Source organism: Trueperaceae bacterium (assembly GCA_036381595.1).
Taxonomy (GTDB): domain Bacteria; phylum Deinococcota; class Deinococci; order Deinococcales; family Trueperaceae; genus DASVCN01.
Genome location: DASVCN010000007.1, coordinates 1 through 57,462, shown reverse-complemented (window position 1 = coordinate 57,462; position 57,462 = coordinate 1). Strand labels below are relative to the sequence as shown.

Here is a 57,462-nt window from a genome sequence, read left to right as displayed (position 1 = left end):
GATGGGTCTCGAGCGACGTGCACGAGGTCGACTCGGGCTGCTGTGGCATGGCCGGTTCGTTCGGCTACGGCCACTACGACGTCTCGATGGCGATCGGCGAACAGCGTCTCTTCCCCGCGGTGAGGGAGCATCGGGGGGAAACGGTCGCCTGCGGCTTCTCGTGCCGTCATCAGATAAGGGACGGTACCGGTCAGCGGTCGAAGCACATTAGCGAGGTGCTGGCAGAGGCGCTGCGGTGAATCGCCGCAGGCCAGCCGCCCCCGGGCCAACAGCCGGTGCGTTGCCGCCCTCCCGGGAGTGCCTTGCGTGCGATCGCAGCGGCTAGCCCCGCAGGTTGCGATGCTGTGTGGTCTTCCGGGTTCAGGGAAGACCCGATTGGCGAGAGAACTAGCTGAGGGTCTGCCTGCCATCTCTCTCGATCTGGACAGTTGGGCGTTGTCGCTACTGGGCCAGACGCCTCCGCCGGCTCAGCTCCACGACCTGCTGCTCCGGCTCAAGGACCTACATTGGAGCACGGCGCGACAACTGTTGGCTCAAGGTACCAACGTGGTCCTGGACTTCGGTTTCTGGAAGCGAGCCGAGAGGCTCGAGTTCGCGCGTCGCGCCAGGGAATCGGGCGCTCGACCGGTTCTCTACTTCCTCGATCCGCCCGAAGAAGTGCTGCGCTCGAGACTAGCCGATCGGAACCGGAACTTGCCGCCGGCGACCTACGAGATCACCCTGGAGATGCTGGAGGTGCTCATGCCGCGGTTCGAAAGGCCCGATGCGGGCGAGGGCATCGAGATGAAGCTGATCTGACCCCTTCTACTTTTGCACGACGCAGAAAGTGTTCCCCTCGGGATCGGCGAGCACGACGTAGTCGGCCCCGGGCTCGTAACGCCAGTCGACCCGCGTCGCGCCCAGACCCAGAAGCCGCTGCACCTCGGCCTCCTGATCACGCGTGAACAGGTCGATGTGGTGCCGCTTCGGTTTCTGCGACGTGACCAGGTTCAAGGAGAGCTGGACGCCCGGCCCGGACTTGGGGATCAGGATGGCCCAATCCTCCTCGGGCTCCCGGCGAAGCTCATAGTCCAGCGCCCTGCTCCAGAACTCTACGGCTCTCGGGATATCTCTGACGCCCCACACGATCGCTCCGATCTCCAACATCAGTTCCGCTCCTGAATCCCTCGGTTCCCGGTGTGCCGGAAGACCGCCGTGGGCCTCCTTACCCTACATCTCGACCGGCGCTTCGATACCCAACAGTTCGAGCGTCGTTGCGAGCGTCCCCTTTACCGCTTCGACCAGCTGAAGTCGCGCCTCGCGAAGCCCTGGGTCCGCTCGCATCACCATGGTGTCGGGCTTGCCGTGCTCGTCACGATGGTTGTAGTAGGAGTTCCAGGCGGTAGCCAGATCGAGAGCGTACTGAGCGACGACGTGGGGGGCCAAACCGCGGGAGGCGTCCTCGATCACCTCGGGCAGCCGTGCCACCTCCTGCGCCAATCTCACCTCTACGGCGCTCAGCTGCGACCAGTCCGCGTCCCTCATATCGATGCCGGCCGCTCGAGCCGCGCGGAGTATCGAGCTGGCGCGGGCGTGAGCGTACTGGACGTAAGGGGCCGAGTCTCCCTGCAGCGAAAGCGCCTGCTCCCAGCGGAAGTCGATGATCTTGCGGGCTTCGCTCTTCAGCATCCCGAACCGCAGCGCGCCGACGCCTACCTGCCTGGCGACCTCGTCGATGGCTTCCAACCCGGGGTTCTTCTCTTCGACGATGGCGCGGGCCCGCCTGGTGGCCTCGGCGACTACCTCGTCGATAGACAGAGTTATCCCCTTCCGGCCGCTCATCGCCTGCCCCTCCAGGGTCACGACCTCGTAGGCGAGGTGATGGCTCTGTTCGTAGCCGTGCCCCGTATCCGAGAGTTTCAGGGCCGTCCTTACGATGGTCTGCGGGTGCGACTGTCGCACGTCGATGACGTTGATGATCTCGTCGCCGTGAGCGAAGGTGCGGCCGTCGGGATGTTCCTCGCCCTCCGGCGAACTGGTATAGAGGATCTTGCCCGAAGGCTGGTCGTCGAACTCGCTGAACTTGAGCCCACCGAACAGCCCCACCTTCCAGAACTGGTAGCCAACGTCCTTGGCGACGTAGACGGCGTTCCCGTCGCTGCGCACGAGCACCACCAGCGGCTCCTCGAGGCCGGGCAGGAACTGCGACACGTCCATCACGAGGGCGCCGGCATATTTGCCCTCGGTTGCCTCGAAGACGTTGGGACTTGCCTTGAGGATGTCGAGCCCACGGGCGAGGAATCCGCTGTGGACGACGTCCGATTCCCAGACCAGCAGGTCGTACTCGGCGCCTAGCGAGTAGTAGGTCTCGAGCTGAGAGCGCACCACCTTGGCCACCTCGTCGCGCAGCTCGCCGCGCTCGAGCCGGTGCATGACCTCCGACACGCCTCTTTCGATCGCCTCGCCGTCCTGTTCCTTCGCCTCTCCCAGGCGTACGTAGAGCTCCCCCAGCCAGTGGTCGTACTTCTTCGACCCGTCGTAGCGAGCCTGGAAGTAGTCGATGGCGAAAAGACTCTCCGCCGCCTGACGGCCGGTGTCGTCGATGTAGTTCTGGACCTCGACTTCGTACCCGGCGGCCCTCAACAAGCGAGCGCAAGAGTCGCCCAGGACGATGTTCCGGAGGTGTCCAACGTGCGCTTCCTTGTTGGGGTTGACCGAGGTGTGCTCGACGATCGCCTTACGGCCCTTCCGTTCGAGTTCGAGCCGGGAGGTCGCTACGCCGCGAACGTAGCTGGCGGGGTCGAGGAAGAAGTTGATGTAGGGGCCGGCCGCCTCGGCTCGCGACACCGCTTCCGGCAACTCCAGCCGCTCGAGCAGTTCCTGGGCGATCGCCGCAGGGTTCCTGCGAAGGGTGCGGGCGAGCCCGAAGGCGACCGGCGAGCCGAAGTCGCCCGGTTTGTTCTCCGGTACCGGCTGGATCTGGATATCGGCAGCAGTCGCCCCGAGACCCGCTACCGCCTTGGCGAGCGCCTCCTCGAGCCGTTTCTTGACGTCTGGCATCCAACAAAGCTATCACCCGAGAGGCTCACCTGTTTTCGGCTCGATGCAGAGTCGAAGGAGGACGGCTTGACTGAACGCTCAATCAACCGTACGATCGGAACGATGATTGAACGTTCAATCAAGCCGCTACCTGGCGTCGCGATCTATCATCTCCGGACAGACACCGCTCGCTTGGCTACTCGGCCATCGCGTACTCGACCCGTCAGATGACGGACGAGTCGAACCGGCGCCAGCAGATCGTCGCTGCGGCGCTCGAGGAGTTCGCGGCCAAGGGCTTCAAGGGAGCGACCATCAAGAGCATAGCCAAGAAGGCCCAGTTGGCCTCCCCCGCCCTCATCTACCACTACTTCCCCGATAAGGACGCCCTGTTCACTGCCGTAGTCGAAACGCAGGCCCTCGAAGCGCCTTTCATGCAACTGATCGACCACGCCGACTCGCTCATCGACCAGCCTCCCAGGCTGGTCCTGATGCGCCTCGGTGCCGGGCTGTTCGAGTTCCGGAGCCGAAGGCAGAAGCTGATCCGCCTAGTCGCCGGGGAAGTATTCCGCCACGAGAAGCTGGCCGAGATGTTCGTCAAGATCGGGCCGGGTCGGGTGATCGGCTTCCTCGAGAACTACCTGAGCCGGCAGGTCGAACTGGGCCGGCTCGAGGACCACGACACTCGTGCAGCCGCTCGAGCTTTCGTGGGCATGCTCCTGCCGCAACTCCTCGGCCGGGTTTTCCTCCCCTCCCTGCTCGAAGGTGGACCATCCGACGAAGAGCATCTTCGTACCTCTATCGACACATTCCTCCAAGGCCTGGAACGGGGCCGGAAGGACCACCGATGAACGCGATCGAGATAAACGGCCTGGTGAAGCGGTACGGCGATATCGAGGCTTTGCGCGGAGTCGACCTGAAGGTCCCGGAAGGTGCGATCTTCGGCCTGGTGGGTCCGAACGGCGCGGGTAAGACGACACTGATCAAATCACTCGTAGGGAGCCTACGGCCAACGGCGGGAGAAGTCCGAGTCCTGGGGCTGGACCCTCACGACGAGCGCGCGAGGTTGCGGCAGAGGATCGGTTACATGCCGCAGTCATCCGTGCTCTACGAGGACCTGAGCGCGCGGGCCAACGTCAGCTTCTTCGGTTCGGCGCACACATCCGTCGATCTCTCCAGGCGCGTCGCCGAAGTCCTCGAGTTCACCGATCTGAGCGGACGTGCCGACGATCCGGTCCACACCTACTCGGGCGGCATGAAGCACCGCGCCTCGCTCGCCGCCGCTCTAGTGCATGAACCTGAGTTGCTGTTGCTCGACGAGCCGAGCGCCGGCGTCGACCCCAAGCTTCGCAGGCGCTTCTGGGAACAGTTCCGGGAGCTTGCCGGGAACGGCACCACGGTGTTCGTCACCACCCACCTGATGGAGGAGGCTTCACTCTGCGACCGCATCGCGATCCTCCGCCAAGGAAGGATCATCGCCTGCGACTCACCCGGAGCCATACTGAGGCGCGGGAAGGTGCGACTCGTCGTCGAGCGGAACGGCGAGGTGCTGCAGACCGTGGTCTCGGATCCCGGCGACGTGGCCAAGAGCCTGCACGCGCACGGCCTGAGCCGGGAGGTCACCTCTGTGAGCATCGACGCCGAACCGATGGAGAGCGTCGTACTTTCGCTGATCGACCAGGAGGAAAACCGGTGAGGCGAACTCTGGCTGTGGCCGCACGCGTCGTCAGTCAGCTTCTCAACAGTCCCCGCTTCCTGGCGCTGTCGATAATGGCGCCCCTGCTCATCATCTACCTGCTCAAGCTGTTCTTCGACACCTTCCCCCCAGGCTTCGGGAGCGACCGCTTCGCGATCCCCGCTGCCGCCTTCATAGTGCACTTCCTGTCTTTCCTGCTCTGTGCGATCGCGCTCGTGCAGGAGCGGACGGGAGGAACATTGGAGCGGATGTTCGTAAACGGCTTCCGGCGAACGGAGATCATCGGCGGCTACCTGATCGGCTACCTCGGCCTCGCCACCTTCCAGGCGGTGGTCGCCCTCGCCGAGGTCATCTGGCTGTTCGGCCTCGACTACGAACGCTCGGTTCTGGCCACTCTCTTCGCGGTCATCTGGCTCCTGGCGATCGCCTCGGTGATGCTCGGCATCTTCATCTCTACCTTCGCCCGTCATGAGGGCCAGGTACTACCGTTCGTGCCGCTGATCATCCTTCCCTCCGTGTTCCTCTCGGGCTTCCTCGTCGACGTGGAGAAGCTTCCTGGCTGGGCGGAGGCGGTGGGCCACGCCTTCCCGATGCTCTACGCCAATAACGTGATCCAGGAGATGATCGTGCCCTCACCGGTCCGAGAATCCGCGTGGGGCAACTTCGCCATCCTCGCCGGGTACGCCGTGGCGCTGCTGCTCCTCGCATCGATGACCCTGCGGGAGGCAGACTGAACCGTTAGTAGACGACGTAGTATTCGAGGTAGACCATCCCGCTCTTCGGATAGCTCCGCTGGCCCTTCAGCGCGAGACGCCACGGACCCGGTGCTTCCGGCAACAACCTGAGGCCCCGCCCCAGCAGAACGGGCATCACAGCCGGCTCGACGGTGTCGACCTGTCCCATCTTGAGCAGGGTGCGGAAGAGTTCTCCCCCACCGAACAACCAGATGTCTCTCCCCGGCCTGCTCCTCAGTTCGGCCAGGTATCCCGCGAGGTCGGCACCCACGATCGTCACCCCCGGATGATCGTTCTTGCGCAGGGTCGTGGAGAAGATGACGATCTCCTTGCCGGGGAAGTCCCCCACCATCCCGGGGACCGCCTCGTAGGTCTTGCGGCCCACGAGCAGGGTGTCGAACTGACCGAATAGCGCGGCGAAGTCGAAGTCCGGCTCCTCCGGGATCCAGTCGTACTCGCCTTCCGGGCCGGCGATGAATCCGTCCAGACTGCACGCGACCTGGTACCTCACTCGCCTCCGCGATTGCGACACGGCGCCTCCTTCCGGACTCGAGGAGAGAACGATAACCGGTGTGAGGATCGCCTGCGCGGTGGAGGCCGCCCGGCTCGGCTCCAGAAGCCGTCTTAGGGATAAGCAAGCGCAGGCAGGTGGGATGCCGCGCCCCTGTCGTTGAGCCTGCTTACCGAATGCCCACCTCCGCGACTTATACTGGGGGACCGCCGCCGGGTAGGGTACCGGCACCGCGGTTCTGATCGGCGAGGGCGTGTAATGGGATCGGACCGTATCGCCCGCCATCCTGTAAACTTGACAGGTGCCGACTCAGATTTTCCGCGCGAAATCAGACATACGCAACTCACTTGTCCAGTTAGGAGCGAGTGATGTCAGAAGCAGATAACAGCCACGACTTCTCCGCGCCCGTACCGGTGTGCCCGGTCCGCGGCTCGGTTCTCTACCCCACCATGGTCATGCCCATCGATGCCGGGCGGGCCGTGAGCATCAGGGCGATCAACGCGGCCCTGGACCGTGACCGCACGATCGTCATCGTTAGCCAGCGCGACCGGGAGGTCGAAGAGCCTACTCCCGACGATCTCTTCACCACCGGCACCGCCTGCAACATCATGCGGATGAAGAAGAACCCGGATGGCTCGATCCAGATGCTGGTCCGGGCGTTCGCAAGAGTGAAGATAGACAGCTACCGCTTGAGCGGGGGGCTCATCGAGGCCGACGTTACCCCTGTCGAGGTACCCGAAGGCGATACGGTGGTACTCGAGGCCGCCTTCCGCGAGCTCAAGGAGAAGTTCGCCGACATGATCGAGAACGGGCGGGCCGTCCAGCAAGAGGTCGCCCAGTTCATCATGAACCTCGACGACCCCGGCCAGTTCGCCGACTACGTCGCTTACCACCTCGACTTCAAGCTCGAGGACAAGCAGGCGGTACTGGAGGCGGCGAGCGTAGCGGAAAGGCTCCGCCGGGTGCTCATCCTCATCGACACCGAGATCGAACTGCAGGAGACCCAGCGGCGCCTGCAGAAGGAGGTCAAGGAGGAGATCGACCGCAATCAGCGGGAGTACTTCCTCCGCGAGCAGATCAAGGCGCTGCAGAAGGAGCTCTCCGGCAGCGACGATGACGAGGATGAGGTCGAGGCGTTCCGCGAGAAACTCGACGAACTCGACCTGCCCGAAGTCGTTATGAAGGAGGCGCAGCGCGAACTGAACAGGCTCTCGCGCATGCACCCCGACTCGGCCGAGGCCTCGGTGATCCGTACCTACCTCACCACCATCGTCGAACTCCCCTGGAACGAACGTTCCGAAGATGCGCTCGACGTGGAGAAGGCCGCCGACATCCTCGATGACGATCACTACGGTCTCGAGAAGGTCAAGGACCGGGTGCTCGAGTACCTTGCCGTGCGCAAGCTCAAGGCCGAACGCGCCGCCCGCGGTGAACTCGACGAGAACGAGGTCAACAAGGGCCCGATTCTCCTCTTCGTCGGACCTCCCGGGGTCGGCAAGACCTCGATAGCCAAGTCGATAGCCAAAGCGTTGGGTCGCGAGTACGTGCGGATCTCTCTGGGCGGCGCCCGCGACGAGTCGGACATCCGCGGCCACCGCCGCACCTACATCGGCTCGATGCCCGGCCGCATCATCCAGGGCATCCGCCAGGCCGGCACCAAGAACCCGGTTTTCCTCCTGGACGAGGTGGACAAGCTCGGCATCTCCTACCAGGGCGACCCCTCATCGGCGCTGCTCGAAGTGCTCGACCCGGCTCAGAACAACTCGTTCGTGGACCACTACCTGGGGGTACCGTTCGACCTCTCCGAGGTGCTCTTCGTCGCGACCGCCAACTACGCCCAGCAGATCCCCGAGGCGCTGATGGACCGGATGGAGACGATCGAGTTCTCCTCCTACATCGAGCAGGAGAAGCTGGAGATCGCCAAGCGCTACCTGGTTCCCCGACAGGTCGATGAGAACGGTCTCAAGCCGAACCAGATCAACTTCAGCGACGCTGCACTCTCGAAGCTCATCACCTCCTACACCCGTGAGGCCGGCGTCCGCAATCTCGAACGGACGATCGGCACCGTCGCCCGCAAGGCAGCCAGGCGCATAGCCGAAGGCGAAGCCAAACGCGTTCGCATCGGCGAAAGGAGCCTGGAGAGCTACCTCGGGTCCGAGCGGTTCACGCCCGAGAGCGAGGCCGAGGAGAACCTCGTGGGGGTCGCCACCGGGATGTACTTCACGCCGGTGGGCGGAGACATCCTCTTCGTCGAGACCTCCATAACTCCCGGCAAGGGCGGGCTGGTGCTCACCGGCCAGCTCGGCGACGTGATGAAGGAGTCGGCGCGAGCCGCCCTCACTTACACCAAGAGCAACGCCGAGCGTTTCGGGATCCCGCAGTACCTGCTCGACGACTACGAGATCCACGTCCACGTGCCTGCTGGAGCCACGCCCAAGGAGGGCCCTTCGGCGGGCACCGCGCTCGCTACCTCGCTCATCTCCGCGCTAACGGGGATTCCCGTCCGCAAGGATGTGGCAATGACCGGCGAGGTCACCCTGCGCGGCCGGGTGCTGCCGATCGGTGGCCTCAAGGAGAAAATCCTTGGCGCCAAGCGTGCTGGCATCAAGCACATCATCTACCCGAACAAGAACACGTCCGACATGAAGGAGATCGCCGGCTACCTGAAGAAGAGCCTCACCTTCCACGCCGTCGACGACCTCGACGATGTGCTGGACAACGCGCTGGTAGGCGGGCTCAAGGCGCTCGAGAAGTCGGGCAAGAACCCGAAACGAAACCGCCGTCAGCGGGAGGGTGCCGACGCCCCGGCGCGCGCCTAGCCCCTTCCGCGTGTGAGTTCAGGGCGGGTCGGGCCAGTTCCGGCCCGCCTTCTGCATGGCCGTGCGATCGCTCGCTCGGTCGTTCCTCGATCCACTGCGGCTGGTCGCCTCATGCCGGCGCCTGAACCCGGGGTTCGGGTACGGGCCGTTACTGTCTCGACACTCGCTTCCGACCTCACCGGGCACCAGGGGTGACCTGCGGAACCGGAAAGTGTAAAGCTTGGGCTCATGAGACGACCACTCATCGCCGGCAACTGGAAGATGAACAAGCTGCCCAGCGAAGCAACAGGCTGGTTGGAAGAACTGCTCGCCTCCCTAGGGGGGGCGGCAGGTGAGGCTCAGCTTCTGCTGAACGTTCCCGCGACACACCTCGCGCCGATGTCGAGGCTGAAATCGGATGGCCCGGTCGAGCTCGGGGCGCAGGACCTGAGCGCTCACGACCAGGGCGCCTACACTGGCGAGGTGTCGGGAGCGATGCTGCGCGACGCCGGCGCTCGTTACGTCATCGTAGGGCACTCCGAGCGACGGGCCTACCATCACGAGGACGACGAGCTGGTTGCCGCCAAACTGAGGGCGGCGCAGAGGAACGAACTCGTGCCGATCCTGTGCGTGGGTGAGACCGAGAGAGAGCGCGACGCCGGCGAGGCGGAGGGCGTGGTCCTGCGGCAGATGGAGGGAGCGTTGGCCGGTCTCGAGCTGATCGATGCCAACCAACTGGTCGTCGCCTACGAGCCGGTCTGGGCGATAGGCACGGGGCGCACGGCCACCGCCGCCGACGCCCAGCAGATGTCGCGCACGGTAAGGGGCGCGCTCGAACGGCTCTACCCGCAACTCGCCAGCGGCATCCGCGTGCTCTACGGAGGCTCGATGAAACCGGCCAACGCCGCCGAGCTGCTGGCACAGGAGGACATCGACGGTGGCCTCATCGGCGGCGCGTCGCTGGAGGTCGACGACCTGCTCGCCATCTACCAGGCCGCATCGTGAGGGAACCGACATGCCGTTAGCACCCGAAGAACTTCCGACCCTCCTCGACGAGCATGGGTTGGACGCTCTCATCGTCACCTCCCCTGCCAACGTTCGCTACCTCTCGGGGTTCGCGACCCCTAAGGATGGTCGCGTGTTCATCGGAAAAGAGGGCTCCTGGCTCCTCACCGATGCCCGGTACACGGCGCAGGCGGCCGAGGAGACGCTGCTCCCCCGGGAGATCCGCCGCGACTGGCTGCCCTGGGTGGCCGAACGGGTGGGCGAGGGCAGGCTGGGGTTCGAGGCCGACGACCTGAGCGTCGCCTCATACGAGGACCTGCGCAAGCTCCTTGCCACGGAACCGGTACCGCTGAGGTCCCTCCTCAGGGACCGGAGGATGGTGAAACGACCCTCCGAGATCGACGCTCTGCGCGAGGCGGCGCGTCTCACCGACGCCGCCTTCGATCACATCCTCACCGTCCTCGAACCGGGGATGAGCGAGGTGGACGTCGCCCTGGAGCTGGAACGACTGATGCGTTCGCAGGGCGCCGAGGCGAAGTCGTTCGACATCGTCGTCGCTTCCGGTTACCGGTCGGCCATGCCGCACGGCGTCGCATCGGCCAAGAAGCTGGAAACTGGAGACCTGGTGACCCTCGACTTCGGCGCCACCGTCGACGGCTACCACGCCGACATGACCCGTGCCGTCGCGATCGGCAAAATAGACGCTGAGTTACGGGCGATGTACGAGGCCGTCCTCGAGGCGCTCGAGGAGTCGCTGGCGGCAACCGGACCCGGTCGTGCAGGTGCCGATCTGGACGGTCTGGCGAGACGGGCGTTGGCGCGCCACGGACTCGAACAGCAGTTCGCACACAGCCTGGGCCACGGTGTCGGACTCGACATCCATGAAGGCCCCCAGGTGTCCCGGAATTCTGCGGACACACTGCGCCCCGGCATGGCAGTCACCATCGAACCGGGCGTCTACGTTCCCGGCAAGGGAGGCGTCAGGATCGAGGAGCTGGTCGTGATCACGGAGGACGGCCACGAGCAGCTGTCGAAGTCGCCGCGGCACCTGATCACGGTCTGAGAGCCGCTCAGGCGGGGATGGAGGCGAGGAAAGACTTCGCCTCCTGGAGCAGCCGCTGCACCTCTCGCGGCGAGGGCGCCTCGGCGTAGACGCGGAGCAACGGTTCGGTCCCGGACGCACGGACCAGCAACCAGGCGTCCTCGCCGAGATTCAACTTCACTCCGTCACGTCTCTCCACGGAAACCAGCGGTCGCCCTGCGATGGTCGCGGGCGGATCGGATAGAGCGGCCATCACCGCCTCTGTGACTCGCCGTTCCTCGAGCCGCAGGTCGGCGCGGTCGTAGGCGTGTAGCCACTGCGCCTCCTTCTCGAGCTCAGCGAAACGTTGCGCCAACGTATCGCCGCTGCGGACCAGCGCTTCCAGCAGCAGCAGGGTGTTGGCGATGCCGTCACGCTCGGGGATGTGTCCGGCCACACCGATACCGCCCGATTCCTCCCCACCTACCAGCACATCGCCTTCGAGCATCCGTTCCACTATGTGCTTGAACCCTACCGGCGTCTCGATGACGTCGAGCCCCCGGCGCCGGGCGAGGCGCTCGATCAGGCGCGAAACGGTGAAGGTCTTCACCACCGTCCCCACCTCTCCGCGCTGCTGCATCAGATCCAGGAGCACGGCGAAGATCTGGTGGCTGTTGAAGAAGTGGCCCCCCGGGAGCACGACCCCAAGCCTGTCGCCGTCCCCGTCGGTGGCAGCGACGAAGAGCAGGTCCTTCTCCTCACGGGCACGTGCGATGGCCGGCGCCAGGTTGGGCGGGAGGGGCTCGGGATTCACGCCGTGGAAGAGGGGGTCGGGCCGCTTGCGGAGCGGTTCCACCTCCAGGGGCAGGTCGGCGAAACGGACGAAGCCGCTGAGCCAGCCGCCCGCTGCCCCTCCCATCGAATCGTGGACCAGCTTGCCCCGCAGACCCCGAAGCAACCCGAGATCGACCAGGCCTGCGAGCTGTTCGAAGTAGGCGGGCCTGAGGTCGACCGGCTCGATACGCCCGCTGCCGCCGCTGCGACGCACCCTGCTCTCGTCGACATCGGCGACGCGGGCCGCCACGTCCCGGTAGATGTCATCGGTGGCGGTGCCGCCATAGGCTCCCTTTAGTTTGAGTCCGTTGTATTGCGGCGGATTGTGGGAGGCAGTCAGCATTACCCCACCGGCCGCTCCGAAATGACGGACTGCGAACGACAGTGCCGGAGTGGGAACGAAGGTGGTCGACAGCAGAGCGGTGAGACCGTTGGCGGCCAGCACCTCTGCCGCCAGCCTGGCGAAATGCTCGCCACCGAAGCGGGTGTCGAACCCTACGACGACACTTTCGCCGCCGGTCGCGGCGAGATGATCGGCGTACGCCTGGGCACAGCGAGCGACGTTCCGATAGGTGAACCGGTCGGCGATCACGTCTCGCCACCCGTCTGTACCGAACTCCAGCCTATCCATCGGACCTCTCTCCGCCGGCCCTCCAAGCGGGGCCTGGCCTCACCATAACAGAGGGAATCGCGGTCCCGGAGGGAGGAAGTCGCTGCGCCGGGGGTCGGGTAGACTCACCCATGCCGATTGTGATCAAGTATGGCGGCAACGCGATGACGGATGACCTGGTACGCCTCGAGGTGGCGCGAACGATTAGCGGGGCCGCCAGGTCGGGCCGCGAGCCCATCGTGGTGCACGGCGGAGGGCCGTTCATCGACGCGGAGCTGCAGCGGGAGGGCATCGCCGCAGAGTTCGTGCGCGGCCTGAGGGTGACCTCGGCACAGGCGATCGGGCCGATCGAGCGGGCACTCACACTGCTCGGTAAGCGGCTGGCCCAGGAGATCGGTACCGCCATCTCCCTCTCGGGACGTGACGCAGGACTCCTGCGGGCCCGAACCTTCGACCCGCAGCTGGGCCTCGTGGGCACGATGACAGGCGTCAACGCCCCTCTGTTGAAGGGACTCCTGGGCATCGGCGTAACTCCGGTCATCGCCTGCCTGGCGCTCGGCGGGGAAGGCGAACTGCTCAACGTGAACGCCGACGAGGTGGCGGGCAGCGTGGCGGGAAGCCTGGGGGTACCCGTCGTCTTCCTCACCAACGTCCCTGGCGTACTGGAGGACCCGGCCGCACCCGACTCCCGCCTCGAGTCCCTCACCCGCGAGCAGGTCGAAGAACGGATCGAGGACGGCGCCATCTCGGGCGGGATGATACCCAAGGTGGAAGCAGCGCTCACCGCGCTCGAACTCGGTGCGACCTGGGCAGTGATCGCAGACGGCCGGACCCCTGACGGTCTGGGCGAGGCGCTGCAAGGCAAAGGCGGAACGCGCATCCTGCCCTCCTGAAGCTATTGCACTAATGCGACAGGGGCATTCGTCACAACGGCCCTCTCATTGTGACGCTACTCTCAATTCCCTCGGGAAACGGAATCCGCTCGAACCGGAAGTGCGATATGAGCCGAATGTGCGTCAGGACCCAAATCGTAATGTTTCTCAAATTCCATACTTCTCATTTGCTGTTAAACTGTCGCACAATGCCCGTCCAGCGCCGCTTTCTTCACGTCGTCCTCCTTCTCGTCATCCTCGCCTGGGCAAGCGCGCAGGAGATCACGGTCAAGCCTGGTGACACCCTTTGGGATCTCGCCAGACGTCACGGCACCACGGTGGAGGATCTCAAGGCCGCCAACGGTCTGGTAGGGAACGACCTGCAGCCCGGCATGACGCTCGCTCTGCCAGGGGGAGCCGACCCGGCCCCGTCGAGCTACACGGTGAAAGCGGGCGACACGCTCTATGAGATCGCTACCGCCTTCGACACCACGGTCGACCGGCTCATCGCCTACAACGACCTCGACGGTACCGTCATCCGGCCCGGTCAGACGCTTAGCATCGTGGCAACCGACGCGGACCTGGTCCCGCTGGAGGTTACCGTCTCTCCGGGTGACACCCTCTGGGCGATAGCACGAGAGAACGACGTGACGGTGGACGCGCTGGCTTCGGCAAACGGGATCATGGCTAGCGCGGTCCTCCGGCCCGGTACGACCCTCACCGTGCCCGGCCGTTACGGCGGCGGCCATCAGGACCAGGGCGGTGCCGTCGCACCCATAATCACCGTGGCTCCCGGGGACAGCCTCTCGGCCATCGCTCGTCGCCACAACACCACCGTTTCGGCGTTGATGGCCGCGAACGAGTTGGGCAGCACCACCATCAGGGTCGGCCAGCGACTGAAGATCGTGCCCGGCAGCGAGCTCGTCAGAGCGGCTCGCGAGCTTCCCCCGGCGGCGCTGACGGCCGGGATGCTCTGGCCCCTGACCGGGGAGATCACCTCCCGCTTCGGATACCGCAGGTTGCGGATCGGCGGAACAAACATGCATTACGGTCTGGACATCGACGGAGAGAGCGGCGACCTAATACGGGCGGCAGTGCCGGGCGTCGTCACCTTCGCCGGCTGGCAGGGCGGCTACGGCTACCTGGTCGTGATCGAGAACGAGGGAACCGAGTACTACTACGCTCACGCCTCGATGCTGACTGTTAACGTGGGCGATGTGGTCACGGCGGGTCAGGTCATCGCAACGGTCGGCAGCACCGGGCGCAGCACCGGTTCACACCTACACTTCGAGATCAGGGTCAACGGCACGCCCGTCGATCCCCTCCCGATCCTCCAGACCCAGGCGCGACGCTGAGCAGCGCCTCAGGCGAAGCGGACGGGCCACTACGCACGTCCCGCTGCCCCTAGCTGCCCGCTGACGGAAGGCACTCGTGCACCTGGTCATCGTCGGAGACATCCACGCCCAAGCCGAGAAGTTCTGGCGCATCCTGCTCGAGGCGGGCATCGCCGACGAGGAGGGCGAGCCGAGCGCGAGACTCCTCGAGGACGATCAGACACGGCTGGTGTTGCTGGGAGACCTCGCCCACGCCAAGAGCAGGGAGCAGTACGGGATCCTGGCCGACGTAAGACGCTACGACGAGTACAACCCGCGTCACCTGCGCAAGGCCGAGGCTGCCCAGGAGCGTTTCCTCTACCGGGTGAAGGAGTTCCAGGAGACACTCCCGGAGGGACGCATGACCATCCTGATGGGCAACCACGATCACAACGCGGCACACCCCGAGCAGGGACCGCTGCGCACCGACGACGTCACCCACCTGGAGTGGAAGGAGGCGCACGGGGGCGAACTGCCTGCCGACCTCAGGGAGTGGATGAGTTCCTGGCCCCACGAGCTCGTTCTAGAGGACCTCCACTTCGCGCACGTCGGGCCTCTGCCGGAGCACAACACGTTCGACACCGAGTTCTACCTGGAGAACCGCCGGCGCTGGATCTACGAGGAGCGCGACTGGCTCGAGGGCACCGACTACAGGTTGGGCGTGTACGGGCACACACCCGTTCGCGGCGGCGTCAACCTCACCTCCAAGGGCCGTGTGATCCTGCTCGACACCAACGGTCACGGCGAGGAGTACTGCTTCCTCGAGATAGACACGACCCCAACGAATTACCGCCTCAAGATGCGCGGGCTCTTCTTCGACGAGATCGTGAGCCGCCAGGCGGGCGGCTCCTAGGGGACGGGGCTAGCGGCTGGCCACCTGCGCGAATCCGGGAGCGAAGAGCATCCAGGTCCGGAACGGCGCCAGGTCCATCTGTTCGCCGTCATCGCTGACGAAGAGTATCCCCTCCCCCTCTTGCGGCGCAGGCTGCCACCGTCCCGGGATCGCCTTGCCGCGCAGGTAGAGTGTCGCTTCGCCCCCCCGCAACGGTATATAGAGCCGTCCCGCCGGGTCATCCGGAATCGGGCGGGCGTCGATCCGAGCCAGCAGAACAGCGTCCACGAAGACCGGCCTGCCGCTGGCATCGACAGCGGGATCGCCGTTGCGCACCCAACGGTAGATGTCCAGCTCCCTGATATACGCGAATCCGCTGCTGTAGTTGGCGCCGAAACTGACCTCGACCGCCTCGGCTTCCGGCGCCTCCTCGGGCGGCCGGGGCACCACTCCCCGCATCTCGAGCGACTGGCCGAGACTCAACCGGTTGATCGCGTCGCGCAGGGAGTTCCCGCTCGAATAGAGGTTGTAGGGCGCCTCTCTGCCCTGGCCCCTGGAGAAGAGCTCGCCGAACCTGTAGGCGTTCAGGGTCGGCAGCCTGCCCCGATCGATCGCGGCGAGAGCCGCCGGGGAGCCGCCGTCGTGGACGAGGATGCCGTCGAACCGGCGGGCGAGGTCGACGAAGTAGTCGCGGGCGCTGCGGATCGGCCCGACCCGCTCCGGATCGACCTGGTCGTAGATCGCCATGAGTCGGGTGAGGCCGCCCTCGACCGGCATCTCTGCGATCGCGGTAGCCTCGGCCAGGCCGGCCTGAGGGTAGCCGCGGAAGTTGTCGAGCAGTACGGCGAGGGGTCTCAGGCGACTGTCGCGGAACGGCACCTCGGGCCGCAATGCGGTCGCTCCATCGCCGGCACCGGGGGCGGCGACGGCTGCCCTACCAAGGTTGCCGGCGAGCGCACCTTCATCGGGGTTCACCTGCGCCGGCCGATCGGAGTTCCCTCCCGCCTGTCGCTCATCTATCCGGTTGCTGGGGTTCTGAGCGGCACCGGCAGGGGCAGCACCGGCCATCGCGGCGCCCAGTGCCGGCAGAGGGGCCGTCACCTGAGCGCTCACTGTCGGCGCCGGTATGTCCCTCGGCCTGTCCACCACGACCTGCGCTGCCACGGTCACCGGCCGCGCAGTAGGTACCTGAGCCTGGGCGCCCGGCGTGGGGATGGTCGTGGCCTGCGCTACCTCGGCCTCCACCCCAAGTAGCGGCACGGGCGCCGCTGCCGCCACACTCGCCGATACCTGCGGAGTCGGCAGGGCGGTGGGCGCTGCCACGCTGGCGGTCGCCTGCGGTCGCGGCACGGGTACGGCGGCAGCAACCTGGGCTGTGGCGCCTGGCTGCGGCACCGGTACGGCCTGAGCAACCTCTGCCCTCGCACCCGGCATGGGAACTGCCTGCGCCGCCGCCACCTGAGCGCTTGCGTTGGGAGCGGGTATCGCCCGAGGCGGCGCGACGTTCGCGGTGGCGTCGGGACTCGGAATCTCCTCGGGCGCAGCCACCCGGACCGACGGGGTCACGGCCACCGTCAGCGCCTCAGGCACCTCCACCGTCGCAGCGGGCTGCGGGATGCGGATCGCCTGTTCGGCCGGCCGCGGCTCGAGATCGACCTCGTCTATCTCCGGCAGGACCGTGGCGGCCGTTGCCACCGGCAGGTCGGTCGCCGGCTGCGGAGCAGGGGCACGCACCTGGGGTACCGGCGCGACCGGCGGTTCGTCGCTCTGCGCCACCTCCTCGGCAGGCGCCGGGGTGGGTGTGGCGGCAACCGAGGGTCGAGCCCGAGACTCTTCCTCGGCTACCTGTGGTGGCGCGGGTTGTGGCGGCGCCGGCTGGGGTTGCCGCGTCACCTCCTCCGGTTCCGGGGCTACCGACTCGACCTGCTCGGCTGACCTCGCCTGGGGTTCACCGCTCTGCTGCTCCGCCACCCGGGGCAGCGGGGCGGTTGGCGCCGCCTCCTCGTTGGCGGCCGCTTCGCTCACCTGCTCGGAAGGGGCGGGAGTACCCAGCTCGATGACGATGAACTCGGGGAGCGGTACCTCTTTGGGCTGCGACAACCAGAGGACGAAGAGCAGGAGGACGCACAGGTGTGCCGCCAGCGAGAGCATCCCTGCTCTGCGCCGGTCGGCGTCCTCCCAGAAACTCCTCAGACCGCTCCGGAAGCTCTCCACTCAGCCACCCGTGGCGATGGAGATGCGCTGCGCTCCCGCCTGCCTGATGAGGTCCATCACTCGCACGATGAGGCCGTGCGGAACGGACTGGTCGGCCCGCAATACGACCGTGCCCTGACCACTCGCCTCGAGCCGCGTACGGAGGGCGGCAGCCAGGTCTGCCTGTTGAACCTGCGAGCCGGCGACGAAGATCGCCCCCTCGCTGTTGACGGTAACCGTGGGAACCTCGCTCGACTGAGCCGTCGCGCTCTGGGCTTGCGGCAGGTCCACCGGCAGGCCCGACTCCAAGGTGATGAAGGTCGTCGACACCATGAAGAAGATGATCAGCAGGAACACCACGTCGACCATCGGCGTCAGGTCGAGGAGGGTGGGCTGACGGTTGTAGTAGCGGGTCTGTCGTCTCATGCTTCGGAGGGCAGCGGGTCGTAGCTGGGCTCGCTCCTCTTCTCGTCTCGCTTCTCGTCGCGCCGGCCCTTCACCACCTGGACGATGTTCCCCATCAGCTCCTCGCGCCGCCGTTCGATCTCGAGCATGATGCTGTCGACCCGGCTGGCGAGGTAGTTGACGCCGATGAGCGAGGGTATGGCCACGATTAGGCCGGCCGCGGTCGTGACCAGCGCCTGGCCGATGCCGTCGGCCAGTGCGGCGGGGTTGCCGGTCCCCTGCTGTGAGATCTCGCCGAAGGCGATGATCATGCCTGTGACGGTGCCCAGCAGGCCCAGCAGCGGGGCGATCTGAGCGATCGTAGAGAGCGGCCGGATGCCCCTGGAGAGCCGCTGCTCTTCCTGCAGCGTCGCCTCCTGGAAGGCCGCTGCCACCGCGTCACGGCCGTACGGGAGGCTCCGCAGGGCAGACTGGATCACCCTGGCTACAGGCCCACCGTGGCGTTCGCAGGCGGCCAGAGCCAGATCGAGGTCGCGGTCGCGGATGGCGGCGTTGACCTTGTTCATCAGGGCGTCGGCCTCCACCCTCTCCTTCGACAGCTTCAGGAAGCGCTCGAGGAACAGGTAGAGGGCGTAGAGAGAAACGAGAAGTATGGCGACCAGGACGATGCCGCCGCTCAACAGTAGTTCCACGTCAGCTCCTCACCGATATCAGCCCATGGTATCGAACGATTCCTTCGTACCAGATGAGAGGATGCACGCTCAATGCTAACGCCGGAAGCGGTTCAGCCGGTGTTGCGCAGGCCAGCCGAGATCCCGATGAGCGTGACGAGCATGGCGTACTCGAGCTCCTCACGGCCCTGCTCGTCCCCTCCGTTGCGCAGACGCTTGAGCAGTTCGACCTGCAGATGTGAAATCGGATCCACATACGGGTTGCGCAGCTCGATCGCCCGGGCGAGGGTCAGGTCGTGCTCGAGCAGCGGCGAGCCGGTAGCCAGCTCGACCAGCTCGACCGAGAGCCGGTGCTCACGCTCGATGAGAGGCCAGAAGCGCTCCCTCAGCTCCGGCTCGACCAGCTCGAGGTAGCTCTGGAAGATGCCCATGTCGGCCTTGGCGAGGCTCATCTGGGCGAAGTCGAGGATGGTCCTGAAGAAGGGCCACTCCCGGTACATGCTGCGGAGCTCCTCCGCCTCGAGCACGCTCAGCCCGCTACCCAGCCCGAACCATCCCGGCAGGTTAGCGCGGCACTGGGTCCAGGAGAAGACCCAGGGGATGGCGCGCAGGTTCGAGAGCGATCTGCCCCCCTTGCGATGAGCCGGCCGCGACCCTATCTGCAGCCGGCTGATCTCGCCGATCGGCGTCACCTGGTGATAGAAGTCGAGGAAGCCCGGGGCTTCCAGCAGTTCCCGGTACTTGAGACGCGCCTGATCGGCCGCGCGGCCGGCGGCCTCGCGGAAGCGGTCCGGCAACTCCTCCAGCGAACGGGCGTCCCGGGCGGAGGAGAGGATGAAGGCGTAAGCGACCTGCTCCAGGTGGCGGTGAGCGAGATCCGGGTCGGTATACCGGTCGCTTAGCGCCTCACCCTGTTCGGTGATGCGCATACGCCCGCCCAGCGAGCCGGGGGGTTGGGCCAGGATCGCCTGACCGCTGGGACCTCCGCCACGCCCTATCGAGGTGCCGCGGCCGTGGAACAGCCTCAGCTTGATGCCCGCCTCGCGGCAGACTCGGGCTATCCCCTCCTGAGCCTCGTAGAGCGCCCAGTTGGCGGCCAGGAAGCCGGCGTCCTTGTTCGAGTCGGAGTAGCCGATCATCACCTCCTGGATGCCCCTGGCCTCCACGTGCCGGCGATAGCCGGGCAGGGAGAAGAGCTCCTCCAGGACTTGCGGCGCCCGCTTGAGGTCGTCGCCGGTCTCGAACAGTGGAGTCGCGTCGATGTCGAGGAATCCCGCCTGCTTGGCGAGGATGAGTACCTCGAGCACGTCGCTGACGCCTTCGGTCATGGAAACGATGTAGCTGCCCACGGCGGGCTCGCCGAAGCGACGCCGGGCGCCGCGCATCGCCCGCAGGAACGCCAGCGCCTTCTCCGTCTCCTCTGCCAGTTCGGCGCCCTCGGGGGCGAGGGGTCTGCGGTCGGCGATCTCGTTCGCCAGCAGCCGCACGCGCGCCGTTTCGGGCAACCGTTCGTACTCCTCGGTGACGCCGCCGTAACGCAGCAGGTCGGCAACCGCGGTCTCGTGTACGCGTGAGTGCTCGCGCAGGTCGATCGCGGCCAGGTGGAAGCCGAAGGCAGCCGCCCGGTAACGGGTGGGCCTGACGAAAGCTCGAACGACTCGCTGTCCGGGGCCCTGCGCCAGAGTTTCCTCGATGAGTCGCAGGTCGGCTTCGAACGCTTCGATGCCGCCAGGGTAGGCGGCGCCGCGGTCGTCGTCGGGGGCCCTCTGCGCTTCCGCGCGCAGGAAGGCATGGATGTGGAAGAGCTTCTGGCGGAACGGCTCGCCGGCGAAACGGTCGGGCAGACCGTGCAGTTCGTTGAGGCGCTCCAGGTCTTCGCGGAACTCCGGTGTGAGCGGCACCCGCTTCTCCCACTGCGAGAGCCGCTGCACCAGCCCATCGACATCGCGCAGCAGACGCTCGACGGCGACCTCGGACTGCAGTCTGAACGCCTCCCGGGTGGTGTCCGGCTCGACGAACGGGTTGCCGTCCCGGTCGCCCCCGATCCAGGAGCGGAAGCGGATCACCGGCGGCAACGGCTCCTCGGCCACGTCGCGCGGAGCTTCGCCCGCTCCATCCTCTCCACCCCGGCCGAAGTAACTCTCGAGCGCTCCCTCCATGTCGAGCATCAGCTGGGGAACGGCGTCCAGGAGCGACTGCCGGAAGTAGTAGAGGGCGCTCTTGACCTCGTCTATCACCGTCGGCTTTACCGAGAAGAGCTCCCTGGTCTGCCACAGGGTGGCGACCTCGGCGTGGATCTCGTCCTCCAGGTCGCTCCGTTGCCGCGGCGAGAGGTCGTGCTCGGACAGCCTGCGCATGGCCGACGCGATCCGCTCCAGCTTGAGCCTGATGGTGTAGCGCTTCACCTCGGTCGGATGCGCGGTCATGGTGAGCTCGATGTCGAGCTCCTCGATGAAGCGCCGGACCTCACCTCGCGACCAGCCCTGGTCCCGCAGGGACTTCACCGCCGCTGCCACCGACTCGCTGCGCGGCGCTTCCAGGGTCGAACTGCCCTCCCGGAGCCTGTTGACCCTCACCCGGTGGATCTCCTCGGCGAGGTTTATCAGCTGGAAGTAGACCGTGAACGCCCGCAGCACCCGGTCGGCTCGCTCGAGCGAGAGGCCTTCGAGCAACTCCTTCAGCTCGCGCTGTAGCTCGGGCCGGGGATCGCCCCTGAGTCGCTTGGTGAGAAGCCGTACCCTTTCCACCAGCTCGAAGAGCTCCGGGCCCTCGAGCTCCCGTATCACGTTGCCCAGGGTGCTGGCGAGGAAGTCTACATCGGCCCTCAGCCGTGCGAACGCCTCTTCGCGTCCTGACGCTTCCCCGGTCGTCTGCCGCTTGGTCAACTGGTCGCCCATCGGCGGATTCTACCCCCGCTCTCCCCTACTCCGGCCCATCCGCCTGCCACTGGATCCGCTCGATCCTCTTCGCCCGACCGCCCCTGATCTCGATTGAGACGGCACAGAGGGTACCTGGCCGGTCGGCAGGCCTGAATCGCCGGGGCATCTTGGTGACGAAGCGGTAGTGGACCTCTTCGAAGTTCATCCCCAGCGAGGAGAACTGCACGCCCGACATCCCGACGTCGGTGATGTAAGCGGTTCCGTCGGCGATCGTCTCGTCGGCCGTCTGAACGTGCGTGTGAGTGCCCACGACGGCGCTCGCGCGGCCCGCCAGGTGAAAACCCATCACCTTCTTCTCGGAGGTCGCTTCGGCGTGGAAATCGACGATCAGTGCTTCGCCCGGCGTCACACCTTCGACCACGCTGTCGAGCGCGCGGAACGGATCGTCGAGGGCATCCATGTAGACCCTGCCCATCGCCTGTGCGACCGTCACCCGCTCTCCGCCTCGGGCGACGAAGCTGGCGTGCCCGAGGCCGGGCGTCCCCGGCGGGTAGTTGAGAGGACGAAGCAGCCGAGGCGTCTCCTCGAGCAGTTCGACGACCTCTGCCTGATCCCAGGTGTGGTTGCCCAGGGTCACGACGTCGATCCCCATCTCGCGAAGTTGCTCGAAGTGCTTACGGGTGATGCCGTAACCGCCGGCCGCGTTCTCGCCGTTGGCGACGACGAAGTCGTAACGATCACCGAACCTCTCCAGGTAGGCGGCCGTCACCTCGAGACCGGGTTTGCCGAAGACGTCGCCGATGAAGAGGGCATGCATCGGCGTAGGTTACCAGCAGCACGCTGGCACCGGGTCGGGAAGCTCGGCTGCATCGGTCTTTCGGTCATCACCTGAGTGGTACTCTTTGCGGAGCCATGAACTTCGACGCAGTCGACCGTCAGATCCTGCAGATCCTCCGCGAAGACGGCCGCGCATCCCACGCCGCCCTGGCGAAGGCCGTCGGCCTCTCGGCACCCGCCGTGGGCGAGCGGGTGAGGAAGCTCGAACAGGCCGGTGTGATCCAGGGGTATCGGGCGGTGCTCGATGCCGACCGGTTGGGCCTGGGGATCTGCGCGTTCGTAGCGATAGCGCCTCAGCCCAGGAAGCCGGCCGCTCATCTGGTGGAGAGGCTCCTTGGCCTTCCGGAGATCGAAGAGCTGCACGCCGTGGCCGGGAACTACGCCTACATCGCCAAAGTGCGGGTGCCCAACACCCAGGCTCTCGACGGCTTCCTCGATCGGCTATTCATGCTCGAAGGCGTCGAGCGGACCGAGACGACGATGGTCCTGAGGACCAACGTCGAGCGGCCCATGCACCTGCCGTTCGACCACGATTGAGATGAGCGAGATCCGCGATCTGGGTCGGGACGATCTCGACCTCTTCCTCGAGGTGCGGTCGGTCTCCTTCCCGCCGTGGGAGCTGGACGAGCAGACCTACCGGGAGATAATGGCGAAGCGGTTGCCGTACAGCCGCGCGATGTTCGTCAACGCCCGGATCGCCTGCGTGATCACCGTCTATCCGATGACCATGTACCTGGCGGGCACCGAAGTCCCGATGGGAGGGCTGGCCGGCGTAGCTTCGGCCCCTCAGTACCGCCGCCGCGGGCATATCCGCAACCTGCTGCTCGCTGGCCTGAAAGAGTTGCACGAAGATGGGGTGGGCTGGTGCCTGGAGTACCCGTTCGACCCGCGCTTCTACAGCCGGTTGGGCTGGCAATCGGTGCCCTCCTCGGTCGACCTGGAGTTACCGATCGACTACCTCTACAGCGGTCAGCCTCCGGCGGCGGAGCCCCTGGAGCTGTCTCGCTTCGCCGAGATGGCGCCCATCTACGAGGCCTGGGCGAAGGGTCACAACTTCTGCCTGACCCGAAGGGAAGACCCGCGCGAGGCATGGAAGCGACTGGTGAGCGAGTGGTGGCTCGAGGCCCCTACCTTCCTCTACCGGTTCGAGGATGCCTACTTGCTCTTCGCGCTCTCTCGTGACGAGGGACGCACCCTGCTGACGGTCGAGGATTACGCCTACCGGGCTCCCCGGGGGAGGAGCGACCTGCTCGCCTTCATCGGCTCCATGCAGGGTCAGGTGGACGCGGTGCGGCTCAGCCTGCCGGCCGACGACCCCCTGGCCCTCGACCACCGCACCCGTCACTCGCGCTCCCGCTGGCCGATGCAGGCCCGGATCGTCGACCTCTCGGCCGCCCTTGGGCCGCTGGCGAGCGATCGCGAGGAGAGTTTTACCCTGAGGCTGCACGATGCGTCCTGCCCGTGGAACGAGGGGACTTTCAGCGTGCGCACCGGTCCGGATGGAACTGCAATAGAGGCCAAGGCAGGAGCGCCTGACGTAGAGCTACGCGTGGAGACTCTGCCCCTCCTGCTCACCGGCCTGATGCCGCCTCGGGCCGCGCTCCAGCACGGTGCGGCGACCGGCAGCGTCGAGGCGCTCGACGCGATCGCGGCGCTGGGCGGGAGGCGCGCTCCGTTCATGGCCCGGGCGGACGCCTTCTGAGGTCCCTCCGGTTCAACTGTCGTCACTCCCCGGTCGAGGTCTTCTTCGCCTGCCTGCGCTGCGCCCCGCCCCTGCGACAGCTCTCACTCCCAGGTAGGCAATCCCGCACCCGCGCGGGCTCGGGTTCGCTGCTCCCGCACCGAGATGACAACGCCGCTGGTCACGATCACGGCCACGCCCACCCAGGTCCAGGCGTCCGGGAAGTCGCCGAACACCACCAAACCCACCACGGTCGCCGTGACGATCTCGAAATAGCCGGCCGGTGCCAGCAGAGAAGCCGGGGCCAGGTCGAACGCCCAGATCACGAGCAGATGCCCGACCGCGGCCAGTAGACCCATGAGGACCATCAGGCCGAGGTCGGCGAGGCTGGGAGCCTGCCACACGAAGAGGGCCACGAACGACATCACCACGGCGCCAACCAGAGCCGTATAGGCGAGCGTGACGAGGGGCGGCGCGCTGCCAGAGAGCTTGCGGGTGACCAGGAGGTAGAGGCCGTGGACGGTGCCGGCGGCGACCGCCAGCAAGCCGGTCAGCTCGAATGCGCCGGTTCCGGGCCGCATCACTATCCACACCCCAACGAAGCCTGCCATCACCGCGACCCTGCGGGGCCATCCCACCCTCTCCTTCAGGAGGAAGGGCGCCAACGCCGTCACCACCAGAGGCGATACGAAGAAGAGCGCCAGCGCGTTGGCGAGCGGCATACGCGAGATCGCCGCGAAGAAGAGCATGGTGGCGGCCAGCAGGAGGGCTCCCCGAAGGAGCTGCACTTGGGGCCGCCTGGGCCACAGTGATCTCGGGCCGTAGCGCCAGAGGAGCAGCGGCAGCATCGTCAGCAGATGGAAGGAGTAGCGCGCCCATACGACCTGGAGGAGCGGTTAACTCTGGCTGAGGTGCTTGGCCATCCCGTCCATCACCGGAAGCAGGGCCGTCGCGCCCAGCATCAGGAGGAAGCCGAGGAGAGGCTGTTGCCGGGGCGCCGACGCGCTCAACTGTCGACCGTGACGGCCTCGAGGAACCAGGCGGGCAACCTGTTGCGTTGCCGCCTGAGGAACGACGGGAAGTCGGCATCGAGGAGGTAGGTGATCGCGAAGTCGTCGCGACTCCGGACCGAACGCCCGTAGGCCTGCACCACCGTAAGGCAGGTCCGCCAGTCGTACCAGGAGGGGTCGAGGTCACGCCGCCTCGCTACCTGCGGATCTCCGAGGTATGGGTAGGGGATCTTGCAGATCACCTGCCAGCGCGAGAGTTCGCCGGCCAAGTCGATCCCTTCGGTCATGCTGGGAGTCAGCAGGACGGTGGGGTCCGCGCTGCGGACGTGCGCTTCGAGCGCGGCGTCCCGGCCGCCGGCGTCGTCGTGGGTGATGAGCCTGGCACGTTGGTGCCGGGGCAGGTTGGCAGCGAGGTGACGGCTTATCCGGTATGAGTGGCCGTGGATCACCCCCTTCTCGTCCGGGTGGTCGTCGAGCACTCGCGCGACCGCGGCAACGAGCTTGGGCAGGTCGCGGTCGAGCTGGTGCCGCGTCAGCTTGGCGGTCGGCCTGACCCGAACGGGACGGTTCTCGGGTGGGAAGTCGGACTCGACCCGGATGACAGCCGCTTCCTCGGGGTCGATACCGAGCGAGGAAAGGTAGGTGGCTGCGTCGAGGATGGTCGCAGAGAGCATGAGGACCCGCTCGCCGAAGCCGAACAGCAGAGGCTCGGCGAAGCTCGCTACCCGTACCGGTTTGAAGGTCAGGCTCTGGCCACCAGCTTCCTGGCGGCGCTCCACCGTCCAGTCGACCAGTTCGTCATCGAGACTTTCCAGAAGCAGCCGCAGACGGGCGCCCTGGTTGTCGAGCCACCGTTTGGTCTGCAGGTTGGCCAGTTCGATCTCGCTGCCCGACTCGGTCTTGCGCAGCTCGAGGTCGACCTCGCGGGCGCGACCCACCAGCCGAGGGAGCAGTTCCTCGACGAAATCGAAGTAGTCCATCTGGTCCTGTACGAAGGGGATGCGCTCCCCGATGCCTACCCGCGCCAGGGAGCTGTCGGAGATCGTGACCTGGACGAAGCCCATCAGTGAGGACTCGGCGTTGTGGGCCTCGTCGAGCACGAGCAGTTCCCGGGGCGGGAAGCCCCCCGAGTAGTTGAGTTCGGCCAGGTAGTAGGCGTAGTTCATGATCGTATTCGAGGCGGCGATCGCCTCATCCTTGGCGGTGAAGTAGGGGCAACGGTCGCAATCGGGGAAGCGCCGCCCCGCGATGCAGGGGGCAGCGGCCGCGTGGGTGGGAGCCACGAGACACTCGTAGTTGGACCGGCCCTTCATGAGGGCGAGGTCAGGGAAATCCCTGACGTACTGGTCCTGCAGGATCTTCTGCGCGGTGAGCAGATAAGAGCTGTTGGCTTCCCTCGCCAGAGTGACGGCTATGGCGGACTTGCCCGAGCCGGTAGGCGCCTCGATGACTACGAACCGTTTACCCGAACTGAAAGCTTCCCTGGCTGCCTCTATGGCTTCCCGCTGGCCCTGTCGGTAGCTCTTGAAGGGGAAGGTCGCAGCAGGCACATCGAAGGCTACCAGAGCGGCGGGTCCGGCGACGAGAAGGAGGCGGCAGTTGCCCTCGGCAGGTTGAGGGACGCACCCGGAACGACGAAAGCCAGCCGGATAGGCTGGCTCGTGTGGTGCCGAGGAGGGGACTTGAACCCCTACGCCCTCAACGGGCACTAGCCCCTCAAGCTAGCGCGTCTACCAATTCCGCCACCTCGGCACGTAAGGGGGTCGGACGCAACGAGAATGATACGTGCCTGAGCGAAGTGGTGTCAAGCAATGGCGGACCGTCGGCCGTTTTGACGGAAGCCCGTCCACGACGTATTCTTCCGAGGTGAAAAAGGCTCGCTACAGGCGCATCAGGGAGGTACTGGAGAAGCGCCAGCCGGACCTGACCGTCCTCGCCGAGGACGTCTACAAGCCTCACAACCTCTCTGCCATGCTGAGGTCGTGCGACGCCGCCGGCATCGGGGTGGTGCACGCTGTCACACCGACAGGAGGGGTGCCGACCTTCAACGAGACCAGCGCCGGTGCTCACAAGTGGGTCGACCTGGAGCTTCACGGGGAGATCGCCGGGGCGTTCGAGCAGCTGCGCGAGCGGGGGATGCAGATCCTCGCCGCCCACTTCTCGGAGAGGGCCCTCGACTACCGGGACGTCGACTACACCAGGCCCACCGCGGTCCTCTTCGGGAACGAGAAACGGGGGGTGAGCCAGTTCGCCGCTGCGCGGGCCGACGAGCACATCGTCATCCCGATGCTGGGCATGGTCGAGTCTCTCAACGTCTCGGTAGCAACCGCAATTATCCTGTTCGAGGCGCAGCGTCAGCGGCGCCAGGCGGGGATGTACCGCTGGCCGCGACTGTCGGAGAGGGAGATCAACGACCAGGCTTTCCGCTGGCTCTACCCCCGCGAAGCAGCCATCTTCGAGAGCAGCGGCACAGCTTTCCCTCTCCTCGACGAGGACGGTAGCTACACTTGAGACGATGGCCCTTACGTTCCAGGAGCTCCGCCAGGAGTTGTTCCGCCTTTACGAGGGGCGGCGCTACGCCGAGGCGACCGAACTGTTGCGCTCTGGCTTGGAAGACCATCCGACGGAACTGCCCCGGATCACCTTCTGGCTTGCCTGTCTCGAGTGCAGGGCAGGACGACCGTCGGCTGCGCTGGTGACACTTTCCGCCTACCTTTCCTCAGGCGGATGGATGAGCCCGCTCCACCTGAGGAACGATGACGACCTCGAGCCTCTGCGTGGCGACCCCGCGTTCGAGAGGATCGTCGCGGAGTGTGAGACCCGGCTCGAGGCCGAGAAGGGCCGCATCCAGCCGAAGCTGTTGCTCGAGTTGCCCGCGGCGTCATCCGACGCTGTCCCGCCGCTCCTCATGGCCCTCCATATGATGGGCGGCACTGCCGAAGAGAGCCTCTACCGGTGGCGACCGGCCGTCGACAAAGGGATGATGCTGGCCGCGCCCCAGGGGAGCGAACTGGTGGGTCCGGACGCGTACGCCTGGAACGAGAGAGCTGCCGCTGAACTGCGCACGCATCTGGGATTCATCGAACGAGAAGTTCATTACGACCCCGGTCGGCTGATCCTGGCCGGGGCCTCGCAGGGAGCGCGAATGGCCGTCCAGTTCGCTTGTCAGCGAGCCGTACCGTCCACTGCCTTCATCGCGCTGGTTGGCGCGCCCGCACCCGAGCGGATCGAACCCCACCTCGAGGCCGCACTAGGAGCCGGCCTGCGGGGCGTCTTCATCACCGGTGAACTCGACCCGGCGAGGAAGGGGATCGAGGCAACCTACAGCTTGCTGCAGCAGGCTGGCGTGCCCGTGCAACTCGAGGTCGTGCCCGGCCTGGGCCACGACTACCCCGCGAACCTCGCTGCCCTCCTCGGCGAAGCGCTCACCTTCCTGCACGGCCACTGAGGCCGTCCGCGTAACCTGGACACCTCCGTGCGCAGGCTCTACCCTTAGCCATGACACGCTCCAAGAGCCCGTTCCTGCTCGCACTCCTGCTAGCCCTGGTCGCTTGCGGCCACGATCACGTCGCTGCTCAAGAACCGCCCGACGAACCCCCGCAGCTCGCCCTGGAGGAGGTGGCCACGGGCCTGCAGTCACCCACAGCGATCGTCGCTCCGGGCGATGGCAGCGGCAGGATCTTCCTGCTCGAGCAGCCCGGCCGGATCCGGATCGCAGTCGACGGGCAACTGCTCCCCGAGCCGTTCCTCGACATCAGCGGGCAGATGAGCGCCGGCGGTGAACGCGGCCTCCTGGGGCTCGCCTTCCACCCCGAGTACGCCGACAATGGCCGCTTCTTCGTCGACTACACCGATCCGGCTGGTGACACCGTGGTGGCCGAGTACGCGGTTTCGACCGAGGATCCCGACCTCGCCGACCCGAACAGCCGGAGGGTCCTCCTCCAGGTGCCTCAGCCCTATCCGAACCACAACGGGGGTGGACTCGCCTTCGGGCCCGACGGATACCTCTACATCTCCCTGGGCGACGGCGGAGCCGGCGGAGATCCGCACGACAACGGCCAGGACCTCGGAACCCTTCTCGGGACCATACTCCGCATAGACGTCGACAGCGCCGAGCCGTACGGGGTCCCATCCGACAATCCCTTCGTCGACCAGCCGGGAGTTAGGCCCGAGATCTGGGCCTACGGACTCCGGAACCCGTGGCGCTTCTCGTTCGACCGTGAAACCGGCGACCTCTGGATCGCCGACGTCGGCCAGAACGTGTGGGAGGAGATCAACTTCCAGAGCGCCGCCGTGGGCGGGGGCCAGAACTACGGCTGGGACGTAATGGAGGGAGCGCACTGCTTCGAACCGGAGCAGGGGTGCGAGACCGAGGGACTCGTCCTGCCCGTGCTCGAGTACGACCACGACCTGGGTTGCTCGGTGACGGGAGGCTACCGCTACCGTGGCACCGCCATTCCGGGCCTACAGGGCGCCTACCTGTTCGGCGACTACTGCAGCGGTCAGATCTGGGGGGCCTACGGGGCGAACGACGAGTGGTCCTCGATCCCGCTCCTGCAGTCCGGCCTGCGGATATCTGCCTTCGGCGAGGATGACGAGGGGGAACTGTACGTGGCCGACCATGGCGGGGGGACTGTCTACAGGATCGTCCCGGCCCAGTAGCCGGGAGAGCGTTGTGCACTCTGCATCACGCCAGGCGCCGCCGGCGCCGGTCCGCTGTTATCCTCGGCGCATGGAACGCTTCGTAGTTCGCGATCTCGGCTCGATGCCTTACCGCGAGGCCTGGGACGTGCAACTCGAGACGCACGCGGCGGTCGCCACGGGGAAAGCTCCTCCTACCCTGCTGCTCGTCGAACATCCGCCGGTGATCACTTTCGGCCGGAAGGGGGGCCGCCACAACCTGCTCGCTCAGGAGTCGTTCCTGCGCGAGCACGGGTTCGACCTCTTCGACGTCGAGCGCGGTGGAGACGTCACCTACCACGGGCCCGGTCAACTGGTGGGTTATCCGATCTTCCACGTCGGCCGCAAGGTCCAGGAGTACCTGCGGGTGCTGGAGGCGGCGCTCGTCAGGGTGCTCGCCCGCTTCGGCATCGAAGGCGAAGGCAGTCCCGGTTACGCGGGGGTCTGGGTGGGCGACGAGAAGATCGTCGCCATCGGGGTGGCGATCAAGCAGGACGTCTCCTTCCACGGCTTCGCCTTCAACGTGCATACCGATCTGCGGCACTTCGACTACATAGTCCCTTGCGGGCTCGCCGACAAAGGCGTGACCAGTCTCTCGAAGCTTCTGGGCCGTGACGTGAGACTCGACGAGGTCAAGCCCCTCCTCATCGAATCGCTGCGGGAGGCTTTCCTCCCAGCGAAGGTGGCACAGTGATCAAGGTCGACGACATCAAGGTCATCAAGAACGGCATCCAGCGCAAGGGCGCTAAGAACGAACCGCGCCAGCCCAAGCCGGACTGGCTGCGGGTGAAGCTCCCGTCGGGCGGGCGCTACTCGCAGGTGCGGCAGAACGTCCGGTCGCACGGCCTCTCGACCGTGTGCGAGGAGGCGATGTGCCCGAACATCGGCGAGTGCTGGAACGCCGGGACGGCGACGATCATGCTGATGGGATCGGTCTGCACCCGCGCCTGCCGCTTCTGCGCCGTCGACACCGGCAACCCCAGGGGCCGGCTCGATCCCGATGAACCGCGTCTCGCGGCTGAATCGGTGAAGCTGATGGGGCTCAGCTATGTCGTCCTTACTTCGGTCGATCGCGACGACCTCCCGGATGGTGGAGCATCTCACTACGCTGCCTGCATCCGTAAGATCAAAGAGGTCAATCCGGAGACCTCGGTCGAGGCCCTCACTCCCGATTTTGCCGGTGATACCTCGGCGGTCCAAACGGTCCTCGACGCCGGCATCGAAGTGTACGCCCAGAACATCGAGACGGTAAGGAGACTGACCCATCCGGTTCGCGACCCCAGGGCCTCCTACGACCAGACTCTGTCGGTGCTCGCCTACGCCAAACGGTCGCGACCCGACGTCCTGACCAAGACCAGCCTGATGCTCGGGCTGGGAGAGACGGAACCCGAGATCCACGAGACGATGGACGACCTGCGCGAGATCGGAGTCGACATAGTCACCTTCGGCCAGTACCTGCGACCCACGCCGAGTCACCTGCCGGTGGAGCGGTTCGTGACCCCCGAGGAGTTCGCCGAGCTGCGCAGAGTAGGCCTGGAGAAGGGCTTCCTGGAAGTGGTCTCGGGGCCGCTCGTTCGCTCCTCCTACCGAGCGGAGCGGGCACTCGAGAAGAACAACGTGGGACTGGGGGTCTAACCCGATTCCGCCCTGCCCGGATAGTCCTGTTGGGCACCGCGGACGCCTGGCGACCGGCGATCCACTGTCAGACGGCTTCCGACACCCGTTCCCGGAACCGAGCGATGCAACGGCGGATGAGGTCATGCGCCTCGTCCAGGCCCCGCCATCCGTCGACGCGGGTCTCCTTGCCCTCCAGTTCCTTGTAGATGTTGAAGAAGTGCTCGATCTCCCTGAGTCGATGGCGCGAGATCGTGTCGATGTGCCGGTTCCCGTCGTAACGGGGGTCGTGGGCCGGTACGGCCAGGAGCTTCTGATCCTCCCCCTTCTCGTCGCTCATCTCGAGGTAGCCGAGCGGTCGAACGGTGAGAACGGCTCCCGGGAAGGTAGGGGAGTTGATGAGGACCAGAACGTCGACAGGGTCGCCGTCATCGGCTAGAGTGCCCGGCACGAAGCCGTAATCGCCCGGGTAGTGCATCGGGCTGTACAGGACCCGATCTAGCCTGAACACGTTCAGCTCCGGGTCGTACTCGTACTTGTTGGAACTGCCCATCGGCACTTCGATCACGACATCGATCAGGTCCGGAGCCTTCGGCCCTGCGGGCAGATGGTATAGGTTCATCACGCCCCAAACCTACCCCGCAGCGAGGACTGGGCCTGCAACCTGGTTCAAGAAGTACTCGTGCACCCGGTCGTCGCCGCTCAGCTCCGGATGGAACACTCCGGCTATCACTCGGCCCTGCCTGACCATCACCGGGTCTCCCTCCAGCTCGCCCAGGACCTCCACGGCTGGCCCGGCCCGAACGATGCGTGGCGCCCTGATGAACACCGCCCGGAATGCTCCTTCCATCCCCTCGATCTCGAGGTCGGCTTCGAAAGACGCCACCTGTCGCCCGTAGGCGTTGCGTTCGACGGTGATGTCGAGGAGCCCCAGGGTAGGCTGACCGGGCCGGCCAGAAATCTCCTGCGCTACGGCTATGGCGCCGGCACACGTGCCCCAGATAGCGCCGCCCGACCGGTGGTACTCGCGCAAAGCGTGGTCGAGCCCGTAGCTGCTCATCAGCTTGGCCATCGTCGTCGATTCCCCGCCGGGGATGACCACGCCTGAGAGACCCTCCAGATGCCTGGGAAGGCGCACCTCGATGACCTGGGCGCCCAGGCGCTCGAACGCCAGGCGATGCTCGCGGAAAGCACCTTGGAGAGCGAGGACACCGATCTTCATGGCGTCATCATGCCACCGCTTTAACGCACCGGTACGCAAGCGCGCTACCGCCTACTGAGGTATCGCGTCGAACCCGTCGGAGTCGTCCTCGTCGGACGCTTCCCCGGCCGCCGGAGCGGCACTGGTGGCCAGCAGTCGGTCGAGCTCTTCAGGACTGAGCCGACGGATCTCCAGGTACTCGAGAGGCGTCGAAGCCGTCGCCCGCTCGCCCGTACGGGTGTCTACGGGTATCTCGATCTGGATGCCTCCGGCGAACGACTGGCCGCTCAGGTCGGTACTGGGCCGGAAGGCGCCCACCACCCCGTTGTCCTCGACCAGCGCCCCGGTTCGCAGGTCGAACTCGTGGAACACGACGCCGTCGGGCACCGGGAAGCTGTCGGCCGTCTGCTTGCCACTGAGGGCGTCGGCAACGAAGTCTCGCCAGACGTACACTGGCGGCCGCGAAGAGTTGACGATCTCGGTACCGCCGCCGGGTAGCGCCATGGTTTCGGGTAACGATGTGTTGTCGTCGTTGCCGATCCAGACGGCCGCCACCATGCCCGGTGTCATCCCGACGAACCAGATGTCGCGGTCTTCGTTCGAGGTCCCGGTCTTGCCGGCAACCCACTCGCCTGCCATCGGTCCCGCGGCTGCTCGCCAGGAGTAGCCGGTAAGGCTGCCTCCGCGGTCACGATCGGCCACGTTGCCGTGCATCATGTCGAGCATGATGTAGGCCGTCTGCTCGGACCAGACCCTTACCCTGCGAGGGTCGGCCTCGTAGAGCACGTTCCCCTCCGAGTCCTCCACCCGCTCGATCAGGTGCGGCTCGACCCAGACGCCTCCCTGCGCGAACGATGCGATCGCCGCGGCGTGAGTGAGCGGTGTCGTGCCGAACGCCCCGAGGGCGAGAGAGTAGAACGGTTCGACGTTGTCGTAGCCCAGCTCCCGGGCTCGCTGGGCTACCGCCTCCGGCGAAGCAGCCTCGAGCGCCTTGACGGCCGGGATGTTCCTCGAGTGGTCGAGGTGGTAACGGACGGTCGCGGGGCCGTCGAACGTTTCGTCGGCGTTCTGAGGCTCGTAGGCCGGCCTGCCGACCTGCTCGAAGGAAGCTGGTTCGTCGACGAGCACCGTGGCCTGGTTGATGGCTCCCTGCTCTATCGCGGTGGCGTAGACGACCGGCTTGAACGAAGAGCCTGGGTGCCGGTAGGCCTGTGTCACGCGGTTGAACTCTTCGCTGTAGGCGCCGTCGGGGCTCAGCTTCTCCCCCACCATGGCGAGGATCCGGCCGGTGTCCGGCTCCAGGCCTACGATCGCCAGCTGGGCACCGGGGGGCACCACCGCGTCGGCCGAGGCCTCGTTGGCGGCAACCTGCGCCTGATAGTCGATCGTGGTGTATACCTTGAAGCCTCCCGAGCCGAATACCACGTTCTCGCCGTAACGGTCGGTCAGCCAGTTGCGCACCGCGATCACCACGTGAGGCGAGAGATCCGATGAGACCGTGGTGCGGATGAGGGGTCGTTCACCGGTGCGCTCGGCGCTGACGATGTTCCCTTCGCCGTCGTACTCGACCTCCCAGCCCCGCGGTTCGAGTGGTTCGCGCCAGGCGATCTCTGCCTGGGCGGCGGTGATCATGCCCTGCTCGACCATCTTGTCGAGCACCTGGCGCATCGAGGCGCGCGTCTCGCGAATCTCGTCGTGTCGCTCGTTAGGCGCCGGGATCAGGCGCGCAAGGTAGAGGCCCTCGGCCAGGCTCAGCTCGCTGGGCTCCTTGTCGAAGTACGCCTGGGCGGCAGAGCGGATGCCGTAGACGTTGCCGCCCCAGAAGATGACGTTGACGTATCGCTGGAGTATCTCTGCCTTCGTGAGCCGCCGCTCGAGCTCTACCGCAAGGAGCAACTCCTTGACCTTGCGCTCCAGCGACCGTTCGCTGCGGATCTCCCGCAGAACCGTGTTCTTGATGACCTGGGTGGTGATAGTCGAACCACCACGGTCCTCACCACCTATGAACTCCTCGTAGGTGGCGCGCAGGATGGCCGGGATGTCGAAACCGTAATGTTCGAAGAATTGGTCGTCCTCATAGGCCACGATCGCGGCTATGGCCGCGGGCGAGATGTCCTCGAGCGACACGGGTATACGGTTGGTGGTTACCCTGCCCTCGCCGGCGATCGGCAGGATCTCGCCGATCAGTCGCCCGTCGCGGGAGAACACCTGGGTCGTAGAGGTGTACTCGAGCGCGTCGAGCGGCTCGAGGCTGGGGAGTTCGCCCGCCCACTTGAGGGCCGACGCGGTGAGCAGCGAAGCGACCGACAGCACCGCCGTGAGAAACACGACCAGGAGCGTCTGCCACAGCTTGAGCTGAAGCTTGTCAGGTATTCTCTTGCGCTGTTGCGTCACCCTAACAACCGCCGGCCGCTACCAACCTCGGCTGGCAAGGAGTTCGTTCTCCTGCAGAGTGTCGATGTTTATCCCCACCATGGCCTCGCCCAGGTCGCGCGATACCTCGGCCAGGATCGCCGGGTCGTTGTAATGGGTGACTGCCTTGACGATGGCGTTGGCGCGCTTGAACCAGGCCTGATGCTTCTTGCTCACGTCGAGCTCGCTGCCTGCTGACTTGAAGATGCCGGAGCCAACGAACACCCCCTCGACCCCCAGCTGCATCATCAACGCAGCATCCGCGGGCGTCGCTACGCCACCGGCGGCGAAGTTCACGACCGGCAACTTGCCGTTCTCGTGTACGTAGAGAACGAGTTCGTAGGGTGCGCCGTTGTCCTTGGCGTACGTCATCAGCTCTTCACGAGGCATCGCCTGGATACGCTTGATCTCGCCCAGTACGGATCGAGCGTGCCTCACCGCTTCCACGACGTTGCCGGTGCCGGCCTCACCCTTGGTGCGGATCATGCTGGCGCCCTCCGCTATGCGGCGCAGCGCCTCCCCGATGTTGGTGGCACCGCAGACGAAAGGGACCGTGAAGGCGTGCTTGTCGATGTGGTAGGCCTCGTCGGCCGGGGTAAGGACTTCCGATTCGTCGACGAAGTCGACGCCCAGTTCCTGGAGTATCTGCGCCTCGACAAAGTGGCCGATGCGGACCTTGGCCATGACCGGGATAGACACCGCTTCGACGATGCTGCTGATCATCGACGGGTCGGACATGCGGGCGACTCCGCCCTGGGCGCGGATGTCGGCCGGGACGCGCTCGAGCGCCATCACCGCAACCGCTCCGGCATCCTCGGCGATGCGCGCCTGCTCGGCGTCAACGACGTCCATGATGACGCCGCCCTTGAACATCTCGGCGAAGCCCGTCTTTACCCTGATGCTGCCAATCGCTCGTTCAGCCATGGTCTCTCCTAGCGTCGCCCCCACGCTTCCGGTCCATTGTGACCCGTAGGGTCAGCGAGACCGGCAGGCCGGACGACGGCACCCTTCCAGTCTACGCCCCGCTGCGGGAGTAGCTTATGAGTTCTTGCAATTTCGCGGCGGCGGCACCGGACCGGAGCAGTTCGGCCGCCTGCTCGACGCCGCTACGGATGTCGGGCGCTCGCTCCCCCAGATAGAGTGCGGCTCCAGCGTTGAACAGCACCACATCCCGCTTGGCTCCCTCCACCTCGCCTGCCAGCACGGCCTCGAGCTGTTCGGCGTTCTGCTTCGGGTCGCCCCCCTCCAGCGCGCTCCTGGGGTAGCGGTCGAGGCCCACCTCTTCCGGCGTCATCGTGTAGTCGACGACCTCGCCGTCGGGCATGAGCTCGGCGACCGTGGTCTCGCCACTCACTGTGAAGTCGTCGAGCCCGTCGCCATGCACGACCAGCGCACGCTGGGTACCTAGGCCCGCCAGCACGTTCGCGAGTTGGACGGTGAGGTGAGGGCTGAAGACCCCCATCAACTGCCGGTTGGCGCCCGCGGGATTTGTCAGCGGTCCCAGATTGTTGAAGATCGTTCTCGCCTGCAGGTCGGCACGGATCGGAGCCACGAACTTCATCGAGGGGTGATGGGTGCGGGCGAAGATGAAGGCCAGCCCGATCTGCTCTATCGAGCGCGCGAGTTGCTCCGCCGACTGCTCCAGCTTCACCCCGAGGGACTCGAGGACGTCCGCTGAGCCCGACCGCTTCGTCACGCCGCGGTTGCCGTGCTTGGCTATCTTGACGCCCCCGGCCGCCGCGACGAAGATTGCGGTGGTCGAGATGTTGATGCTGCTGAAGCCGGTACCGCCGGTGCCACAGGTGTCGAGCAACGGGCCCTCCACTCGGGGCGTCACCTTCACGGCGCGTTCACGCATCGCCTGGGCGAAGCCGACGATCTCCTCCACGGTCTCGCCACGCGTCCTCAGCGCCGCCAGCAGCGCGGCGGCCTGCATCTGCGACAGCTCGCCGTCCATGAGGCAGCCCATCACCTGTCTGGCCCTGTCGCGGTCCAGCGTTTTACCTTCGAATACTTCGCTCAGCAGCTCCCTGACGTCGAGTTTCGCTTCACTCCCTATCGTCACTTCCCGTTTCCTTCCTGCAATCTGCCAGCGCGAGTCCATACGCCCTCCTGCCACGCTCCGGTCGCTAGCGGGCGCAGGTGGGGACGCGAACAAGTGGCGGTTATCACGCGCAGATCCACGATCTACCCCTCATCCATCGGATTTCTCGCGTGCCGCTTCTTCGGCGCCTCGGGCGTAGGCGCGCTCGTAGGCGAGGACATCCCGGTCGATGAGCGAACTCCAGGGGCCGTTGAGGAGGACACGCTTCGCAGCCAGCTGGACCGGGTGGACACCCAGCGCCCAGGCACCGGTACGATGTCGTTCCCAAAGGCGACGGTGGGCCCGGCCGGCGCTGTACGCCTTCTCGGAGTCGTCCCACACGCGGCCCTCGTGGGTGGCCCCTCCCTGCCTGACCCTTCGGAACCTGACCCCTGCTCGCTTCAGTCGCAATGCCAGCTCGGGGTCCTCGCCACCGTAACCCTTCCAATCCGGGTCGTAACCGCCCACCTGCCGGTAGACAACGGCCGAGACACTGCTGTTGGCCCCGGTGAAGTTGATCCAGGAGGCGCGGTTCCCGAACGCGATTATCCTCTCGAACGGCTCGGCGCGCCGAGCTTTCCGCAGATCGTCGGGCAACCTGAGCGGGCCAATGCCAGCGACCCCAACAGTCAACCGATGAAGAGCGAGGTGAGCTGCGAGTGCACCCGGGTCGGGCATACAGTCGTCGTCGCTCAGCAGCAGCACGTCTCCACGGGCCGACTCCGCCGCCAGGTTCCGGGCCCGGCCCACCGGATGCGGTTCGCCACCCGCCAGCGCCACGTGGAACGGCAGCTTCAGCTGCGCCATCATCTGTCTTACGGTCTCGACTTCCGATCGCGGCTCGTTGAGCCAGAGGCACCATTCGAACGAGCGCGGAGCCAATGTCTGACGTGCGAGAGCAAGTGCCTTGCGCCGAAGCAGTTCGTGACGGCCGCGGCTGGCGGTGACCACGCTCAGCCCGACGCTGTTGAGGGACGTCGGCTCAGGCCGGGTAGTGGGCGCAGGAGTCATGATCTCAACAGGAAGTTCCGCAACATCTCGTGGCCCGACTCGGTCAGGATGCTCTCCGGATGGAACTGGACTCCCCACACCGGGTGGGTCTCGTGCCTCATGCCCATGACCACGCGTTCCCCGGCCTCTTCGACCCAGGCGTTGACCACGAGTTCAGGGGGCAGGTCGCGCACCACCAGCGAGTGGTAACGGGTGGCGGTGAGAGGGCTGGGCAGGCCTGCGAAAACGCCGCTGCCGTCGTGGCTGATAGCGCTGGTCTTGCCGTGCATGATCGTTGTCGCCCGCACCACCTCGCCGCCGTAGGCGGCAGCTATCGCCTGATGCCCGAGGCACACGCCCAGCGTCGGCAGCTCCGCACCGAAGCGGCGGATGATTTCCACCGAGAGTCCCGCGTCACTGGGCGTACAGGGGCCGGGCGAGACGATGAGCGCGTCCGGCGCCAGTCGTTCGACCTCCGTGAGCTCGAAGCGGTCGTTACGCCATACGGTTACTTCGCAGCTCAATTCGCCCAGGTACTGCACCAGATTGAAGGTGAACGAGTCGTAGTTGTCGACTACGAGAACCCGTTTCATGCCGACCGCCGTCGATCGGATCCGGCCGCTACTTCCCGACGCTCTTGGGCCGACCTCGAAGGCGAACCGTGCACGCGCGAGAGGTCCATCAGCCCAACCCTTCGGTCGCCATCTCGACGGCTTTCCGCAGCGCCGCGAGCTTGTTGAGCGACTCCTGGTACTCGAAGTCCGGATCGGAATCGGCGACGACTCCGCCGCCAGCCTGCAGATGGGCCTTGCCGTTGGCCACTACGACGGTGCGGAGGGTCAGCGCCATATCCATCGCCCCGGACACCGACAGGTAGCCGAAGGCGCCCGCGTAGGGGCCGCGTCTCACCGGCTCCAGTTCGTCGATGATCTCCATCGCCCGGATCTTGGGGGCTCCCGAGGCGGTGCCCATGGGCAAGGTGGCAGAGAGGGCATCGAGCGGCGTCTTCCCGGGCGCCAACTCACCACTGACCCTGGAGACGATGTGCATCACGTGGCTGTAGCGCTCGACGTTCATCAACTCCTCGACCCTGACCGAGCCGTAGCGGCAGACCCTCCCCAGATCGTTTCGACCCAGGTCGACCAGCATGACGTGCTCGGCCCGTTCCTTCTCGTCGGCCAACAACTCCTGCGCGAGCGCCTCGTCCTCCGCCTGGTCTGCCCCCCGGCGTCGCGTGCCCGCGATCGGCTTCGTCTCCACCCGAACACCGTCGCTCTTCACAAGGCTCTCCGGGCTGGAGGCGACGAGCGTCACCGGGCCCAGGTCGAGGTAGCCGAGATAGGGGCTCGGGTTGATGGTTCGAAGCGCCCGGTAGATCGCGAACGGGTGCACTCCCAGGTCTGCCGTCATCCGCTGGCTGGGGACGACCTGGAAGGCGTCGCCGGCGCGGATGTACTCGACCGCGCGGGAAACCGCGGCCATGAACCCTTCGCGGGTGAAATTGCTCGTGAACTCGGTACGGCGTCCGGCTCGGTCGCCGGGAACGCCCGGCAGCGGGCCGCGCAGGCGCTGGTAGGCCGCCTCCACGCGCTCTCTCGCGAGCTCCTCGTCGGCAGGGTTGCCCTCCTCGGCGGCGGCGACGATGACGATGCGGCGGCGCAGATGGTCGAACACCACCAGGACCTCTGGCTCGATGAAGAGCAGGTCCGGGGTTCCCAGTTCGTCAGGATTCGAGTCGGGCAGCCGCTCGTACTGTCGTATCAGATCGTAGGCAGCGTAGCCGACGGAACCTGCCCAGAACGGCGGCAGGTGAGGATGATCCCCGACCTCACGGACGGTCAGGTCCCAGAGGACTCGCAAGGGGTCGTCCGAATCGAAGCTCTCGCTGCCGGCCGGTCCGCTCACCGTGACCCTGCCGCCTCTGGCCTCGATACGGCGCCTCTCGCCGCTGCCGATGAACGAGTAGCGTGCTACCCGCTCGCCCTGCTCGACGCTCTCGAGCAGGAAGGAAGGGTGTCCGGCCACTTTCAGATAGGCGGTGAGCGGCGTCTCGAGGTCGGCCAGGACCTCGCGGTACACGGGTTTGACCGTCATCTTTGGGGGTGCAGAGAGCATGAACTCCTCTTTTCGCTGAACTTCAGGGGCGGGCCGTGCCGGATCGGCACGGGTCGGTGGCGGAAGTGCGCCGCCATCGGCCCAGCACGCCTGTCCAGGAAGAGGTAGCGTTCATTGAGAGAGTATATCGGAGCCGCAAGCGATCGTGAGCGGCTTTCGGGCTACTCCTCGGCCCCCTCGGGCAGGAACATCCCGATCGCGTTGAAGCCGGCATCGACGTAGATAGTTTCACCCGTTATGCCACTGCCCAGCGAATCGGCGACGAGGGCTAGGGCGAGCCCACCCACCTCCTGCTGCTCGATGTTCCGCTTGAGCATGGAGAGCCTGCCTGCTTCGCCGTACATATCGCCGAAACCGGAGATCGAGCGTGCGGCGATGGTCCGTACCGGCCCTGCAGAGATGGCGTTGACCCTGATCCCGCGTGGGCCCAGGTCGTAGGCGAGGTAGCGCATGCTCGCCTCGAGCGCCGCCTTGGCCACCCCCATCATGTTGTAGTGCGGCACGACCCGCTCCGCGGCCAGGTAGGAGAGGGTGAGGATGCTGCCGCCATCGGTCATCAGCGGCGCAGCCCTCCTGGCTACGCCCACCAGAGAGTAGGCGCTTATGTCCATAGCCGTCTGCCAGTGGGCCCGCTCCGTCTGCACGAATGGGCTGGTGAACGTCTCCGGCGGCGCGAAAGCGAGCGAGTGGATGACGAAGTCGAGCCGGCCCATCTCGCGCCGGACGTTCTCGAAGAGGCCGTCCAGCTGCTCGTCGCTCTGGACGTCGCACTCGGCCAGGACCACATCGCTCTGACCTTCGGTAAGCTTCTCCAGCACCGGCCGGATCCGCTCCCCCTGATAGGAGTAAGCCAGCCGCGCACCCGCCTGCGCCAGCGGCTGAGCAATCGCCCAGGCGATCGACCGCTGGTTCGCGACCCCGAGTACCAGCCCGTTCTTTCCCTGCAGATCGATGGAGTACATGACTAGCTCCTAAGGCTATGGAATCGATGGCAGTCTAACGCAGGAGGGACTTTTCGGCTTTGCGTCTGGAAAGCTGAGGCCGGCTCAAGTACCGCCGCTTGACTCAGTCGCGCTAGGTAATTACATTGTGACCACGGAGGCTGAGCATGAGGACGCGCATCGTCAAGATCGGAAATTCACAGGGGATTCGGATACCGAAACCACTGATCGAGAAGGCAGGAGTGGGCGAAGAAGTCGACTTGGAAGTAGAAGAAGACACCATCGTCATACGCGCCGCCGACACTGCCAGGCGGGGCTGGTCGGAAGCCTTCGCCCAGATGGCGGCAGCGGAAGACGATCACGTATTGGATGAACCGGTAGCAACCCGATTCGACGATGACGAATGGGAGTGGTAAACCGCTTCGACGTACATCTTGTCAGTTTGGACCCAACGCAAGGCTCGGAGGTATGTAAAACCCGGCCATGCCTCATCATCTCTCCCGATGAGATGAACGCGCACATCCGGACCGTGATCGTAGCGCCGATGACAACACGAGGAAAGCCATATCCAACGCGGGTGCCCTGTGCCTTTGAAGGCAAAGATGGATTCATCGTCCTCGACCAGATCAGAACGGTCGACAAATCAAGGCTAGTAGCGAAACTCGGAACCGTTGCCGAAGCGGCCCAAGCCGCCGTACTCGAGACGCTACAGGAGATGTTCTCTGCTTAGAGAGCCTACTAGCCGCCATGAGGTTCGTTTCTCCAAATTCGCGCCTGCTCGATCCTCAGCTCTCGGCCATCAGCTCTTCGAATCGGCTCCTGGCGTTCTCGGCTTTGCCCGGTTCACCGCGCGCCTCCCAGCTCTCCGCGAGCCCCGTCCAGGCCGTTTCGCTGAACGGCTCGTGCTCGGTCATCGCCTGGAAGTAGCGGGTGGCTGCCTCGTGGTGGCCGCGTTCGGTCGCGCGCTCGGCCGCGCTCTGGAGGAGCGAGAGGTGCTCGGCGTGGAGGACCTGGCGCATCTCGTCGATCCAGCTCGAGTCGAATCCCAGCAGGTAGTGCCCGCGGTACAGATCTATCGCCTGCTCGAACAGGTCGGAGGACGAGCCGTCCCGGGCCTTCCTGGCGAGATCTCGGTAGTGGGCGACGTCGTACTCGATGCGGAACTCCTTGCGCAGGTAGTAGCGGCGGTTGGCCGATTCGACCATCTCGCCACCCATCACCTTACGTAGCCGGTAAAGGGTCGTATGGAACGAACTCGAGGCCTTCGCTTCGGTCTTTCCTGGCCAGAGGGCCTCTGCGACCTCGAAGGTGGTCACTCCGTTCGGGTGCTCGAGCAGGTAGAAGAGAAGCTCGAGCGCCTTGAGTGAGTCCCAGTCGAGGCGCTTGCCGTTCCGCTCGACGAACGGGTGGCCCAACGCGCGGGCGCGGACCGTGCCCTCGAGCGGGTGCCGCAGCTCCTCGATCCGCTGCAATCTGATCCGCACCGCGTCGACCAGCTCCTGTCGCTCGAACGGCTTGGTCAGGTAGTCGTCGGCGCCCAGGGTCATCCCCTGCCTGACGTAGCTCCTGTCCTCCATCGCCGTGAGGAAGAGGAACGGCACGGCGTGCAGTTCGTTGAAGGTGCGCACCCTCTTGTAGAACTCGAAACCGTCCATGCCAGGCATGGAGACGTCCGAGACGATGACGTCAGGACGAAGCCCCTCCTCGAGCTCGACCACTGCATCGCGGGGATCGTCGAACGACAGCACGTTGAAGTTCGCCGCCACGAGCGTGAGTTCTATCAGCTTGAGCAGCGCCGGGTCGTCGTCGACCACGAGCACCAGAGTTGCCGTCATGGCCGCCATCGTATCCCGCGTGTTTTCAGGTCGGTATGAATTTCCCGTCCTGTTGTCGTATCAGGGGACGGCTTCTCCGCACTCGGCAAGGGGGTTATCAGCTCCAGCTCTCCGTCTGTTGGTAGTGAACCAGGGCGCTGTATTCGACCCCGCCACCGGTCAAGGGCGTCGAACTGTACTTGACCTCCACAACGACGGCGCTACGGTCGAGAGAATCGATGAAGGCGTGTAGCCGCTGCTCGAACAGGTCGACCTCGCTCGCGTTGATCAGCTTGAACCGGATGTTGTCCACCGGACTCCTCCCTTCGCCCCCGGATCGGATGAACCGGCGCCAGCGGCGACGCGGTAGGTGCGCAGCGGCACCCTGTCGACCGGATGATAACCAGCCCTGACACCGGTCGCTGAGGGATTTTCCCGTCCTGACCGCTTACTCTGCGGTCCGGACCGGAGCGAGGACAAAGCGATCCGGGACAATCCCAACGCCCCGTGCGCCGGCCGACCGGCGGATGGAATAATGCCGCCCATGAGCGATAGAGGCGCGATCGGCTCCGTGGGCCCATGGAGGAAGTGAAGGCGTGGCCGGAGCACTGGTAACCGGTTCGGCGACCGGTATCGGCAGAGCGGTCCTCCTGGGACTGGCCGACGCCGGACACGATGTCGTGGTGCACTACCGCAACAGCGAGGGCAAGGCCCGGGAGGTCGCCGATCTCGCCCGGGGAGCCGGCGTCGAAGCACACCTCCTGCAGGCCGACGTGACGGTTCCGGAGGAGGCCAGACAGCTTGTCTTGGCCGCGAACGATCTCACCGGCGGCTTACGGGTTCTCGTCAACAACGTTGGCAATTACCACCACGGGGCGCTCGACGAGCTCGACATCGAGACGTGGCACGAGATGTTCGACAGCAACCTGCACGCTACTTTCTACACCTGTCGAACAGCCGTCCCGTTCATGCGCAGGCATGGCGGCGGGCGGATCATCAACCTCGGCTACGCGGGGGCCGAGCACCTGATCGCGCGCCCGGCCGTAGCACCCTATGTGATCGCGAAGACCGGCGTCATCCAGTACAGCCGGGCACTGGCCAGGAGCGAGGCGGCGAACGGGATCACCGTCAACGTGATAAGTCCAGGGATCATGGAGAACAGCGTTACCAAGCCGCAACGGGAGATCCCGATGGGCCGCCTGGGCCGGCTGGAGGAGATCGTTGCGGCCGCCTGCTTCCTGGCTTCGGACGAGGCCGACTACATCACCGGCACCACCATAGAAGTGGCCGGGGGCTGGAACCTCTGACGCTCGCCCCCGACCCCATCAGGAGTTCGAACTAGCGGTCCCGGTTACGCACCTCCCACGAGTGGCGCACGGACTCCCTGACATCGTCCCAACTACCACGGTTACGCGCCTCCCACCTGGTGCGCGCCTCAGGTTCGATCTCGTCCCAGCGCCGGTCACGGCAGTTGGCGTCGTTCGCCAACGAGTAGCCGAAGCGGTAGGCCGGCATGACGTCGTCGTAGGCGTACCGGTCACTGATGTCCGAATCCTTGAAGTGACCGCGGAACGTGCGCTCGTAGCGAGAGAAATCCTCGTCGACGATATCGTCGTCGAGTTGCTCGATCTCTACCTCGGTGCGCCGGACCGTATCGCGGACGTGTTCGGTTCTGTCCCTGGCCTGCTTCTCTATCACCACATCCTCGACGACGCGGGCTTCCTTCGAAACCACGGCCTCCTCATCGGTTTCATGCATCTCCACGCTGCGCTCGCGGAACGCGTCACCATCCGCGGCGCTCAGTGGCCGGTCTGCCCGCTGCCGCCGCACTTCGACCGACTCGTCGCGTAGTTCGACCTGCTCGTCCACGGGACGTTCTCTGACGTAGGTTCGGGCGCGCACACCGCCGCGCTCGACCTCGCGCTTGCCTACCCGGATGTCCTCCTCGACGATGGGGATCTCGATGTGCTCGCGCTCCTGCGCCAGTTGCCGTTCGGTCAGCGGCTCGGCCTCATGCTCATGACGTTCCCAGCCCTGGCGTCGCCAGTTCGATTCGCGCGCCTCGACGTCGGCCGCCGCGTGCCGGTCGAGGATCGTGGCCGCCATCTCGGCGCGGCCGTCGGGTGCGTTGACGACGACCAGGTTTCCGCCCCGCCTTACCCCTTCCGCGTAACGATGGGCCTCCTCTTCCGGTACGCCGGCATCGGTCAGTGCCCCCAGCAAGCCGCCCGTCACCCCACCGGCGCCCACGAGGGTGGCCGCCAGTGGACCGGCAGCGAGCACTGGTCCGACGCCGGGGACGCTCAGCAGGCCGAGGCCCACCAGCAAGCCGCCGATGCCACCCACCGCCGCACCGACCCCGGCTCCGCTGGCCGCGGATCCACCCGCCTCGGAACCGCGGCTCTCCACGTACCGTCCCTGCTCGTCGAAGTACCGTCTCAACTCGGCACCGGTCGCGTTGGCAACTACGCTTACGTCGTCCCTGTCGAAGCCTTCAGACAACAGCTCGGCGATCGCCGAACGTGAATCCTCGAGCCTGTCGTATATAGCCACTACCGTCTTGGCCATCTCCTCTACCCCTCATCCCGTGCGCCGGGTTGGCGCACATCAGCGTTGTTTCAATCACGCCTGTTCTCCCCATCGCCGCTCGGCGCAACCTCTTCGTCCTCGCTGGAGCGGTCGATCTCCGCTACCTGGTACAGCAGGTTCATCGAGCGCGTTTCCTTCCGCCGCTGCCTGCGCCTGCGGATCCGCACCTCCTCCTTGAGCACCAGCTGCTTCCTGACGACGAGAACTTCCTCCAGCACGGGCACGATCGTGACGTCGCCCTCCTGACGTATCTCGACCGGCCCATCCACCTCTCGGCCTACCCGCACCCGCTCTATCTCGAGGTCCTCCTCGGTCAGGTCGACGTCGAAGGCCTCCTGCCGGCTGCGGGTGTGCGTCGTCACCCGTACCCGTCCCGTCACGATCGTGCGGGTGTCGACTCTCGGCACTTCTGCAGCGAGCGGTACTACCTCGCGATGGATGACCTCCCGGTGATCCTCGGACTCATCCGCCTCTGCTCGCCTCTTGCGACCTCCCACTGGAGACTCTTCGGCGCCCGGCTCAGAACAGCAGCCAGAGCGCCAGAAGGATCAGTACCAACGCCACGATGGTCCAGGTAAGTGCGGAACGGCCGCCTCGCGCGGGGCGGTCGTAGACTCGCGCGCCCCGTGTTTGCGGCATCGAACCGCCCCCGACCTCGCCGCTGGACGAGGGACCGTTCGCTCTCTGTTCGGGATCCCCAGGTTCCTTCACTTCGCCCCCCTAACCTCTCGCACCGGGTCGGTTTCCGGGGAGTCCCCCCGGTGAACACGTATCGACTTTCCGGTGTCCAGCCGGTGTACTCCTCTACCGGGGCGGCATCTGTCTGCATCCCTACAGACGCGTTGCGAATCGGAGCGGGCCGGCGACCTCGGGGCCTCCGTATCGCCCCGCGACACCGCCCCGCGACACCTTTCCGCGACATCGCCGCGCGACATCGTTCCGCCACAGCGTTCCGCGACTTCGTCTCGACGGAGCCAGCCGGGCACGCTGTCCTCGCGGTAGACTCCGAGAATGACCTGTGCCTCCACCGCCGGGGCCCGCCGATGACGGTTCAGAAGGAGCTGTTCCAGGCCCCCACCGCTCAGCGGAACGGCAACAAGATCGTGGTCATCGACGGCCATGCGCTCGCGTTCCGCAGCTACTACGCCATCCGTGAACTCAGCAACTCGCAGGGTCGCTCGGTCAACGCGGTCTTCGGCTTCCTCCGCTCGCTCCTGCGCATCCTCAAGGAGGAGGGGGAGCACGACGCCACGGTGGTCACGTTCGACGCTCCTGCCAAGACTTTCAGGCACGAGCAGTACGAAGAGTACAAGGCGGGCCGCGCGGCTACGCCGGATGATTTGCCGGAACAGATCGTGACGATCAAGAAGCTCGTCGATATGCTCGGTCTCTACCAGATCGAAGTGGCCGGTCTCGAGGCCGACGACCTGATCGGCACGATCGCCAAGAGTTGCGAAGCGAACGGCTACACGGTCGAGATCGTCACCAGCGACCGGGACGCCTATCAGCTGGTGAGCGACCACGTCTGCGTGCGCGGGCTCGACAAGAACGACCGCCTGGGGCCCAGGGAGATCGAGGAGAAGTACGGAGTGACGGTCGAGCAGTGGACCGACTACCGGGCACTCATCGGCGACAGTTCCGACAACATCCCCGGGGCGAAAGGCATCGGTCCCGTTGCGGCTCGCAACCTCCTGCAGAGGTACGGCTCGCTCGACTACATCTTCGAGCATCTCGACGAGATCGAACCCCCCGGCGCGGCCAAGAAGATCCGCGACTCGCTGGAGCAGGTGAAGTTCTCCCGCGAACTCTCCTGCATCGTGACCGACGCAAAGATACCGATCGAACCCTCGAAGTGGGCGCAACGGGAGATGCAGCGCGAGGGCCTGCGCGAGCTGCTGGTGGAGTTGGAGTTCACCTCGCTCCTGCGTGAGCTGGGACTCACCGAGACGCCCTCGTACCGGGAAGTGCCATGGAACGCCGGCGACACCCGGAGCGCCGCCGGGGCGGTCGGTTTCGTTCTGGCCGGCGACAGCCCCATGCAGGCGCAGCTCACGGAGCTGGCCGTCGCCAGGGAGCGGACGGTGGCGAAGGCACCCGACGAGGAGAGCGCCCTCGCCTTCCTCGCCGGCTCCCAGAGCATCGATGCCTGCGACGCGAAGGCGCTCGCCGTCTGGGCCCGCAGCCGCGGCGAGCGGATCGAGCCTGGCGATGATCCCCTGCTCATGGCCTACGTGCTCGACCCGAACGTCGCCCAGCCCGATACCGCAGCCCAACGCTACGGGGCAGGCGACTGGACCGACGCCGCGCCGGCCCGGGCAGCGGTAACCGCGGAACTCCTCCGCACCCTGCCCGAGAAGTTCGACGGCCCCCGCCGTCGCGTCTACGAAGAGATCGAGAAGCCGTTGCAGAGGGTACTGGTCGACGTCGAGTCTCGCGGGGTCGTGCTCGACAAGGAGTTGCTGGCCGAGCAGTCCGTGCGATTGGCCGAGCAGCTCACCGGGATCGAGGCGCGAGTCCGGTCGATCGCCCAGGACGACTCTCTGAACATCAACTCGCGGGATCAGGTGGCTACCCTGCTCTACGAGAAGCTGGGACTCCAGTCGGGGCGTAAGACTTCGACCGGCAAGCAGTCCACCGCTGTCGGGGTACTCGAAGGGCTTCGCGACAAGCACGAAGCCGTCGGACTGATCCTCGACTACCGCGAACTCTCGAAGCTGAAGGGCACCTACCTCGATCCTCTGCCCAAACTGGTGAATCCCGGGAGCGGCCGGCTCCACACGACGTACCAGCAGACCGTTGCCGTGACGGGACGCCTATCCAGCATCAACCCGAACCTCCAGAACATTCCGATCCGCACCGAGACCGGCCGGGAGATAAGGCGTGCTTTCCGGGCCGCACCCGGCCACGTCCTGCTGGCAGCCGACTACTCGCAGATCGAACTTCGGGTGCTCGCCCACATCGCCGGTGAACAGGTACTCATCGACTCGTTCAGCAAAGGCGAGGATATCCACCGTCGGACTGCTGCCCAGGTGCACGGCTGCGCGCCGGAGGAGGTAACGCCCGACATGCGGCGGGTAGCCAAGGTGATCAACTTCGGGGTCCTCTACGGGATGGGGGCGCACAGGCTCACCCGGGAGCTGGGCATCGAGTACGCCCAGGCCGACCTTTTCATCAAGACCTACTTCGAGCGTTATCCGAAGGTTCGCGCCTACATCGACGGCACCCTCGAGTTCTGTCGAGCGAACGGTTACGTGGAGACGTTGCTGGGCCGGCGCAGGCTCATCCCCGACATCCGTGCTGCCAACCGCAACGCCCGCGAGTATGCCGAGCGAACCGCGTACAACATGCCGATCCAGGGCACCGCGGCCGACATCATGAAGCTGGCGATGCTCCAGCTGGCGCCCCGCCTCGAGCCTCTCGGAGCCGGCATGATCCTCCAGGTACACGACGAACTGGTGGTCGAAGCGCCGGTCGAGGTGGCCGACGAGGCCTCCCAGATACTGTGTGAAACGATGGAGAACGCCTACCGGATGGACGTTCCGCTGTTGGTAGAGGTGGGCGTCGGCGAGAACTGGCTCGAAGCCAAGTAGCTCACAGCCGTGAGTGAAGCGCCCCGGCCCCGCCCAGGGGCGGGGGTAGAATCGTCAGCATGACGACAAGACGCTATTTCGGCACCGACGGCGTCCGAGGCGTGGCCGGCCAGCACCCTATGACCGCCACCTTCGCCTTCCGACTCGGTGTCGCGGCCGCCGAGACCCTCAAACGCGACGGGCTCGAGCGGCCTCGCTTCACGGTCGGGATGGATACCCGGCGCTCGGGCCCCATGCTCGCCCATGCGCTCGTCGCAGGGCTCAACGCTCGTGGCGCCGATGCCGTCTGGCTGGGGGTAGTACCGACACCCGGCGTCTCCCACCTCACCCGGTCGCTCGGGGCAGACGCGGGCATCGTCGTCAGCGCCTCGCACAACCCCTACTTCGACAACGGCATCAAGTTCTTCAACGGCAAGGGCGAGAAACTCTCGGATGAGACCGAACAGGCCATCGAGGCCCTGCTGGACGAGGACCTCGACAGCCTGGCGGCGGTGACGAGGGAAGCGGTCGGCAGTTCCCGCCGCTACCGACGGGACGACGCCGACTACCAGCGCTTCCTCCTCGCCCACGCCCCCTATCTCGATGGCATGAAGGTGGGGCTCGACTGCGCCAACGGCGCCGCCTCCGAGATCGCCCCCCGGGTCTTCACGCAGATCGGAGCCCGCCTCGACGTGATCAACGCCTCGCCCGATGGGCAGAACATCAACGTGGAGTGCGGCTCGACCCATCCTGAACCTTTACAGCAGCGGGTGAAGAACCACGGTCTCGAGGTAGGCATAGCCTTCGACGGAGATGCGGACAGAGCGATGCTGGTCGACAGAAGGGGCCGGCTGGTGACCGGTGATCACGTCATGGCCATCTGCGCTCTGGTGCGCGGCGAGAAGGAGGTGGTCGCTACCACGATGTCGAACCTGGGCGTCGAGCGCTACCTGGAGGGCCACGGTGTGCTCATGCACCGCGAACGGGTGGGCGACCGTTACGTCTTCGAAGGGCTGAAGAGCCGTAACCTCGAACTGGGTGGCGAGCAGTCGGGACACGTGCTCTTCCTCGACATCGCACCCACGGGCGACGGCATCCTCACGGCGCTGCAGCTGCTCTCGGCGGTACGCAAGTCACGCCGGCCGCTCGAGGCGTGGATGGACGAGATCCCGGTCTTCCCGCAAACGATCCGCAACGTCACGGTACCGAGCGAACTGAAGGAGCGCGTCTGCGAAGATCAGGCGGTGCTGAAGGCGGTGTCTCGGGCAGAGGAACGCTTCGTCGGGAGCGGCAGGGTGAACGTTCGAGCGAGCGGCACCGAACCGCTGGTCCGGGTGATGGTCGAAGGGCCCACTTTGGAGGAGGTGTCTGCGGTCGCCGAGGAGATCGCCGGCGAGATAGAGGGCGCCTCCCGGGCCCAGCCGTCCTGAAGCCGAGCGGCGCCCGGCCGGTTACCCTGTTCCCATGAGAAGACAGCCGCTCGACGCCTCCGGTCACAAGTCGGGCTACGCGCTCGGCACCGCTCTCGCCTTCGTGCCGTTGGTGGGCATCCCGGTTCGCTTCGCCGTACAGGAGATACCGGCGCCGCTCGTCTACGCCGGAGCGCTGCTGCTGGGGGCTGTCATAGGTTGGCTCTTCGCTCCGCCGACGCGCCAAGTGGCGATTCCTGAGAGGCGCTAGAGCCCATCCCCATCGGCAGCAGGCCGGCACTCCACATTCTGCCCTCACCTCGTCTGCGAGAATGAGGGTACGTGAGTACACAGGAGGGCAGGATGAAACGTCGGGCACAACTAGCCGACTTCACAGGCACGGGGACGTTCACCTGGGAGAGCCACGAGGGTGGTGACAGGATCTTCACGGGACTGTGGCAACCCGACGATCCGGACCAGGCTTACGACGAACTGCATCGTCTCTACATGGCGCGTGAGCGCATCCCCTTCCGGGCGCCCGTCGTAGGACGCGGGGAGGGTCGATCGGACGAAGAGACGCGCGAAGTGATAATCCTGGAGTGGTCCAACGAGGAGCACCCGGCAGCGATCAAGTTGCAGGAAGCTACCGACGAACCGTAAGGACTCGGGGTAGCCTCGCCGGGGAGGCAGCCCGGCAGTGATGAGGAACGGGGGCGGGTTCAGGCGGCCGTCGAACCGGTGGCGGTCGGCCGTGGCTCGTGGGGGGCGGGATGGTTGACTCGGAACTATTCAGGCCATCGCTCGGCGCGGTGGTCGCGGACGAAGGCGTGCGGTTCACGGTCTGGTCGCCGGCGAATGAGTCGGTCGAACTGCTGATCGAGGGGTCGGGCGAGGCGCTGGCGCTCGAGCGAGAGTCGTCCGGCTTCCATTCACTCGAGGTGGAGGGATCGGGGGCAGGGGCTCGCTACCGCTACCGGGTCGGCCAGGCGGTCATGCCCGACCCTGCCTCGCGCTATCAGCCCGAAGGGGTTCACGGACCGTCCCAGGTCGTCGACCCCGCGTCCTACACCTGGCGGAACGGGCAACCGGAAGTTGCGGGTAGCGGCGTCATCTACGAGTTGCACCTCGGAACCTTCACGCCGGAAGGCACCTTCACCGCGGCCTGCGAGCGGTTGCCCTACCTGGCCGAACTGGGTGTCGACACGATCGAACTCATGCCGGTCCACGACTTCCCTGGACGCTGGAACTGGGGCTACGATCCGGCTTCCTTCTTCGCCCCCTCGCGCGCCTACGGCACTCCCGATGAACTCCGCTGCCTCGTGGACGACGCTCACGGGCTAGGCATGCGGGTGCTGTGCGACGTCGTCTACAACCACTTCGGCCCCGACGGCGCCTACTGGCCCGCCTTCGATCCGAACACCTTCACCGACAGGCACCGCACACCGTGGGGCGATGCGATCGATTACGACGGACCGAGTTCGGCCGGAGTTCGCCGCTTCGTGCTCGAGAACGCGCTGATGTGGTTGAGCGAGTACCGGTTCGACGGCCTGCGACTCGACGCCACCTTCGCCATCATCGACGACAGCCATTGCCACCTCCTCACCGAACTCGCCGGCCTGGTGGCCCGACTGCCCGGTCCCGCGCGGCTCCTCATCGCCGAGGACCCGCGCAACACCCGCAACCTGCTGGTGTCGCGGGACGCGGGAGGAACCGGGCTGGGAGGTGTCTGGGCCGACGACTTCCACCATCAGATCCGCTCTCGGATCGCCGGGGACGACAGGAGCTACTTCGGCGACTTCTGCGGCAGCAGCCGCGAGATTGCCGAAACCATCAACCACAGCTGGTTCTACCGGGGTCATCACTCACGCCACCACGGCCGACCGCGCGGCACCGGGACCGCCGGCCTGCCCGCTAACCTCTTCGTCTACTGCATACAGAACCACGACCAGGTGGGGAACCGTCCCGACGGCGCCCGCCTCAATCACGAGGTGTCACCGGCCGCCTACCGGGCGGCTTCGGCCCTCCTCCTGTTCGCGCCGCAGACGCCCCTCCTGTTCATGGGCCAGGAGTGGGCGGCGAGCACCCCCTTCTACTACTTCACCGACCACCAGGGGGAACTCGGCGCTCTGGTGAGCGAGGGACGACGCGAGGAGTTCGCAGACTTCGAGTTCGGTGACGAGGTGCCCGACCCGCAGGACGAGAAGACGTTCAGACGCAGCCGGCTCGCCTGGGAGGAACTCGAAAGGCCGCCGCACGCGGCTACCCTCCGCTACTACCGTCGGCTGCTGTCACTGAGGCGGGAACTCGAAGGGGGCGTGGACGTCGTGCAGGTCCTCCCGGCAGGTCTCGCCCTGCGTCGCGGCCGGCACCTGCTCCTGGTCGCGTTCGAGAGCGGAGCCGAGTTCCAACTGCCCGGTGAGGCGAGGGTACTGCTCGACAGCGAAGATCCCGAGTACGAAGCCGATCCAGCGGCCCCCCTCCTCCAGCATCGGAGAGCGCGGTTCGAGCGTGCCGGAGCGCTGCTGCTGGAGCTTTCGGAGAGCCCGTGATAGCTACCTACCGACTTCAGCTCACACCCGACTTCGGTTTCTCCCAGGTACAGCAGCACCTCCCCTACTTCAGGCGATTAGGCGTCAGTCACCTCTATCTCTCCCCGATCACGGAGGCCGTGAGCGGCTCGAGCCACGGCTACGACGTCATCGACCACAACAGCGTAAGGGCGCAGTTCGGGGGGCGGGAAGGGTTCGAGTCGCTGAGGCGAGCCGCCCACGCCGAGGGGCTCGGACTGCTGCTCGACATCGTCCCCAATCACGCGGGGGTGGGACCGCACAACGAGGCCTGGCAGGACCTGCTCGCCTACGGTCCGGAGTCTCCGCACGCCAAGACGTTCGACGTCGACTGGGACCCGCCCAAAGCGGAGTTGCGTGGCAAGCTCCTCCTGCCGTTCCTGGGACGGCCCTACGGAGAAGCCCTCGACGAGGGGGAGATAAGGGTCGAATTCGCGGACGGCTACTTCCACGCCGTCTACTTCGACAACCGCTTCCGCCTCTCGCCGGCCAGCTACGCGCCCTTGCTCGAGGCGATACTCCCTGCCCTCGAGAGGCAGCAGAGATACTTCGACCTGCTCGAACTTCAAGGACTCTACGCCGACCTCCTCCCTCCCGACCGGGAGCGCGCCGAGGCCCTCAAGGGCCGCCTCGAGCAGGCCCTGGGCGGGCTCGACATCGAGAAGCCACTGGGCCGGTTCGAGGGGTCCGAACTGCACGAGCTGCTGGAACGGCAGTACTGGCGGCTGGCCTACTGGAAGACCGCCGGGGACGAGATCAACTACCGGCGCTTCTTCGACGTGAACGGCCTCGTGGCGTTGCGCATGGAGGAGCCGTCGGTCTTCCTGGAGTCGCACCGGCTCGTCGGGGAACTGCTGCTGGAGGAGGGCGTGCATGGTGTCAGGGTGGACCACGTAGACGGGCTGGTGGATCCTCACAGCTACCTCGACTCGTTGTCGGCGCTGGGCGCCAGGAACATCTGGGTCGAGAAGATCGTCGCTCCGGGGGAAACGCTGCCCCTGGAGTGGCCCGTCGCCGGCTCCACCGGCTACGAGTTCATGAACGACGTCCTCCGCCTCCTCATCCAACCGGCAGGCGAGGAGCCGTTGCGGCAGAGCTACCGACAGTTCAGCGAAGACAGCTCCTCGTACGCAGAAGTAGTGGTGGAGTCGAAGCGCCTGGTGATGGGAACCAGCCTCTCGGCCGAGCTCACCCGCCTGACGAATCAGCTCTACCGGATATCGGAGCGCGACTATCACACCAGGGACTTCACGCTGAGCGCCCTGAGAAGCGCGCTGATGGACGTAATCGCCGCGTTCGGACGCTACCGAACCTACCTGCCCCACGACCGGGACGAGGCGGAGCAAGTACTGACCCTCGCCGTCTCGGAAGCCAAACGACTGGCGCAGAACACCGAGACGACGGTCCACGACTTCGTGCTTGCTTGCCTCATCGGTGAGCGGGACGGTGCGCTCGAGCGGTTGCGCTCGTCCTTCCTGGGGCGCTTCCAGCAGTACACGGCGCCGGTGGCGGCCAAGGGCGTGGAGGACACCGCTTTCTACCGGTTCGTGCCACTCGCGGCACTCAACGAGGTGGGCGGTGAACCCGACCACTTCACCGTCGAAGCGCAGGCGTTCCACTCACGCGCCAGATTCCGCCAGCACCGCTACCCGCACAATCTGCTCGCCACCGCCACTCACGATCACAAGCGAGGAGAGGACACCCGGATGAGACTGGCAGTCCTGAGCGAGCTGAGCGAAGAGTGGCAGGAAACGCTAGCGCGCCTCGACGAGCTCAGCGGGCGACGCTTGCGAGAGAGCACCGGCCTCGGCGGACCGAGGGTCTCCGCCACGGAAAGATACCTCCTCTATCAGCACCTGCTGGCGCTCTGGGACGGGGAGCAGCCGGCGACGCTCGCCCCCCGGCTGGAGGAGTACATGCGGAAAGCGGTTCGCGAGGCCAAACAGCAGAGTTCGTGGATCGATCCGGACGAAAGGTACGAAGCGGCTGTCGTCGAGCTCGTCGGAAAGACGGTCTGCGACCCGGAGATCGCGCACCTGGTCGAACCGCTTGCCGGTCGGCTCGCTCGTTTCGGCTTCGCCAACTCCATCTCACAGCTCGTTCTCAAGCTCACCACTCCAGGGGTGCCGGACATCTATCAGGGCACGGAGTTGCCGGACCTGTCGCTTGTCGACCCGGACAATCGCAGGCCGGTCGACTTCGAAAAGAGGAAGCTGATGCTGGACCAAATCACCAGGCCGGACGCCCTGCCGCTCCGAGAATGGCTGTCGACCTGCGATCCTCGGCTCAAGCTATTCGCCCTGCACAGACTCCTCTCCTTGCGCGCAGAACACCCTGCCCTGTTGGAAGGGAGTTACCGACCGCTGGAAGCCCGGGAACTGCTGCCAGAAGAGGTGGCGAGCCACCTGATCGCCTTCGTGCGGGAGGCCGGGGAGGAGCAGCTGCTGGTGCTGGTGCCGCGTTTCCTGGCGACGCTCGAGCGCTCAGGCGGTTGGGGGGCAACGGTACTCCGGGCCCCGGTAGACCTCGTGGGCGACGACTGGACGGAAGTTCTGGGCCGGAAGCAGGTCGTGCTGAGCGACGCCACCGAGCTGCGGGAGATCCCCTTCCTGCCAGCGGTCCTCTACAGGCGACGACCGGCCGATGCGAGCGAGGTGAGGACGTGAGCGAGATCTGGCCCGGAAGACCGTATCCCCTGGGAGCGACCTGGGACGGTGAAGGCACCAACTTCGCACTCGCCTCCGAGAACGCCACCGGGGTCGTCCTCTGCCTCTACGACACCCAGGACCCGCGCTGTGAAACAGCCCGGTACGCCCTCGTCGAGCGCACCGACCTCGTCTGGCACGCCTACCTCCCGGGGGTGGGGCCGGGACAACTCTACGGCTACCGGGTGGAGGGCCCCTACGAACCGAAGGAGGGGATGAGGTTCAATCCCAATAAGCTCCTGATCGACCCCTACGCCAAGGCGATCGAAGGAGACGTCGTTTGGGACGACGCGAACTTCGGCTACCGATTGGGTGACCGGAAGAAAGACCTGAGTTTCGACGATCGCGACAGCGCACCGTTCGTCCCCAAAGCGGTCGTGGTCGACGAGTCGTTCGACTGGGAAGGAGACCGCAGCCCAGGCATCCCCCTGCACCGCTCCGTGATCTACGAGACCCACATCCGCGGGATGACGATGAAGCACCCCGAAGTGCCGGACGAACTGAGGGGAAGCTACGCGGGGATGGCGAGCGATCCGATCGTCGGCTACCTGAAGGAACTCGGGGTCACCGCGGTCGAACTGCTGCCTGTGCACCAGTTCGTGAGCGACAAGCTGCTGCAGGACAGAGGTCTCAGCAACTACTGGGGTTACAACACCATCGGCTTCTTCGCTCCCGAGGTCGCTTACGCCTCGAGCGGCACCAGAGGCGAACAGGTCCGCGAGTTCAAGGAGATGGTGAAGAGCTTCCACCGCGCCGGCATCGAAGTGATCCTCGACGTCGTCTACAACCACACCGCGGAGGGGAACGAACTCGGACCCACGTTGTCGTTCCGGGGGATAGACAACGCCATGTACTACCGGCTGGTGGAAGACGAGCCGCGCTACTACATGGATTACACCGGGACCGGCAACACTCTGAACCTCGGCAACCCGAGGGTGCTGCAACTGGTGATGGACAGCCTGCGCTACTGGGTGACCCACATGCACGTCGACGGCTTCCGCTTCGACCTGGCTGCGGCCCTCGCCCGGGAGCTGCACGATGTCGACCGGCTCTCGACCTTCTTCGACACCATCGGCCAGGATCCCACCCTGGCTCGTGCCAAGTTGATCGCTGAGCCGTGGGACGTCGGACCGGGGGGATACCAGGTGGGCAATTTCCCACCGGGCTGGGCCGAATGGAACGGTCGCTACCGCGACGCCGTGAGATCGTTCTGGCGCGGTGATCCTGTGGGCGTCGCCGAGCTCGCCTACCGCCTCTCCGGCTCCTCGGACCTCTACGAGGACACGGGGCGCCGACCGTACGCCTCGATCAACTTCGTCACCGCCCACGACGGCTTCACTCTGAACGACCTGGTGAGCTACGACGAGAAGCACAACGAGGCGAACGGCGACGAGAACCGGGACGGAGAGGAGAACAACCTCTCGTGGAACTGCGGCGTCGAAGGTGAGACCGACGATCCCGAGGTGATCGCACTGCGCGAGCGCCAGCAGCGGAATCTGCTCGCGACGCTGCTGCTCTCACAGGGTGTCCCTATGATCGCCGGGGGCGACGAACAGGGCCGCAGCCAGGGTGGCAACAACAACGCCTACTGTCAGGACAACGAGATCTCGTGGGTCGACTGGACGCTTGCGGAGAAGAACATCGCGCAAGTGCGCTTCGTGCAGAGCTTGACGGCGTTGCGGCGGCGTTACCCGATCTTGCGGCGCAACCGGTTCCTGTCGACCGTCGTGAACGAGGCGATTGGCGTCAAGGAAGTCACATGGATCAATCCGTCGGGCTCCGAGATGCACGAGGAG

Annotated in this window: 53 protein-coding genes, 1 tRNA gene and 1 pseudogene (1 of these 55 only partly in view); 28 read left to right on the top strand and 27 right to left on the bottom strand. The window is 65.9% G+C overall.

The window, feature by feature from the left end:
• A protein-coding gene (locus tag VF168_01920) for an FAD-linked oxidase C-terminal domain-containing protein (protein ID HEX7002927.1) crosses the window boundary here: on the top strand, positions 1–239 show its 3' end. It extends 2,740 nt beyond the left edge of the window; the window shows 239 of its 2,979 coding nt (coding positions 2,741–2,979); the start codon falls outside the window, past its left edge; its stop codon occupies positions 237–239.
• Between the two features lie 100 nt (positions 240–339).
• Complete coding sequence (locus VF168_01915; protein ID HEX7002926.1) at positions 340–798, top strand: ATP-binding protein; 459 nt, start codon at positions 340–342, stop codon at positions 796–798.
• A 6-nt stretch (positions 799–804) separates the two neighbouring features.
• On the opposite strand, the gene VF168_01910 is transcribed toward VF168_01915, so the two are convergent.
• Together VF168_01910 and VF168_01905 are read right to left on the bottom strand one after the other, a co-directional pair.
• Entirely contained in the window at positions 805–1,146 is a 342-nt protein-coding gene (locus VF168_01910; protein HEX7002925.1) for a VOC family protein, read from the bottom strand.
• A 63-nt stretch (positions 1,147–1,209) separates the two neighbouring features.
• Positions 1,210–3,039, bottom strand: coding sequence for an arginine--tRNA ligase (locus VF168_01905; protein ID HEX7002924.1), 1,830 nt, complete (start codon positions 3,037–3,039; stop codon positions 1,210–1,212).
• A gap of 206 nt (positions 3,040–3,245) precedes the next feature.
• On the opposite strand from VF168_01905, the gene VF168_01900 reads away from it, so the two are divergent.
• The 3 genes from VF168_01900 to VF168_01890 are packed head-to-tail and all read left to right on the top strand — an operon-like array spanning position 3,246 to position 5,445.
• Complete coding sequence (locus VF168_01900; GenBank protein HEX7002923.1) at positions 3,246–3,866, top strand: TetR/AcrR family transcriptional regulator; 621 nt, start codon at positions 3,246–3,248, stop codon at positions 3,864–3,866.
• Complete coding sequence (locus VF168_01895) at positions 3,863–4,711, top strand: ABC transporter ATP-binding protein (GenBank protein HEX7002922.1); 849 nt, start codon at positions 3,863–3,865, stop codon at positions 4,709–4,711. Before VF168_01900 ends, VF168_01895 begins: the two co-directional genes overlap by 4 nt.
• Complete coding sequence (locus tag VF168_01890; GenBank protein HEX7002921.1) at positions 4,708–5,445, top strand: ABC transporter permease; 738 nt, start codon at positions 4,708–4,710, stop codon at positions 5,443–5,445. Before VF168_01895 ends, VF168_01890 begins: the two co-directional genes overlap by 4 nt.
• A 4-nt stretch (positions 5,446–5,449) precedes the next feature.
• On the opposite strand, the gene VF168_01885 is transcribed toward VF168_01890, so the two are convergent.
• The gene (locus VF168_01885) at positions 5,450–5,956 is read right to left on the bottom strand and encodes a dihydrofolate reductase family protein (protein HEX7002920.1); all 507 of its coding nucleotides are present in this window, start codon (positions 5,954–5,956) and stop codon (positions 5,450–5,452) included.
• Positions 5,957–6,324: 368 nt separating this feature from the next.
• Between VF168_01885 and lon the strand changes: the two genes are divergently transcribed.
• The 3 genes from lon to VF168_01870 all read left to right on the top strand — a co-directional run bounded on the left by lon (position 6,325) and on the right by VF168_01870 (position 10,822).
• Positions 6,325–8,775 carry an endopeptidase La gene (lon, locus tag VF168_01880; protein HEX7002919.1) on the top strand — a complete coding sequence of 817 codons (2,451 nt, stop codon included), beginning with the start codon at positions 6,325–6,327 and terminating at the stop codon, positions 8,773–8,775.
• A 228-nt stretch (positions 8,776–9,003) separates the two neighbouring features.
• On the top strand, positions 9,004–9,759 hold the full coding sequence (tpiA, locus tag VF168_01875; GenBank protein ID HEX7002918.1) for a triose-phosphate isomerase: 756 nt from the start codon (positions 9,004–9,006) through the stop codon (positions 9,757–9,759).
• A gap of 10 nt (positions 9,760–9,769) precedes the next feature.
• The gene (locus VF168_01870; GenBank protein ID HEX7002917.1) at positions 9,770–10,822 is read left to right on the top strand and encodes a Xaa-Pro peptidase family protein; all 1,053 of its coding nucleotides are present in this window, start codon (positions 9,770–9,772) and stop codon (positions 10,820–10,822) included.
• Between the two features lie 7 nt (positions 10,823–10,829).
• Here VF168_01870 and VF168_01865 read toward each other — a convergent pair whose 3' ends face one another.
• Complete coding sequence (locus VF168_01865) at positions 10,830–12,245, bottom strand: phosphoglucomutase/phosphomannomutase family protein (protein HEX7002916.1); 1,416 nt, start codon at positions 12,243–12,245, stop codon at positions 10,830–10,832.
• A gap of 110 nt (positions 12,246–12,355) precedes the next feature.
• Here VF168_01865 and argB point away from each other — a divergent pair, with 110 nt between their 5' ends.
• The 3 genes from argB (at position 12,356) to VF168_01850 (ending at position 15,322) form a co-directional block, all read left to right on the top strand.
• The gene (gene argB / locus VF168_01860) at positions 12,356–13,117 is read left to right on the top strand and encodes an acetylglutamate kinase (protein HEX7002915.1); all 762 of its coding nucleotides are present in this window, start codon (positions 12,356–12,358) and stop codon (positions 13,115–13,117) included.
• Positions 13,118–13,305: 188 nt separating this feature from the next.
• Positions 13,306–14,451: a LysM peptidoglycan-binding domain-containing protein gene (locus tag VF168_01855; protein HEX7002914.1), complete on the top strand. Its 1,146-nt coding sequence runs from the start codon at positions 13,306–13,308 to the stop codon at positions 14,449–14,451.
• Positions 14,452–14,527: 76 nt separating this feature from the next.
• Positions 14,528–15,322 (top strand): metallophosphoesterase, encoded by a 795-nt coding sequence (locus VF168_01850; GenBank protein HEX7002913.1) that lies wholly within the window; start codon positions 14,528–14,530, stop codon positions 15,320–15,322.
• A gap of 9 nt (positions 15,323–15,331) precedes the next feature.
• Here the strand turns inward: VF168_01850 and VF168_01845 are convergent, their stop codons facing one another.
• The 5 genes from VF168_01845 to VF168_01825 form a co-directional block, all read right to left on the bottom strand.
• Entirely contained in the window at positions 15,332–17,515 is a 2,184-nt protein-coding gene (locus tag VF168_01845; GenBank protein ID HEX7002912.1) for a DUF3048 domain-containing protein, read from the bottom strand.
• Entirely contained in the window at positions 17,516–17,920 is a 405-nt protein-coding gene (locus tag VF168_01840) for a biopolymer transporter ExbD (GenBank protein ID HEX7002911.1), read from the bottom strand.
• On the bottom strand, positions 17,917–18,591 hold the full coding sequence (locus tag VF168_01835; GenBank protein HEX7002910.1) for a MotA/TolQ/ExbB proton channel family protein: 675 nt from the start codon (positions 18,589–18,591) through the stop codon (positions 17,917–17,919). Before VF168_01835 ends, VF168_01840 begins: the two co-directional genes overlap by 4 nt.
• Before the next feature lie 92 nt (positions 18,592–18,683).
• On the bottom strand, positions 18,684–21,467 hold the full coding sequence (ppc, locus tag VF168_01830) for a phosphoenolpyruvate carboxylase (GenBank protein ID HEX7002909.1): 2,784 nt from the start codon (positions 21,465–21,467) through the stop codon (positions 18,684–18,686).
• 25 nt (positions 21,468–21,492) lie between these two features.
• Complete coding sequence (locus VF168_01825; protein ID HEX7002908.1) at positions 21,493–22,266, bottom strand: TIGR00282 family metallophosphoesterase; 774 nt, start codon at positions 22,264–22,266, stop codon at positions 21,493–21,495.
• Positions 22,267–22,361: 95 nt separating this feature from the next.
• Between VF168_01825 and VF168_01820 the strand changes: the two genes are divergently transcribed.
• Both VF168_01820 and VF168_01815 read left to right on the top strand, forming a co-directional pair.
• Entirely contained in the window at positions 22,362–22,823 is a 462-nt protein-coding gene (locus VF168_01820) for an Lrp/AsnC family transcriptional regulator (GenBank protein ID HEX7002907.1), read from the top strand.
• Position 22,824: 1 nt separating this feature from the next.
• Positions 22,825–23,988 carry a GNAT family N-acetyltransferase gene (locus VF168_01815; protein HEX7002906.1) on the top strand — a complete coding sequence of 388 codons (1,164 nt, stop codon included), beginning with the start codon at positions 22,825–22,827 and terminating at the stop codon, positions 23,986–23,988.
• 83 nt (positions 23,989–24,071) lie between these two features.
• On the opposite strand, the gene VF168_01810 is transcribed toward VF168_01815, so the two are convergent.
• From VF168_01810 to VF168_01795, 4 genes and pseudogenes are all read right to left on the bottom strand, one after another.
• Positions 24,072–24,548, bottom strand: coding sequence for a DMT family transporter (locus VF168_01810; GenBank protein ID HEX7002905.1), 477 nt, complete (start codon positions 24,546–24,548; stop codon positions 24,072–24,074).
• Between the two features lie 9 nt (positions 24,549–24,557).
• A pseudogene (locus tag VF168_01805) lies at positions 24,558–24,845 on the bottom strand (EamA family transporter).
• A gap of 128 nt (positions 24,846–24,973) precedes the next feature.
• The gene (locus VF168_01800) at positions 24,974–26,527 is read right to left on the bottom strand and encodes an ATP-dependent DNA helicase (GenBank protein ID HEX7002904.1); all 1,554 of its coding nucleotides are present in this window, start codon (positions 26,525–26,527) and stop codon (positions 24,974–24,976) included.
• A gap of 114 nt (positions 26,528–26,641) precedes the next feature.
• Positions 26,642–26,729 (bottom strand) — tRNA-Leu (locus VF168_01795).
• Between the two features lie 114 nt (positions 26,730–26,843).
• Between VF168_01795 and trmH the strand changes: the two genes are divergently transcribed.
• From trmH to lipA, 5 genes are all read left to right on the top strand, one after another.
• Positions 26,844–27,488, top strand: a complete 645-nt coding sequence (trmH, locus tag VF168_01790; protein ID HEX7002903.1) for a tRNA (guanosine(18)-2'-O)-methyltransferase TrmH — start codon at positions 26,844–26,846, stop codon at positions 27,486–27,488.
• Positions 27,489–27,492: 4 nt separating this feature from the next.
• A complete protein-coding gene (locus tag VF168_01785) occupies positions 27,493–28,425 on the top strand; it encodes a hypothetical protein (GenBank protein HEX7002902.1) in 933 nt (310 codons plus the stop codon).
• A 50-nt stretch (positions 28,426–28,475) separates the two neighbouring features.
• On the top strand, positions 28,476–29,639 hold the full coding sequence (locus VF168_01780) for a PQQ-dependent sugar dehydrogenase (GenBank protein ID HEX7002901.1): 1,164 nt from the start codon (positions 28,476–28,478) through the stop codon (positions 29,637–29,639).
• A gap of 70 nt (positions 29,640–29,709) precedes the next feature.
• Entirely contained in the window at positions 29,710–30,351 is a 642-nt protein-coding gene (lipB, locus tag VF168_01775) for a lipoyl(octanoyl) transferase LipB (protein HEX7002900.1), read from the top strand.
• A 35-nt stretch (positions 30,352–30,386) separates the two neighbouring features.
• Positions 30,387–31,292, top strand: a complete 906-nt coding sequence (gene lipA / locus VF168_01770; GenBank protein ID HEX7002899.1) for a lipoyl synthase — start codon at positions 30,387–30,389, stop codon at positions 31,290–31,292.
• Between the two features lie 67 nt (positions 31,293–31,359).
• Here the strand turns inward: lipA and VF168_01765 are convergent, their stop codons facing one another.
• From VF168_01765 to VF168_01725, 9 genes are all read right to left on the bottom strand, one after another.
• A complete protein-coding gene (locus tag VF168_01765) occupies positions 31,360–31,893 on the bottom strand; it encodes an inorganic diphosphatase (protein ID HEX7002898.1) in 534 nt (177 codons plus the stop codon).
• A 12-nt stretch (positions 31,894–31,905) separates the two neighbouring features.
• Positions 31,906–32,493, bottom strand: coding sequence for a pyridoxal 5'-phosphate synthase glutaminase subunit PdxT (pdxT, locus tag VF168_01760; protein HEX7002897.1), 588 nt, complete (start codon positions 32,491–32,493; stop codon positions 31,906–31,908).
• A gap of 51 nt (positions 32,494–32,544) precedes the next feature.
• On the bottom strand, positions 32,545–34,866 hold the full coding sequence (locus tag VF168_01755) for a transglycosylase domain-containing protein (protein HEX7002896.1): 2,322 nt from the start codon (positions 34,864–34,866) through the stop codon (positions 32,545–32,547).
• Positions 34,867–34,884: 18 nt separating this feature from the next.
• Positions 34,885–35,808 carry a pyridoxal 5'-phosphate synthase lyase subunit PdxS gene (gene pdxS / locus VF168_01750; protein ID HEX7002895.1) on the bottom strand — a complete coding sequence of 308 codons (924 nt, stop codon included), beginning with the start codon at positions 35,806–35,808 and terminating at the stop codon, positions 34,885–34,887.
• 91 nt (positions 35,809–35,899) lie between these two features.
• A complete protein-coding gene (gene trpD, locus VF168_01745; GenBank protein HEX7002894.1) occupies positions 35,900–36,949 on the bottom strand; it encodes an anthranilate phosphoribosyltransferase in 1,050 nt (349 codons plus the stop codon).
• Between the two features lie 129 nt (positions 36,950–37,078).
• Positions 37,079–37,978 (bottom strand): glycosyltransferase, encoded by a 900-nt coding sequence (locus VF168_01740; protein HEX7002893.1) that lies wholly within the window; start codon positions 37,976–37,978, stop codon positions 37,079–37,081.
• Positions 37,975–38,550, bottom strand: a complete 576-nt coding sequence (locus VF168_01735) for an aminodeoxychorismate/anthranilate synthase component II (protein ID HEX7002892.1) — start codon at positions 38,548–38,550, stop codon at positions 37,975–37,977. Before VF168_01735 ends, VF168_01740 begins: the two co-directional genes overlap by 4 nt.
• An 88-nt stretch (positions 38,551–38,638) precedes the next feature.
• The gene (trpE, locus tag VF168_01730; GenBank protein ID HEX7002891.1) at positions 38,639–40,072 is read right to left on the bottom strand and encodes an anthranilate synthase component I; all 1,434 of its coding nucleotides are present in this window, start codon (positions 40,070–40,072) and stop codon (positions 38,639–38,641) included.
• A 161-nt stretch (positions 40,073–40,233) separates the two neighbouring features.
• Complete coding sequence (locus tag VF168_01725) at positions 40,234–41,034, bottom strand: enoyl-ACP reductase (GenBank protein HEX7002890.1); 801 nt, start codon at positions 41,032–41,034, stop codon at positions 40,234–40,236.
• Between the two features lie 146 nt (positions 41,035–41,180).
• Here VF168_01725 and VF168_01720 point away from each other — a divergent pair, with 146 nt between their 5' ends.
• Together VF168_01720 and VF168_01715 are read left to right on the top strand one after the other, a co-directional pair.
• On the top strand, positions 41,181–41,429 hold the full coding sequence (locus tag VF168_01720; GenBank protein ID HEX7002889.1) for an AbrB/MazE/SpoVT family DNA-binding domain-containing protein: 249 nt from the start codon (positions 41,181–41,183) through the stop codon (positions 41,427–41,429).
• Positions 41,417–41,743, top strand: a complete 327-nt coding sequence (locus VF168_01715; protein HEX7002888.1) for a type II toxin-antitoxin system PemK/MazF family toxin — start codon at positions 41,417–41,419, stop codon at positions 41,741–41,743. Before VF168_01720 ends, VF168_01715 begins: the two co-directional genes overlap by 13 nt.
• 55 nt (positions 41,744–41,798) lie before the next feature.
• Here VF168_01715 and VF168_01710 read toward each other — a convergent pair whose 3' ends face one another.
• A complete protein-coding gene (locus VF168_01710; GenBank protein HEX7002887.1) occupies positions 41,799–42,848 on the bottom strand; it encodes a response regulator in 1,050 nt (349 codons plus the stop codon).
• 97 nt (positions 42,849–42,945) lie between these two features.
• On the bottom strand, positions 42,946–43,140 hold the full coding sequence (locus tag VF168_01705) for a hypothetical protein (GenBank protein ID HEX7002886.1): 195 nt from the start codon (positions 43,138–43,140) through the stop codon (positions 42,946–42,948).
• Positions 43,141–43,423: 283 nt separating this feature from the next.
• On the opposite strand from VF168_01705, the gene tmpR reads away from it, so the two are divergent.
• Complete coding sequence (gene tmpR / locus VF168_01700; protein ID HEX7002885.1) at positions 43,424–44,134, top strand: bifunctional dihydropteridine reductase/dihydrofolate reductase TmpR; 711 nt, start codon at positions 43,424–43,426, stop codon at positions 44,132–44,134.
• Positions 44,135–44,165: 31 nt separating this feature from the next.
• On the opposite strand, the gene VF168_01695 is transcribed toward tmpR, so the two are convergent.
• From VF168_01695 to VF168_01685, 3 genes are read right to left on the bottom strand one after another with little or no spacing between them, the layout of a single operon-like run.
• Positions 44,166–45,395: a DUF2382 domain-containing protein gene (locus tag VF168_01695; protein ID HEX7002884.1), complete on the bottom strand. Its 1,230-nt coding sequence runs from the start codon at positions 45,393–45,395 to the stop codon at positions 44,166–44,168.
• A 50-nt stretch (positions 45,396–45,445) separates the two neighbouring features.
• The gene (locus tag VF168_01690) at positions 45,446–45,913 is read right to left on the bottom strand and encodes a DUF2382 domain-containing protein (protein ID HEX7002883.1); all 468 of its coding nucleotides are present in this window, start codon (positions 45,911–45,913) and stop codon (positions 45,446–45,448) included.
• Between the two features lie 22 nt (positions 45,914–45,935).
• Positions 45,936–46,127 carry a hypothetical protein gene (locus VF168_01685; protein ID HEX7002882.1) on the bottom strand — a complete coding sequence of 64 codons (192 nt, stop codon included), beginning with the start codon at positions 46,125–46,127 and terminating at the stop codon, positions 45,936–45,938.
• 332 nt (positions 46,128–46,459) lie between these two features.
• Here VF168_01685 and polA point away from each other — a divergent pair, with 332 nt between their 5' ends.
• The 7 genes from polA to glgX form a co-directional block, all read left to right on the top strand.
• Positions 46,460–49,006, top strand: coding sequence for a DNA polymerase I (gene polA / locus VF168_01680; protein ID HEX7002881.1), 2,547 nt, complete (start codon positions 46,460–46,462; stop codon positions 49,004–49,006).
• A 59-nt stretch (positions 49,007–49,065) separates the two neighbouring features.
• Positions 49,066–50,415 (top strand): phosphoglucosamine mutase, encoded by a 1,350-nt coding sequence (gene glmM, locus VF168_01675; GenBank protein ID HEX7002880.1) that lies wholly within the window; start codon positions 49,066–49,068, stop codon positions 50,413–50,415.
• A gap of 34 nt (positions 50,416–50,449) precedes the next feature.
• A complete protein-coding gene (locus tag VF168_01670) occupies positions 50,450–50,665 on the top strand; it encodes a LapA family protein (protein ID HEX7002879.1) in 216 nt (71 codons plus the stop codon).
• Between the two features lie 92 nt (positions 50,666–50,757).
• Complete coding sequence (locus VF168_01665) at positions 50,758–51,054, top strand: hypothetical protein (protein HEX7002878.1); 297 nt, start codon at positions 50,758–50,760, stop codon at positions 51,052–51,054.
• A 110-nt stretch (positions 51,055–51,164) separates the two neighbouring features.
• Complete coding sequence (treZ, locus tag VF168_01660) at positions 51,165–52,943, top strand: malto-oligosyltrehalose trehalohydrolase (GenBank protein HEX7002877.1); 1,779 nt, start codon at positions 51,165–51,167, stop codon at positions 52,941–52,943.
• Positions 52,940–55,627 carry a malto-oligosyltrehalose synthase gene (treY, locus tag VF168_01655; GenBank protein HEX7002876.1) on the top strand — a complete coding sequence of 896 codons (2,688 nt, stop codon included), beginning with the start codon at positions 52,940–52,942 and terminating at the stop codon, positions 55,625–55,627. The genes treZ and treY overlap by 4 nt, the downstream gene beginning before the upstream one ends.
• On the top strand, positions 55,624–57,462 hold a 1,839-nt coding region (gene glgX, locus VF168_01650), incomplete at its 3' end, for a glycogen debranching protein GlgX (protein HEX7002875.1). The genes treY and glgX, both read left to right, overlap by 4 nt.

What these genes read in the sequence shown, in the direction of transcription:
- VF168_01810 (HEX7002905.1), bottom strand. Translation starts at nt 24,548, where the DNA reads ATGCGGCCCGGAACCGGCGCATTCGAGCTGACCGGCTTGCTGGCGGTC.
- tpiA (HEX7002918.1), top strand. Translation starts at nt 9,004, where the DNA reads ATGAGACGACCACTCATCGCCGGCAACTGGAAGATGAACAAGCTGCCC.
- glmM (HEX7002880.1), top strand. Translation starts at nt 49,066, where the DNA reads ATGACGACAAGACGCTATTTCGGCACCGACGGCGTCCGAGGCGTGGCC.
- VF168_01740 (HEX7002893.1), bottom strand. Translation starts at nt 37,978, where the DNA reads ATGACTCCTGCGCCCACTACCCGGCCTGAGCCGACGTCCCTCAACAGC.
- lipB (HEX7002900.1), top strand. Translation starts at nt 29,710, where the DNA reads ATGGAACGCTTCGTAGTTCGCGATCTCGGCTCGATGCCTTACCGCGAG.
- VF168_01670 (HEX7002879.1), top strand. Translation starts at nt 50,450, where the DNA reads ATGAGAAGACAGCCGCTCGACGCCTCCGGTCACAAGTCGGGCTACGCG.
- pdxS (HEX7002895.1), bottom strand. Translation starts at nt 35,808, where the DNA reads ATGGCTGAACGAGCGATTGGCAGCATCAGGGTAAAGACGGGCTTCGCC.
- VF168_01665 (HEX7002878.1), top strand. Translation starts at nt 50,758, where the DNA reads ATGAAACGTCGGGCACAACTAGCCGACTTCACAGGCACGGGGACGTTC.
- VF168_01735 (HEX7002892.1), bottom strand. Translation starts at nt 38,550, where the DNA reads ATGAAACGGGTTCTCGTAGTCGACAACTACGACTCGTTCACCTTCAAT.
- ppc (HEX7002909.1), bottom strand. Translation starts at nt 21,467, where the DNA reads ATGGGCGACCAGTTGACCAAGCGGCAGACGACCGGGGAAGCGTCAGGA.
- VF168_01780 (HEX7002901.1), top strand. Translation starts at nt 28,476, where the DNA reads ATGACACGCTCCAAGAGCCCGTTCCTGCTCGCACTCCTGCTAGCCCTG.
- VF168_01820 (HEX7002907.1), top strand. Translation starts at nt 22,362, where the DNA reads ATGAACTTCGACGCAGTCGACCGTCAGATCCTGCAGATCCTCCGCGAA.
- VF168_01865 (HEX7002916.1), bottom strand. Translation starts at nt 12,245, where the DNA reads ATGGATAGGCTGGAGTTCGGTACAGACGGGTGGCGAGACGTGATCGCC.
- lon (HEX7002919.1), top strand. Translation starts at nt 6,325, where the DNA reads ATGTCAGAAGCAGATAACAGCCACGACTTCTCCGCGCCCGTACCGGTG.
- VF168_01910 (HEX7002925.1), bottom strand. Translation starts at nt 1,146, where the DNA reads ATGTTGGAGATCGGAGCGATCGTGTGGGGCGTCAGAGATATCCCGAGA.
- VF168_01765 (HEX7002898.1), bottom strand. Translation starts at nt 31,893, where the DNA reads ATGAACCTATACCATCTGCCCGCAGGGCCGAAGGCTCCGGACCTGATC.
- argB (HEX7002915.1), top strand. Translation starts at nt 12,356, where the DNA reads ATGCCGATTGTGATCAAGTATGGCGGCAACGCGATGACGGATGACCTG.
- treZ (HEX7002877.1), top strand. Translation starts at nt 51,165, where the DNA reads ATGGTTGACTCGGAACTATTCAGGCCATCGCTCGGCGCGGTGGTCGCG.
- VF168_01725 (HEX7002890.1), bottom strand. Translation starts at nt 41,034, where the DNA reads ATGTACTCCATCGATCTGCAGGGAAAGAACGGGCTGGTACTCGGGGTC.
- VF168_01915 (HEX7002926.1), top strand. Translation starts at nt 340, where the DNA reads ATGCTGTGTGGTCTTCCGGGTTCAGGGAAGACCCGATTGGCGAGAGAA.
- VF168_01905 (HEX7002924.1), bottom strand. Translation starts at nt 3,039, where the DNA reads ATGCCAGACGTCAAGAAACGGCTCGAGGAGGCGCTCGCCAAGGCGGTA.
- VF168_01715 (HEX7002888.1), top strand. Translation starts at nt 41,417, where the DNA reads ATGGGAGTGGTAAACCGCTTCGACGTACATCTTGTCAGTTTGGACCCA.
- trpE (HEX7002891.1), bottom strand. Translation starts at nt 40,072, where the DNA reads ATGCTCTCTGCACCCCCAAAGATGACGGTCAAACCCGTGTACCGCGAG.
- VF168_01895 (HEX7002922.1), top strand. Translation starts at nt 3,863, where the DNA reads ATGAACGCGATCGAGATAAACGGCCTGGTGAAGCGGTACGGCGATATC.
- VF168_01825 (HEX7002908.1), bottom strand. Translation starts at nt 22,266, where the DNA reads ATGCATGCCCTCTTCATCGGCGACGTCTTCGGCAAACCCGGTCTCGAG.
- VF168_01840 (HEX7002911.1), bottom strand. Translation starts at nt 17,920, where the DNA reads ATGAGACGACAGACCCGCTACTACAACCGTCAGCCCACCCTCCTCGAC.
- VF168_01870 (HEX7002917.1), top strand. Translation starts at nt 9,770, where the DNA reads ATGCCGTTAGCACCCGAAGAACTTCCGACCCTCCTCGACGAGCATGGG.
- VF168_01720 (HEX7002889.1), top strand. Translation starts at nt 41,181, where the DNA reads ATGAGGACGCGCATCGTCAAGATCGGAAATTCACAGGGGATTCGGATA.
- VF168_01900 (HEX7002923.1), top strand. Translation starts at nt 3,246, where the DNA reads ATGACGGACGAGTCGAACCGGCGCCAGCAGATCGTCGCTGCGGCGCTC.
- polA (HEX7002881.1), top strand. Translation starts at nt 46,460, where the DNA reads ATGACGGTTCAGAAGGAGCTGTTCCAGGCCCCCACCGCTCAGCGGAAC.
- VF168_01855 (HEX7002914.1), top strand. Translation starts at nt 13,306, where the DNA reads ATGCCCGTCCAGCGCCGCTTTCTTCACGTCGTCCTCCTTCTCGTCATC.
- VF168_01710 (HEX7002887.1), bottom strand. Translation starts at nt 42,848, where the DNA reads ATGACGGCAACTCTGGTGCTCGTGGTCGACGACGACCCGGCGCTGCTC.
- VF168_01785 (HEX7002902.1), top strand. Translation starts at nt 27,493, where the DNA reads ATGGCCCTTACGTTCCAGGAGCTCCGCCAGGAGTTGTTCCGCCTTTAC.
- pdxT (HEX7002897.1), bottom strand. Translation starts at nt 32,493, where the DNA reads ATGAAGATCGGTGTCCTCGCTCTCCAAGGTGCTTTCCGCGAGCATCGC.
- VF168_01695 (HEX7002884.1), bottom strand. Translation starts at nt 45,395, where the DNA reads ATGGCCAAGACGGTAGTGGCTATATACGACAGGCTCGAGGATTCACGT.
- VF168_01815 (HEX7002906.1), top strand. Translation starts at nt 22,825, where the DNA reads ATGAGCGAGATCCGCGATCTGGGTCGGGACGATCTCGACCTCTTCCTC.